General features: G+C 39.8%; 50 protein-coding genes and 1 pseudogene. 20 read left to right on the forward strand and 31 right to left on the reverse strand.

The genetic code is table 11. The annotated features are described in order from the left end of the window. Positions 1-749 precede the first annotated feature (749 nt). Together SPD53_RS19840 and SPD53_RS11295 are read right to left on the reverse strand one after the other, a co-directional pair. A complete protein-coding gene (locus tag SPD53_RS19840) occupies positions 750-1,229 on the reverse strand; it encodes a CBO0543 family protein (RefSeq protein ID WP_442946199.1) in 480 nt (159 codons plus the stop codon). Then, a complete protein-coding gene (locus SPD53_RS11295; RefSeq protein ID WP_336252653.1) occupies positions 1,153-2,298 on the reverse strand; it encodes a DUF2515 domain-containing protein in 1,146 nt (381 codons plus the stop codon). The genes SPD53_RS19840 and SPD53_RS11295 overlap by 77 nt, the downstream gene beginning before the upstream one ends. Positions 2,299-2,480: 182 nt before the next feature. On the opposite strand from SPD53_RS11295, the gene shc reads away from it, so the two are divergent. The 4 genes from shc to SPD53_RS11315 all read left to right on the forward strand — a co-directional run bounded on the left by shc (position 2,481) and on the right by SPD53_RS11315 (position 6,983). After that, entirely contained in the window at positions 2,481-4,352 is a 1,872-nt protein-coding gene (gene shc, locus SPD53_RS11300) for a squalene--hopene cyclase (RefSeq protein WP_336252654.1), read from the forward strand. Positions 4,353-5,105: 753 nt separating this feature from the next. Further along, the gene (locus tag SPD53_RS11305; protein ID WP_188858587.1) at positions 5,106-5,414 is read left to right on the forward strand and encodes a hypothetical protein; all 309 of its coding nucleotides are present in this window, start codon (positions 5,106-5,108) and stop codon (positions 5,412-5,414) included. A gap of 316 nt (positions 5,415-5,730) precedes the next feature. After that, entirely contained in the window at positions 5,731-6,366 is a 636-nt protein-coding gene (locus SPD53_RS11310; protein WP_336252627.1) for a hypothetical protein, read from the forward strand. Between the two features lie 128 nt (positions 6,367-6,494). After that, positions 6,495-6,983, forward strand: a complete 489-nt coding sequence (locus tag SPD53_RS11315; protein WP_336252655.1) for a pyridoxamine 5'-phosphate oxidase family protein — start codon at positions 6,495-6,497, stop codon at positions 6,981-6,983. A gap of 133 nt (positions 6,984-7,116) precedes the next feature. On the opposite strand, the gene SPD53_RS11320 is transcribed toward SPD53_RS11315, so the two are convergent. Further along, positions 7,117-8,820, reverse strand: a complete 1,704-nt coding sequence (locus SPD53_RS11320; RefSeq protein ID WP_336252628.1) for a methyl-accepting chemotaxis protein — start codon at positions 8,818-8,820, stop codon at positions 7,117-7,119. A gap of 225 nt (positions 8,821-9,045) precedes the next feature. Here SPD53_RS11320 and SPD53_RS11325 point away from each other — a divergent pair, with 225 nt between their 5' ends. Continuing rightward, positions 9,046-10,728: a DUF2207 domain-containing protein gene (locus SPD53_RS11325; protein WP_336252629.1), complete on the forward strand. Its 1,683-nt coding sequence runs from the start codon at positions 9,046-9,048 to the stop codon at positions 10,726-10,728. A gap of 52 nt (positions 10,729-10,780) precedes the next feature. Here SPD53_RS11325 and SPD53_RS11330 read toward each other — a convergent pair whose 3' ends face one another. The 6 genes from SPD53_RS11330 to SPD53_RS11355 all read right to left on the reverse strand — a co-directional run bounded on the left by SPD53_RS11330 (position 10,781) and on the right by SPD53_RS11355 (position 15,716). Beyond that, positions 10,781-11,434 carry a reverse transcriptase-like protein gene (locus tag SPD53_RS11330; RefSeq protein ID WP_336252630.1) on the reverse strand — a complete coding sequence of 218 codons (654 nt, stop codon included), beginning with the start codon at positions 11,432-11,434 and terminating at the stop codon, positions 10,781-10,783. 422 nt (positions 11,435-11,856) lie between these two features. Then, positions 11,857-12,009 carry a small acid-soluble spore protein P gene (locus SPD53_RS11335; protein WP_156856994.1) on the reverse strand — a complete coding sequence of 51 codons (153 nt, stop codon included), beginning with the start codon at positions 12,007-12,009 and terminating at the stop codon, positions 11,857-11,859. Between the two features lie 65 nt (positions 12,010-12,074). Then, the gene (locus tag SPD53_RS11340; RefSeq protein WP_156856995.1) at positions 12,075-13,001 is read right to left on the reverse strand and encodes an FAD:protein FMN transferase; all 927 of its coding nucleotides are present in this window, start codon (positions 12,999-13,001) and stop codon (positions 12,075-12,077) included. 80 nt (positions 13,002-13,081) lie between these two features. Continuing rightward, the gene (locus SPD53_RS11345) at positions 13,082-14,269 is read right to left on the reverse strand and encodes an NAD(P)H-dependent oxidoreductase (protein ID WP_336252631.1); all 1,188 of its coding nucleotides are present in this window, start codon (positions 14,267-14,269) and stop codon (positions 13,082-13,084) included. Positions 14,270-14,286: 17 nt separating this feature from the next. Continuing rightward, positions 14,287-14,892 (reverse strand): NADPH-dependent FMN reductase, encoded by a 606-nt coding sequence (locus tag SPD53_RS11350; protein ID WP_336252632.1) that lies wholly within the window; start codon positions 14,890-14,892, stop codon positions 14,287-14,289. Positions 14,893-15,560: 668 nt separating this feature from the next. Beyond that, on the reverse strand, positions 15,561-15,716 hold the full coding sequence (locus tag SPD53_RS11355; protein ID WP_336252633.1) for a hypothetical protein: 156 nt from the start codon (positions 15,714-15,716) through the stop codon (positions 15,561-15,563). A 139-nt stretch (positions 15,717-15,855) separates the two neighbouring features. On the opposite strand from SPD53_RS11355, the gene SPD53_RS11360 reads away from it, so the two are divergent. After that, positions 15,856-16,062, forward strand: a complete 207-nt coding sequence (locus tag SPD53_RS11360; protein WP_188858573.1) for a hypothetical protein — start codon at positions 15,856-15,858, stop codon at positions 16,060-16,062. Positions 16,063-16,132: 70 nt separating this feature from the next. Here SPD53_RS11360 and SPD53_RS11365 read toward each other — a convergent pair whose 3' ends face one another. Continuing rightward, positions 16,133-16,486 carry a hypothetical protein gene (locus SPD53_RS11365; protein ID WP_156856998.1) on the reverse strand — a complete coding sequence of 118 codons (354 nt, stop codon included), beginning with the start codon at positions 16,484-16,486 and terminating at the stop codon, positions 16,133-16,135. Between the two features lie 59 nt (positions 16,487-16,545). Then, positions 16,546-17,391 carry a patatin-like phospholipase family protein gene (locus tag SPD53_RS11370; RefSeq protein WP_336252634.1) on the reverse strand — a complete coding sequence of 282 codons (846 nt, stop codon included), beginning with the start codon at positions 17,389-17,391 and terminating at the stop codon, positions 16,546-16,548. 192 nt (positions 17,392-17,583) lie between these two features. Between SPD53_RS11370 and SPD53_RS11375 the strand changes: the two genes are divergently transcribed. From SPD53_RS11375 to SPD53_RS11400, 6 genes are all read left to right on the forward strand, one after another. Then, complete coding sequence (locus SPD53_RS11375) at positions 17,584-17,937, forward strand: DUF488 domain-containing protein (protein ID WP_336252635.1); 354 nt, start codon at positions 17,584-17,586, stop codon at positions 17,935-17,937. A 156-nt stretch (positions 17,938-18,093) separates the two neighbouring features. Further along, a complete protein-coding gene (gene adh / locus SPD53_RS11380; RefSeq protein WP_336252636.1) occupies positions 18,094-19,614 on the forward strand; it encodes an aldehyde dehydrogenase in 1,521 nt (506 codons plus the stop codon). A 79-nt stretch (positions 19,615-19,693) separates the two neighbouring features. Then, entirely contained in the window at positions 19,694-20,050 is a 357-nt protein-coding gene (locus SPD53_RS11385) for a DUF779 domain-containing protein (RefSeq protein WP_156857002.1), read from the forward strand. A 191-nt stretch (positions 20,051-20,241) separates the two neighbouring features. Beyond that, positions 20,242-21,336, forward strand: a complete 1,095-nt coding sequence (gene ytvI / locus SPD53_RS11390; protein ID WP_336252637.1) for a sporulation integral membrane protein YtvI — start codon at positions 20,242-20,244, stop codon at positions 21,334-21,336. A 137-nt stretch (positions 21,337-21,473) separates the two neighbouring features. Beyond that, positions 21,474-22,217 (forward strand): 3-oxoacyl-ACP reductase FabG, encoded by a 744-nt coding sequence (gene fabG, locus SPD53_RS11395; protein WP_336252638.1) that lies wholly within the window; start codon positions 21,474-21,476, stop codon positions 22,215-22,217. Between the two features lie 170 nt (positions 22,218-22,387). Beyond that, complete coding sequence (locus SPD53_RS11400) at positions 22,388-23,056, forward strand: hypothetical protein (protein ID WP_336252639.1); 669 nt, start codon at positions 22,388-22,390, stop codon at positions 23,054-23,056. A 243-nt stretch (positions 23,057-23,299) separates the two neighbouring features. Here SPD53_RS11400 and SPD53_RS11405 read toward each other — a convergent pair. The 5 genes and pseudogenes from SPD53_RS11405 to araA all read right to left on the reverse strand — a co-directional run. Beyond that, positions 23,300-23,410, reverse strand: a pseudogene (locus SPD53_RS11405) (SAM-dependent methyltransferase); the annotation flags it as partial. 6 nt (positions 23,411-23,416) lie between these two features. Beyond that, positions 23,417-23,893, reverse strand: coding sequence for an ASCH domain-containing protein (locus tag SPD53_RS11410; protein WP_442946200.1), 477 nt, complete (start codon positions 23,891-23,893; stop codon positions 23,417-23,419). Positions 23,894-23,990: 97 nt separating this feature from the next. Then, positions 23,991-25,862, reverse strand: coding sequence for a ribosomal protection-like ABC-F family protein (gene abc-f / locus SPD53_RS11415; protein ID WP_336252641.1), 1,872 nt, complete (start codon positions 25,860-25,862; stop codon positions 23,991-23,993). Positions 25,863-26,126: 264 nt separating this feature from the next. Continuing rightward, the gene (locus SPD53_RS11420; RefSeq protein WP_308425612.1) at positions 26,127-26,243 is read right to left on the reverse strand and encodes an RAxF-45 family protein; all 117 of its coding nucleotides are present in this window, start codon (positions 26,241-26,243) and stop codon (positions 26,127-26,129) included. Positions 26,244-26,438: 195 nt separating this feature from the next. Then, the gene (gene araA, locus SPD53_RS11425) at positions 26,439-27,863 is read right to left on the reverse strand and encodes an L-arabinose isomerase (RefSeq protein WP_336252642.1); all 1,425 of its coding nucleotides are present in this window, start codon (positions 27,861-27,863) and stop codon (positions 26,439-26,441) included. Between the two features lie 511 nt (positions 27,864-28,374). On the opposite strand from araA, the gene SPD53_RS11430 reads away from it, so the two are divergent. Next, positions 28,375-29,763 carry a sugar porter family MFS transporter gene (locus SPD53_RS11430; protein WP_336252643.1) on the forward strand — a complete coding sequence of 463 codons (1,389 nt, stop codon included), beginning with the start codon at positions 28,375-28,377 and terminating at the stop codon, positions 29,761-29,763. Between the two features lie 43 nt (positions 29,764-29,806). Further along, complete coding sequence (locus SPD53_RS11435; protein WP_077703051.1) at positions 29,807-31,402, forward strand: xylulokinase; 1,596 nt, start codon at positions 29,807-29,809, stop codon at positions 31,400-31,402. Positions 31,403-31,630: 228 nt separating this feature from the next. Here the strand turns inward: SPD53_RS11435 and SPD53_RS11440 are convergent, their stop codons facing one another. Next, positions 31,631-32,743 carry a GntR family transcriptional regulator gene (locus SPD53_RS11440; protein WP_077703052.1) on the reverse strand — a complete coding sequence of 371 codons (1,113 nt, stop codon included), beginning with the start codon at positions 32,741-32,743 and terminating at the stop codon, positions 31,631-31,633. A gap of 111 nt (positions 32,744-32,854) precedes the next feature. After that, positions 32,855-33,553, reverse strand: a complete 699-nt coding sequence (locus SPD53_RS11445; protein ID WP_077703053.1) for an L-ribulose-5-phosphate 4-epimerase — start codon at positions 33,551-33,553, stop codon at positions 32,855-32,857. Between the two features lie 145 nt (positions 33,554-33,698). On the opposite strand from SPD53_RS11445, the gene SPD53_RS11450 reads away from it, so the two are divergent. After that, complete coding sequence (locus SPD53_RS11450) at positions 33,699-34,736, forward strand: aldose epimerase family protein (RefSeq protein ID WP_077703054.1); 1,038 nt, start codon at positions 33,699-33,701, stop codon at positions 34,734-34,736. Between the two features lie 300 nt (positions 34,737-35,036). On the opposite strand, the gene SPD53_RS11455 is transcribed toward SPD53_RS11450, so the two are convergent. From SPD53_RS11455 to SPD53_RS11480, 6 genes are all read right to left on the reverse strand, one after another. Next, the gene (locus SPD53_RS11455) at positions 35,037-37,427 is read right to left on the reverse strand and encodes a penicillin acylase family protein (RefSeq protein WP_156857009.1); all 2,391 of its coding nucleotides are present in this window, start codon (positions 37,425-37,427) and stop codon (positions 35,037-35,039) included. 536 nt (positions 37,428-37,963) lie between these two features. After that, complete coding sequence (locus SPD53_RS11460; RefSeq protein ID WP_336252644.1) at positions 37,964-40,096, reverse strand: heavy metal translocating P-type ATPase; 2,133 nt, start codon at positions 40,094-40,096, stop codon at positions 37,964-37,966. Further along, positions 40,089-40,457, reverse strand: a complete 369-nt coding sequence (locus tag SPD53_RS11465; RefSeq protein ID WP_336252645.1) for an ArsR/SmtB family transcription factor — start codon at positions 40,455-40,457, stop codon at positions 40,089-40,091. The genes SPD53_RS11460 and SPD53_RS11465 overlap by 8 nt, the downstream gene beginning before the upstream one ends. A gap of 196 nt (positions 40,458-40,653) precedes the next feature. Then, positions 40,654-41,307: a ribonuclease H gene (rnhA, locus tag SPD53_RS11470; protein WP_156857012.1), complete on the reverse strand. Its 654-nt coding sequence runs from the start codon at positions 41,305-41,307 to the stop codon at positions 40,654-40,656. A gap of 42 nt (positions 41,308-41,349) precedes the next feature. Further along, the gene (locus SPD53_RS11475) at positions 41,350-42,507 is read right to left on the reverse strand and encodes an MFS transporter (protein WP_442946201.1); all 1,158 of its coding nucleotides are present in this window, start codon (positions 42,505-42,507) and stop codon (positions 41,350-41,352) included. Between the two features lie 163 nt (positions 42,508-42,670). After that, positions 42,671-43,816 (reverse strand): MFS transporter, encoded by a 1,146-nt coding sequence (locus tag SPD53_RS11480; RefSeq protein ID WP_336252647.1) that lies wholly within the window; start codon positions 43,814-43,816, stop codon positions 42,671-42,673. A gap of 148 nt (positions 43,817-43,964) precedes the next feature. On the opposite strand from SPD53_RS11480, the gene SPD53_RS11485 reads away from it, so the two are divergent. Beyond that, positions 43,965-44,537, forward strand: coding sequence for a Maf family protein (locus SPD53_RS11485; RefSeq protein WP_336252648.1), 573 nt, complete (start codon positions 43,965-43,967; stop codon positions 44,535-44,537). 89 nt (positions 44,538-44,626) lie between these two features. On the opposite strand, the gene SPD53_RS11490 is transcribed toward SPD53_RS11485, so the two are convergent. From SPD53_RS11490 to SPD53_RS11510, 5 genes are all read right to left on the reverse strand, one after another. Next, on the reverse strand, positions 44,627-45,019 hold the full coding sequence (locus SPD53_RS11490; protein ID WP_156857016.1) for a hypothetical protein: 393 nt from the start codon (positions 45,017-45,019) through the stop codon (positions 44,627-44,629). An 87-nt stretch (positions 45,020-45,106) separates the two neighbouring features. Next, complete coding sequence (locus SPD53_RS11495; RefSeq protein WP_336252649.1) at positions 45,107-46,489, reverse strand: sensor histidine kinase; 1,383 nt, start codon at positions 46,487-46,489, stop codon at positions 45,107-45,109. Next, a complete protein-coding gene (locus SPD53_RS11500) occupies positions 46,486-47,166 on the reverse strand; it encodes a response regulator transcription factor (protein ID WP_156857018.1) in 681 nt (226 codons plus the stop codon). The genes SPD53_RS11495 and SPD53_RS11500 overlap by 4 nt, the downstream gene beginning before the upstream one ends. 110 nt (positions 47,167-47,276) lie before the next feature. Beyond that, positions 47,277-47,948: an ABC transporter ATP-binding protein gene (locus SPD53_RS11505; RefSeq protein ID WP_156857019.1), complete on the reverse strand. Its 672-nt coding sequence runs from the start codon at positions 47,946-47,948 to the stop codon at positions 47,277-47,279. A 1-nt stretch (position 47,949) separates the two neighbouring features. Further along, the gene (locus tag SPD53_RS11510) at positions 47,950-48,984 is read right to left on the reverse strand and encodes an ABC transporter permease (RefSeq protein WP_336252650.1); all 1,035 of its coding nucleotides are present in this window, start codon (positions 48,982-48,984) and stop codon (positions 47,950-47,952) included. Between the two features lie 203 nt (positions 48,985-49,187). Between SPD53_RS11510 and SPD53_RS11515 the strand changes: the two genes are divergently transcribed. After that, positions 49,188-49,484 carry a hypothetical protein gene (locus SPD53_RS11515; protein ID WP_336252651.1) on the forward strand — a complete coding sequence of 99 codons (297 nt, stop codon included), beginning with the start codon at positions 49,188-49,190 and terminating at the stop codon, positions 49,482-49,484. 10 nt (positions 49,485-49,494) lie between these two features. Here SPD53_RS11515 and SPD53_RS11520 read toward each other — a convergent pair whose 3' ends face one another. Next, on the reverse strand, positions 49,495-49,821 hold the full coding sequence (locus tag SPD53_RS11520) for a DUF4363 family protein (RefSeq protein WP_229782742.1): 327 nt from the start codon (positions 49,819-49,821) through the stop codon (positions 49,495-49,497). A gap of 95 nt (positions 49,822-49,916) precedes the next feature. On the opposite strand from SPD53_RS11520, the gene SPD53_RS11525 reads away from it, so the two are divergent. The 3 genes from SPD53_RS11525 (at position 49,917) to SPD53_RS11535 (ending at position 52,904) form a co-directional block, all read left to right on the forward strand. Continuing rightward, the gene (locus tag SPD53_RS11525) at positions 49,917-50,600 is read left to right on the forward strand and encodes a DUF421 domain-containing protein (protein WP_188858527.1); all 684 of its coding nucleotides are present in this window, start codon (positions 49,917-49,919) and stop codon (positions 50,598-50,600) included. Positions 50,601-51,084: 484 nt separating this feature from the next. Continuing rightward, positions 51,085-52,146 (forward strand): FecCD family ABC transporter permease, encoded by a 1,062-nt coding sequence (locus tag SPD53_RS11530; protein WP_229782739.1) that lies wholly within the window; start codon positions 51,085-51,087, stop codon positions 52,144-52,146. Then, entirely contained in the window at positions 52,143-52,904 is a 762-nt protein-coding gene (locus SPD53_RS11535; RefSeq protein ID WP_156857023.1) for an ABC transporter ATP-binding protein, read from the forward strand. The genes SPD53_RS11530 and SPD53_RS11535 overlap by 4 nt, the downstream gene beginning before the upstream one ends. A 124-nt stretch (positions 52,905-53,028) precedes the next feature. On the opposite strand, the gene SPD53_RS11540 is transcribed toward SPD53_RS11535, so the two are convergent. Beyond that, positions 53,029-54,144: an RNA-guided endonuclease InsQ/TnpB family protein gene (locus tag SPD53_RS11540; protein WP_336252652.1), complete on the reverse strand. Its 1,116-nt coding sequence runs from the start codon at positions 54,142-54,144 to the stop codon at positions 53,029-53,031. Between the last annotated feature and the right edge of the window lie 176 nt (positions 54,145-54,320).

Raw genomic sequence — 54,320 nt, forward strand, 5'->3', positions numbered from 1 at the left:
GTTCTCGCCACTTCTTCAAGCGGCAACTTTTACATTGTATCAAACGAAAACTATCAAGTCAATAACTTTTTCATTATTTCCTTGACATTGCCACTCTGTTAAAAGCGACAAGAAATAATATACCACACTATCAAACTTTTAGTCAACCATTTTTTTAATTTAGATTTATTCTAGTTTTTGTGGCGGATGATTAATATAACATGTACAAACCACGAAAGCAACATTAATTTTTACTACCGATTATTTACATCTTATTATTACTATCACAATTAATATGGAGCAAGTATAACCTCACCGGCTTAAAGTCGTCCACACTATTTCCGGCCGTGACAATGTCAGCTTCCTTATTGCCCAGCACGCGGTAACTTTACGTATCCCGCCATGCTGGGCAAGGTTTTCTTTATACCTTCAGTCGATTTCTTTATTAAATCCTTCAACTGTATCAATATTTTCTCATTGAGGAATTCCAAACTGAATTCTTTCCTTTTTTACTTAATCTCATTGAAAGCAACCAAACAATAGTATTTGAAAAGAAAACCTGAACGAACTGAACAGTAAATAAATATTATGATGTCTCCTCAATAGTTAACAGAAACGATTGAGACAGCATTATTTCAGATCCAGCCCCTCCTTTACCTCCTCTATTGCTCTCCACGTCACTTCCCTTTCTCCTCATATAAAATTGCCAACTTCAATTAAAATAGCCTAATTTTCACTTGCAAATAAAGCCATATATTCATCTCTTCACCTTACATTTTAGAATACCCCTCCCTCTCCCCTTTCTCCAGCCAGCAATAAAATCTCCAAATAACAATAAGGAAGAGAAAGTAACCAATCAGGGAAAATTCATGTTTCCAGTCAGGAGAATGAATAAATAAGCCAAACTGTTCTGCCGTTTGCTCTGCTATGTAGGCAAACAAGCTGCAAATAAATAGGAAAAAATATCGAAGTAATGGATGAATCCTCTTTAGAATGAAAATAATGATAAAGGTACATAAAGGCAGGATACAAATCGTAAATAAAATATTAATGGTAAATATCTCTGAAAACAGACGCTTCGGAAAGAAATAGAGACCTGCCCCCACCAACAAAAGATCTAAATACGTTCCAATTAAAGAGACGAGAATAGCAGTGGATAAATAAGACTTCAATCTAAGATTTCTTTGGTAAAATGGCTTCTTTTGCGAGGATGGAGAATTCGATTTTCTCCAGTGTTTTACAATACTCATGATAAATATCTCCACTTTCTTTAGACATGTCCTTCTTTAAATAATCAATGACGTTCCAATCCGAGTACCAGTCTCCCTTTTCCGCTTCTTTCTGTTCTATATCCTCCCACGCATATTTCAAAATAGGGCTATATAGTTTGGGGGCGTTTTTCCGAATCTGGCAGTCTTTTATTCTTTTCTGATACGAACTCCCGGGAACAGATCCATCTACATCATTAAATAAATGTGGCCAAAAGTCTTTTCTCGAACCCGTGTGGGGTTGAACATTTGCCCACTGATAAATCGATACGTAATGTTTCGGATCAAAAAGTAATTGATACAAGCGTTTTCCCAATAATATCCGTTCATGTAAAGAGGCAAATTTATGAATCGTTTGACCGATAATTTTAGTCTCCTTGCTATCAATGAAGGGAAATATAATTTGATTTAAATCAAGGAATTCTTGCAGCTTGAATTGAAGTGTTTCCAGTACGGTGGATTGATAATACGGATTCTGAATGACTCTTTTCTCCAGGTAGCTTTGTTCATTAATAATAAGTGCTATCGTCAGCAGGTAACGATCTCTTTTTCGATAAAAGTAATTCCAGATCACGCTCATGAAAAAAGAGACATGAAACCATGGTAAAAGGTGAAATAGATTCGTGTTTCTTTTTATACTTTCTTCATAAAGTATCAATTGCGGGTAAATGTCTTGAAAAATTAACCAATTACCCCGCTCTAAAAAGATAAAAAACTCCTTCTGCTCCTCGGAGGATAAAATCCTAGTTAAGAGACTTCCTTTCAAATCGGTCATATTCCATCCACCATTCCTCGAAACCATATGCCCGAGGAAAGCCCAATGAATTTCAGGAAACCTTTGATAATAAGCGAGGTAAGCATTCGTTCTTGTCACGTTATTTACATTTCTTTTTTTCGTTTCATGACGAATGTATTCGATTAAATGATGTTCCCCTTCACTTAATTGATTTTCCTGGATCTTCGGCCGCCGCTTCTTCATTAATTCCTTTTTTATCGCGATTAGTTCGGCAGGAATCGTTTGGCTCGCTATTTTCTTTTTTAAACACGGAATGATGGAGCATCACCTCTTTACTAATCATGTTATGGAAATGGATTGGAATAAATGATGATTAGTTAATAAGAAGTGAATTGTTCCTTAGGTTTTTGGTATGTTTATCATGGCGCTCGAATAAAATGATATTGTTGTTTGGAGGTGAAACGGTGAAAAGTAAAGTAACGGACAGGAGCAATCGCATGATCACCGCATTAAGAAAAGATCAATCCTCTGATGGATCCTGGGATTATCCCTTTGAGACAGGTGTCTCTACGGATGCCTATATGATTATTTTACTGCGCACCCTAGAAATGAATGATGAAGAACTCATTCAAGCTTTAGTCGAGCGGATACTCAGCAGGCAGGAGAAAAACGGGGCCTGGAAACTCTTTTATGATGAGATCGACGGCAATCTGACTGCTACCGTTGAAGCCTATTATGCACTATTGTATTCCGGTTACCGTGATCAGACAGATAAGGAACTAATTGCTGCAAGAAGAAGGATTCTCGAATGGGGCGGAATTGAAAAAAGTCATATGATGGCCAAATTCATGCTCTCCTTAACCGGCCAATATAAATGGCCTGCGTTTTTTCCGATTCCAATCGAATTTATTCTTTTACCATTATCCTTCCCGATTAACTTCTATGATTTTTCCGTTTATGGAAGAACAAACCTTGCTCCAATGTTAATCCTAGCCGATCAAAAATTCTCGTTGAAAACACAACGGAGCCCCGACCTTTCCCATTTATTTCTTTCAAGAGAAAGTAAAGAAAACAACGAGTTCTTCCTTTATCGCTCAGAAGATTGGCGTTCCTTCTCTTCATTTATTCACCAAGGAATCAAAAATATCATTGGACTCCCCGCTTCCATTCATTCAATCGCCCTGCAACAAGCGAAAAAATATATACTGGACAGAATTGAGGCTGACGGAACTTTATATAATTTCTTTAGTTCCACCTTTCTGATGATATTTTCCCTATTAGCTCTTGGATATCCTAGAGATTATCCCGTAATCACAAAAGCAGTAGAAGGATTAAAAGGGATGGCTTGCAAAATTGATGGCCATACACATATGCAATATACAACAGCAAACGTCTGGAATACATCTTTAATCAGTTATGCCCTGCAACGTGCTGGTGTCCCGTGGGATGATTCCATGATTCAGCAAGCAAACAACTATTTACTTTCACGCCAGCATGGCCGTTACGGTGACTGGGTAATCCATAATCCTTTCAGTAACCCGGGTGGATGGGGGTTTGCTGATCAGAATACGATGCATCCAGATATAGACGATACAACTGCCTCCTTACGGTCTATTAGCCGCTTGGCACGTAACGACCCCGTGTATCGACAAGCTTGGGATAGGGGGAACAAGTGGATTTTTTCCATGCAGAATCATGATGGTGGCTGGGCTGCATTTGAAAAAAATGTGGATAAAAAAATCGTTAGCTATATTCCCATCGAAGGGGCTAAATACTTATTTGCGGACCCTTCTACCGCCGACTTAACCGGAAGAACGATGGAGTATTTAGGTAATTTCACAAACTTGCCGATCGAGCACCCCGCAATAAAAAATGGAGTGAACTGGCTGAAACGTGATCAAGAAAAAGATGGATCCTGGTATGGCAGATGGGGAATCTGTTATATTTACGGAACATGGGCTGCCATTACCGGTTTGATCTCGACTGGTGTCCGTTCCGAACATTCTTCCATTCAAAAGGCGCTGAAATGGCTCAAAAATATTCAAAATGAAGATGGGGGATGGGGAGAATCTTGTTATAGCGATATCCACCAAACTTATATCCCGCTTACAGTCAGCACATTAACCGATACGGCCTGGGCATTGGATGCGCTCATTGCCGCATCAGACAACGTGACACCCGAAATTCAGGCAGGGGTAATATTTTTACTGGATCATTCTGACAAAAAAGATTGGACAGCGGCCTATCCAAAAGGACAAGGAATGGCAGGAGGATTTTACATTCATTACCATAGCTATCGATATATTTTTCCTTTGTTAGCGTTGAGTAATTATCGGAATAAGTTTTTATCACGCATTAACGGTCTGTAAATTCCTTATTTTGTTCAACTAACATTCTGCGGGGAAGGAAACCCCCGCTGAATGAAATTTCACTTTATGATACAGTAATCTACTCTGCTAGCGAAAATATAAATCATTTCCATAAAATTAGACACACTATATGTAAAGGAGGTTTTTATCATGGACAAAAGCAAAGAAATCCAGAAGCAAGAACGTCAGCAGCAGAGAGAAAAATCTACTGCTATTAAAGGTGATAAAAAACTTAATGGTCCAAACCGCCCTTCCATTTAACCTTTCTCACTCCTAAAGGATTTGTTTTTAAAACAAATCCTTTTTACATACATATTTATCGAAATGAATATCGTCGTGGATTCTGCTTAAGAGGAAAGCTCTCCCTTTTCGCTAGTTGCAGCAATAACACCTTATGACCGGGACATGCGTATGGAGAAATACGGTAAAGATTAAATAAAAATCAATAAAATACGAATTAGAGTACCTTGTGCTTACGAATTACAAAATTAATCCAACTGGAAACAGCATTATTTCTTATTTCTCCCCCTCCAAATATTTGTTATCCTTCCCCTTTTTTACAAGAAGATGAATGAATTATTAACTAATGTTGCTGATTTTTTTAGAAAAGCATGGTATACCAGTGTTTGTTGTCTACCAGCATTATCTATTTTTGACATAATAGTGATAACTGTTTGTTAACTGTATTCCACAGTTTTGTTACATTTTTCCGTTATTCTATAAGGGAGATAAAAATTATGAGGAGGTCCAATTATGAAAATCAAAAAAGTTCTTGCAGGTGTACTTTCAATTGGAATCGCGGCAACATTAGCTGCTTGTTCAGGAGAAACGGAAGATCAAGATGAAATCATGGAGAATCCACCTGAAACGGAGACGACCCCAGATACGGGAGAAACAGACCCGGGACTGGATACGGAAACGGATGAAGAGGAACCTGCTTCCGGTTCAGAACCTGGATCAGACCTAGACGATGCTGAGGATTCAAACACTGAGCCAGATGAGGATTCGGAAACCGAGGATCCTGGATTTGGTGCTGATGAGGAATCCGATTCAGTGGAATAATAATGATTCGGTTTTTTGAAGAAAAATATTCCCCTACATTGTATGATAGAAGACTGTCTGCGAAATACAGATAGTCTTCTAGTTTTCTATTGACTTCTTCAATCAATCGAGCCTCGACATATCCGATTGATTAAGAAAGAGTGTAATGGGAAATATACCCCTATAAACATAATTTATTAAAGGGATCTAGGCTTGATAACGCCAACATAGAGCTGAAGGATAATACTATAAAATAAGGGACTTAAAAAACTCCTACAAGTACTTGACTCAATCCCTGAAGAACTTTAGATGGACATATAGAACATTACTAATTAAAATGGAAAGGATGCATTTTAATTTATTTTTTTATGGAGCTGATATAATGAGTACTTTTGAATTAGCAGTACAGGCACAACGTGAAAGAAAATTTGACTTGGCGATTGATTATTATCAACAGATTATTAATGAAAAAGGAATATCTGTTAATTTATTGCAATCAATAGCACAAGCCTTTTATTTAAAAAAACAACATGACTTAGCGGTTAATTTTAATCTAGCTGCGGTGCATCTTTCCTTACATACTTTCCTGGAAAACTACAAACAAGGTGACCCAGCAGCTGTAAATGCCTTACAATCTTTACCAGAAACAATCGTTAATCAGTTCCCACATCCAATCGGAGCTTTACTCATACATGAAAAGAATATTATCAGACATGTTTCCCATGCTTTGTTGGACCAAGAAGTGATTTTGGAAAAAGCACCAAATTTGCGCCCTTATGCTGAAATCTATTACGCACAAATTATAGATGACTATACAGTAAATGGCGTTTTGCAACAGTATAGTTTAACGGAGAAAGCTGTATTGGAATTTGAAGTAGAACACTATTTGGGTCACGGCTACCAACTATTACTGAACCAAATTAAATGGGATCAATTAGACAATACAGATGTAATGAACTTGTACATAAACTAGAGGAGAAATGAAGGACAAAGATTGTTTGCGGTAATGCGGACAGTCTTTTTATATTGATGTTAGCCATTGCATATCTCAATGGTCTAAGGGAAATATATAACGATAGAAGCAGAAATGAGGTGAGAGAAATTTCTAAAATGATGAAACAAGAAGAAATCGAGACATTAAGAGAACTAATCAAAGGCGTAGATACGGCGATGTTGACGACATTAACCGAAGAAGGACTTATTTCACGCCCTATGAAAACGCAAGAAGTAGAGTTTGATGGGGACTTATGGTTCTTCACTAAAAAAGAAACGGATAAATATAAGGAAATTTTACATGATCAAGAAGTGAATGTTGCTTATGCAGGCAAATCTTATGTCTCGGTGCGAGGGAGAGCTGAGATTGTTGAGGATTTAGACAAGAAAAAGGAATTGTGGAGTAAAGCATACGAGAAAGTTTTGCAAACCTCTTATGATAACCCTGACATTGTCTTGATAAAGGTAAAAGCTGAAGCAGCTGAATATTGGGAAACCGGGAACTTCACGAAAAGAATCGCTTTTCTCTATAAACGCATGACAGGGAAAAATGCTGAATCGACACATGTGAACGAAACGATTGAATTGGATAAATAACATAAAAATGGGTTGTCTACTAAAGGGACAACCTATTTTTAGTGTTATCTTGCTTAAAATGTAGTGTAGATTATGTTATTCGTTACGCAGAACAAAAGTGGGACATTTACTCTGACCCCGTGTCCCGATCACGTTAAACTTGGAATTGATTTACTAATTCATTTAGGTTCTCTGCTAATCGGGCTAGTTCTGTTGCACTCTTGGCTACTTCTTCCATGGAGCTGCTTGTTTGTTCCGCTGATGCAGATGTTTGCTCAATTCCTGCGGCAGATTCTTCAGAGACAGCTGCAATTTCTTGTATAGAGGAATTCATTTTCTGGCTGCTCGCTGCAAATTCCGAAACGTTATCTGAGATCTTCTGCATATTGCCAACCATATCCGTTACAGATTCACGAATACTTGTAAATTTCTCTCCCGTATTTTGAATTTGAATGGTTCCTTCCTTCACTTCTTCATAACCTTGATTTAATTCAGTTGTCACTTCACTGAATTCAGTTTGTATATTATGGACAATCCCTGATATATCTGTTACTGAACTACCTACCTGTGCAGCAAGTTTGCCGACTTCATCAGCGACTACTGCAAATCCACGTCCATTTTCACCAGCTCTTGCCGCCTCAATTGCAGCGTTTAACGCTAATAAATTCGTCTGAGCGGCAATATCTTGTATAACTGTGACCAACTTAGAAATTTCTTGCGTTTGTTCATCTAATCCTTCCACTTTTTTCACTGTCGCTTGTACCATTGCATCAATACTTTCCATCTGATTCGTTGATGAATCCATTAGCACGGATCCTTCATTCGTCATTTCTAACACTTGATTCGATTCTTTTTGCACATGTGCTGCGTTACGATTTACTTCTTCAATCTGCTCTGTAAAATTAGACATCATATTGGACAAATCACCGGATTGATAGGCTTGTGTTTCCGCTCCTGACGCCAATTCTTCCATTGTACTAGTGATTTGCTCCGTACCTGAACGCACCTCATAAGCAGATTGCGTGAGTTCTTCACTATGTGCTGAAACCGTATGGGAGACGTCCGTAATTTTCACCATAATATCCCGCATATTATCATTCATATCATTTGCCGCCGACACCAATTGTCCAATTTCGTCTCGCATATCCACGGTCAACCGCTCATTATTCAAATGACCAGAAGCTATTAATTTCATTCGTTTCATTACGGTTTGAATTGGATTGGTAATCATCTGCGCGGTAAACATTGCGATTGTAATCCCTAGAACAATCACCGCCAAAGAAATAACAATACCAAAAGTCATAAGTGTATTTACATTTTGTTGGATCTCTTCACCAATCACTTGAATTCTTTGTTCTGCAGCCTCTGCCAGATTTCCAAATCCATCGATTAATTCTCCCCCAAGCGGTTCAAGTGATGTTTCTAAAATAACTCCTGCCTCATCTACATTTCCTTTTTCATAAGCCTCAATTATCTCGTCTGTTAGGTAACCCCACTCTATTTTTCTTTCAAGTAATGATTCTAATTCCGCTGAACTACTTAGCTCTGCTGCCCGATTTTCTAATGCAATACTCTCTTCTAGTCCCGCTTCGAACGCTTCTTTATACGCTTCATTACCGAACAAAATATAACCCTGAATCAACCTTGTTCGGTTCAGCATGTTTTTTGCCAAGCCTTCATCAGCAATCATTAATTCTATTTCCCTATCCAACACGATATCCAAATCGTTATTTACGGAGTTAATCGAGTAAATAGTGAATCCACTTAAAAGGACAACTAATAACATAATAATAGAAAAACCAAATAACACCTTTGTTTTAAGTTTTTTAAAGTTAAGTAACCCTGAAATCTTTTTCATTCAAGCACTCCTATCTTCATTTTGGATTGTAGCAGAAATAAATAGTCCTCCTTATTTCATATCGTCCAATATGCCGGAGATATTAAGCTTTTATTAATAAATGTACTCTATTCGTATTACGTTATTATGAAGGCAAAAAACTGGGACAGATGCTCTGACCCCACGTCCCAGTGAATCTTTTTCGGTTGTTCTTTCGTATTACTTTTAAGAAAGTGAGGGGTTTACATGAAAAGGTTAGTTACTCTTTTTCTGGCAATATTAGTTGGGGTTTCACTGTTCCCGCTCCATGCACTAGCGGTCGACTTTACAATTAATGAAACAGATATTGATGCTTACCTGTTGGAGGATGGAAATGTCAAAGTGACAGAATTCCATACGTATGAATTTGATGGGAAGTTCAATGGAATCACCCGTAGCCTTATTCCGAAAAAAGGTACTTCCATTACGGATTTTGCAGCTAGTGAAAATGGGACTAGCTTAGAAGTTGAACGAGACGATGACACGTACAAGGTATTTAGAAGCGGGAAAAATGAGACGGTTACGATTGAACTTTCTTATTTGATCGAGGATGGTGTCGAAGTTTTTGAAGATATGGCACAATTTTACTGGCCATTTTTTGATACAAGCAATGAGAGCGATTATGAAAATTTCACCGTTACGATTCATCCACCTAAGATGACGACAGATGTTATAGCATATGGATTGGATGAAGCTTATAAAACGGAAAACATCGATAGTGATGGGACAGTTGTCTTCAAGATGGGCCTTGTGGATAGCGGGAAGAATGGGGATATACGTGTAGCATACGATAACGCTTTATTTTCTGCCGCACCGATGCACGATGGAACCATGCGGGATGAAATGATGCGTGAAGAACAAAAACTAGCCGATAAGGAAGCAGCTTTTCTCGCTCGTCAAGAAACACTTAGAAATCTTGCACCTTATGTAACAACAGTATTTGGCTTATATTTACTCCTCCTCTTAGTTTATGGCGGAAGAAAGGAAGAAATGGCGAAGCGTGAAGCCGAGCACCAATATCATAAGGTTTCCTTAGTTCCAAAGGAAATGATGAGTATGCCCGCAACGATTCTTTATTTCCGTAATCAGGTAGCAGAGCATGGGGATATGCTGACAGCGGCAATGATGGATTTAGTAAGGAAAGGGAATATTGAGCAGAGGGAAAATGATACTTTTTATCTTGTTCATGAGAATACGGACCTTGAGCATGAAACATTGATTATGGATCTCTTGTTTAAAAAGATTGGGGAAAATCGCATATTTTCCTTTGACCAGCTGGAAAAATATACGAAGAAGACGACAAATCAGGAGACGTTTTATAAGGCTCTAGTAGAGTATAAGCAATTATTAAAGGAAGAAATAAAGTCACATCGACTGCTCAATAAGCATATAAAACCCCGCTGGATTACGGGGCTAATCAGTCTTTTATTACTTTCACTCATCATATTATTCGGTGTCCATGAATTATATATGTGGCTTGTTTTTAATCTCATTGTTCTAGGCGGCCTTCTCTTGTTTGTCCTTGTGTTCCAAACGCGAACTGTCAAGGGGCAACTTATTAGCTTGCAATGGCAACAATTTAAAGAAGACTTTAATGATCTACAATCAAGTAGCTGGTACACGTTACCTAAAGATGATAAAGAACGCGCGCTCATTTTCTCCGCTGGACTGAAGGATAAGAAACTTCAGGAGAAAAATAAATACTTTATTGAAAGTAATGCCGTCGGACAACCTGATTCAACTGCCAACTTATTAGCGTTACTGACACTTTCATCTACCGCGAATACAAGTTTTAGTTCGGCGACAAGGACTGTAGCCCAGTCAGTAAATTCTTCATCAAGTTCAGGTACTGGAGTTGGCGGTGGCGGCGGAGGATCGGGCGCTTTTTAAAAGGCAAATTGATGGACGTAAAGAAAAAGGGATGCATGATCCCTTTTTTTATTTACTGCTCCGAGTGACTCGTAATTTCAACTCCTTGTAAAGCTTGTGTCGCCAATTGATCTGCCTCGCGGTTCTTTTTACGTGAAACACTTTCATAGATTGGCGCAATTCCGAGTTTCTCCGTTTTTGCTTCAATCCGGTCCAACCACTTTGATAATTCGGCTTCATAACACGGCCACTCATCATTAAGTTGATTAATAACGACAAGGGAGTCTCCCACGAACGTAATTGGTAAATGATGGACGCCTAACAGTTCTAATTCCTTCAGTCCAAGATGAAGTGCTGCATATTCGGCTTCATTATTGCTGATTAAACCTTCTACTAAAGCATTTCTTCTAATTCGATATGATTTTTCATCCTGTTTATAGTAAATTGCGCAACCTAATCCGGCTTTCTGTGTATTCTGGTCAAATCCGCCATCAAAATAAACGACGATATCATGGGGTTCTGTTTTAACCTTTTCCATAAATTTCGTTAACTGTTTTAACGTCCAACTTACATCGTACGTATCAATAATTGTTAATTGTTTCATTCTCCCCGTTTTCTCGAGATCGCGAGCGATGACAAGGGCAGGTTCTGCCTCCATGTAATCAGAACTAAACTCCGCTTCAGCCCCATTTTTCGTCCGGTAAGTTATTTCTATTCTAACTTGCAAGATGAACCCCTCCCCTTGTCTATTTCTTTGATGATAAAAGCATTTAAACGGCTGAATTGAGTAAGAGCTTTCTGGTTAGAAGCACTTTAATCAACCGAAGTAAGGTAAATTATTTACGCTCAAGCGATGAGAAGTACCCTATTCAACTAAAATAAAGTAAAAAATTTACGCCCGAACGATTAGAAGTGCTCTATTCAAACGGAGTAAGGAAATAATTTTCTGCTCAAGCGATGAGAAGCGCTCTATTCTAACAAAGCAAGGTGAATAATTTCTGCTCGAGTGTTTAGAAGTACTCTAATCAATTTGAAGTAAACTAAATAATCTCTATTCAGAAGTAGGAAGCACTCTAATCAACCAAAGCACACTAAATAATTTCCACTCAAGTGATAAGATACATTCTCTTTCGAACTGATCATCATCTATTATAATCCATGATGCGGATTATAATTTTGTCTGGAATGATTCGCTTTTTTTGTCTTTTTCGAGCCGGATAAAGGTTCCCCATAAGGCTGAACTGGACTTTGCGGCAGATCTGGATTTTTATTTTGTTTCGGTCCTTTTGGTCTTGATGTCATGATTGTGTCCTCCTTCCTTATAGGGATAGCTTTTGACGGAAGGGATACATTTATTCTTGGAACATCTAAATAACCAAATATGGCTGGAGCGATTCGGAATAATGAAGCTCTCCGTTTTTTGTAATGACTATTCCCGTGACATCTTCTACTGCTTCTAAAGCAGCAATTGTTGCCTCAGCCGACTTCCCGAATAAACGGCTTGTCCAAATTTCACCATCGACTGAACGTTTGGATACAACAGTCAAGCCAGCAATTTCAGTTTCAATCGGATAACCTGTGTGCCGATCTAAAATATGGTGGTAAGTCTTATTATTCAAGGTTAATTTTCTTTCGTAGATGCCAGAAGTAACGACGGATTGATTGAATGCTTTAACAATCGCGATATGATTTCCACGCGCCTCGAATGGATGCTGAATTCCAATGCGAAAGAATCCATCTGGCTGATTTGGTGATTTTCCATAGGTGAGGACATTCCCGCCCAGATTAATGATGGCCGCTGTCACTTCCAGCGTTTCAATATCATTTATCAATAGATCCGCTATAAAGCCTTTTGCTAGCGCACCCAAATCAATGAACATTCCGGGTTCTTTTAAAAACACGGTATGTTCCGCATCATTAAGAATAATATTCATCGGATCCGTTTTAGGAAGTAAAGCTTGAATCTCTTTATCTGCTGGAACTTCTGTACCGCCAAAACCAATGCGCCATGCTTCAACAAGCGGACCAATTGCAATATTTAAAGAACTGTCTGCAGGCGTGCTATGTAGTTTTCCAATTTTAATTAGTTCGTATAACTGAGGGTGGACATTCACTGGCATGATTCCAGCGTTTTTATTAATCTGCATTAATTCTGAGTCCGGGTCATGGGCACTGAAACGTTTATTAAATTCCTCGAGGCGAATAATCAATTCATCTAAGACAAAATCCGCGTATTTATGCTGAACCGATAATTGAATAATCGTACCCATCATATGTATTTCACGAGTTTTCATTCGGCAAACCTCATCCTTCCACGTGAAAATTCGAAAAAAGAGGCCATAGAGACCTCTTTCCCCTGTGTTTCCCTTAATTATTAATCTTGAGCGGTTGCTCCCGATACCGTATCTACTTTTTCTGTAGCTCCGGAGACTGCATCAACATCGCCACCGGTTAATTGTTGTCCGGTTTGCTGCAAGTACCAGTCAATAATCGGTTTGATATCTTGGACATATTCATTAATTCCAAGATAATTTCCCTCTTCATCCCGAACGGCCTGATAGCTGTGCACAACGAACTTATCTGGTCCATGGGTTGGAACATGCGCTCGGACGACATCTTCTTTTCCTTTACGTAGTTGCTGAATGACCCACGCAACTCCGCTATAGGTTCTTTCCGGGTGACACTTAGCTAGTGGATTACCAACCTGTGCCGGTGTACGGGATGCTAACATGTCTTCCGCTTCATACATGCGGTTATAATACAGGAATTGGTTATTGCTATCTGCGTACGTTAATTCAGCCGGCATAGATTTTAGAAAGTAATTCAACTGATTAACGGTTAAAATTCCTCGGTCCAATTTCACGTACGTATCACCTTCAACTGCTCCCACCGCTTCAGCAGCCTGCTCGACCCAATCTTCCGCTTCCATATCGACGCCTTCAATTGTTGTATCGATTTTCCCTGTAGCATATAAATCCTCTGTACTCGATACATCTTTCATTCCCTCGGGTGAGTCGATAATCGTTACTACATTAATGAAACGAATAAATTTCTTAATACAACTCTCAAGGAATTGAACGGTGCTAGCATCTTTCAAATTCTCATCTTCATCAAAAGCTTGATGCACCTCGCCAAGCAGGAATTCGTTACCTGGCATGACGACAGCATTCACACCCGGGGCGTCAAGGATTTGGCGCAGATGAAGCTGGGAGCGGGAAGACCCTTGAACGTCATAGGAAGCTCCTACAATCATGACTGGTTTTCCATCAAGGGGATGTATTTTAAAGGATAACCATTCAAGAACACTTTGTAATGCAGAAGGTATCGAATGATTATACTCTGGTGTCGCAATAATAACTCCGTCCGCCTCAACTATCTTTTTGTTTAAATATTGAATCGGTTCACTGTTCGTTTGATCATCCGATTGATTAAACATCGGAACTTCATCAATATCGAGCACTTCAACATCAACTAAGTTTTTAAAATTTTTAGCGATAAAATTTAATAATAAACGGTTATATGAAAATTCAGCATTTGATCCGACGATTCCAACGATTTTCATCTATATACCTCCCTGGATTAATTCTTCTCCCAAGAAAAACTTTTGGATTTGTTTTTATTAGGATTCGCTTTAACTAATTGCTTTGTAATATCTACAAATTGGATAAATTCATTAAAGATTTCTTCTAGTTCCTGTACTTTGTTTGGATCGGCAAGCTTGCCATCCTCATCAAAAGCTTGTAAAGATAGGCCAACCAGAAACTCAGAACTTGGCATAATACGTGCTTTCAATTCCGGTGCATCAAGAATTTGTCTCAAGTGTGACTGGGCACGGGAAGAACCCAGGCGACCGTATGATGCTCCAGTAATCATGACCGGTTTATCAATAAGTGGTTGAGTCGTATAAGATAACCATTCCAATGCGCTTTTTAAAATAGCTGGGACAGAGTGATTATACTCTGGTGTGCTGATGATAACCCCATCCGCTTCCTTAATTTTATCCGAAAGATCCTGCACTTCAGGTGGTGCTGTGGTGTCTCTAGGTTTATTAAATGCAGGCAAATTTTTAATTTCATAAAGTTCAATGTTCGCTTTTTCAGCAAAATGTTTTTGCATAAATTCTAGTAATTGACGATTCGTGGATTGGTCTGAGTTCGTTCCAACTATTCCGATTAGATTCATCATGTTATTGCTCCCTTCTCATATTTTATACACTACAACAGTTCGAATAAGATATTTTTTTCAGAAAATTAATGATAGCAGGATACTTTATCTCTTAAGATAATTACCCTACGCTTACCTATCGTAAACATAGCAATTACCGAAGACCCCACTCCCATTCGAACAATAAAGGGTAAGAGTAAATTCCCTTAACCATCACTTAATTGAAATCCCTCTCACACTTTAACTTGTGAATATTTTCACTAACTATCACAATTTAAATATAACGTATTCCCCATCAAAATGCAAGAAAAAGTGCGGGACATGGGGTCAGTGCATTTGTCCCCATTTTTGCTGGGACACGGGGGTCAGAGCAATTGTCCCACAATAGAAAATCATCTTTATAATATATTCTTTGCAAACAACAATTTGGATAAAACATACGTGGAAGATAAATCTTATATCCCTTCCCTATAAAAATAAAGTGAAACTCATTCAGTGGGGTATCCTTACCTTCCCCACTGAAAGTTAGTTGAACAGAATCAGGGATTTACGAACTGTTTATCTACCCTTCACATATTGGGCTTCCCTCATGTTTAGAAGAGGGGGGATTACAGACCGTTAATACGTGATAAATTAAGGGTGCCTTTTTGGCAAAAGCAGTCACCGGCACCCATTCCCAAGCACTAAAATTAATCATCCCGTTTTCTTTTATTTCTCTTCTGATCAAGATTTAGGAACTCTGTATCCTCAGCTATCTCCACATCGCGCTTCGGCCTCGTATCATATTTCCTCACGTTCCTCTGTTTTCCTTTATCCTTATTTCTATTCTTATTTTCCTCTGACATGGTATAAACCTCCTTTACACTAATTCAATCTTAGTGTGTCCTTCTTTTTACTAGTTATTTCAGATAGAAATTATCGTATTCCGTTCTCTTTTGGTATAATGCGGACATAGAGATTTGAATGAAAAAGGAGTTATCCATGATGAAGATAGAAATTAATGGCTTTCTGTTGAATGAAGAGCATATTAAAATGCTTCTAAGTGAATTAAAAGACGAAAAGGTTAAAACAGTGGACGAGTTGGAAAGATATTTAAAAGATCATTGGTATACAAAAGATAATGCAAGAAAATGCCATCTGCTCGTTGCTAAACATCCTAACAAAAGAAGCTTTGCGATTCCGTTCGAATAAGAATTCATTCCAAAAAATAAAGTAGTTTAGCATCTTTTTCAATAAAAAATGCTAAACTACTTATTTTCTCCTAAACGAATTGATTCTGTTCTATCGTATAAACTCCGCGGGAGGTGCTGATCGTAAAGCGAGCCCCATCAAATTCGTACGTTGCTTCCTCTTCAAGAGGGATTTCAAATGTTTCAGCTGGCAAGGATTCATAATTGTTCATCGTTGTTTCGATGAGACCACTTCCGTTTAATTGCAAGGCGTAATGGGATATATAATCATCAATATTCTGTCCCTTCGTGAAAGAAACTCCTCTTAAAACAAGAAGTATTTCATCTATATCATCCATTTCCTGCTTCACAATCTTTATCTGTTGATCATTCCATTTCTGTAATAATTCATTAAATTCTTCAATGCTTAAGCGCCGTTGCTTCATTGTATCACTCCTTTTTATTACGTTTTCCCTCTCTTCGGAAAAACATACAAAGAGTGTTTTCAATTGCTAAGAAAGCGCTGCAGTGCCTCAAATTGCTCTTTAGCATCGTTCCAACCTAACTCATAAAGCTCCTCCACTCGTTCCTTCTTCCGTTCCGCCCTCCCTACCGGCAATTCCGCACTTGGTCGCATCACAAACGCATTTCCTAGCTGTTCCTGTTTAGCGACATATTCAAGTGTCTCATTATAATGCTTATACCGTTCCCTTAATAAATCATTTATTTTCGGATGCTGCTTATACTTAATAATAGAGTACATTTTTCTTGGCCGTTTGAAATAACCCTCTGGCTTTGTAAGGATAATTACATTCTTTTCAAAGCCATCTTGCTCTGATTTTTTTATCGGAATGGGATCACTAATCCCGCCGTCTAATAAATGCCGGCTTTTATATTCCACACTCGACGCTACAAATGGCAAAGAACTTGAGGCACGGAGTAATTTCACGAGATCTGTCCCCTGGTCCGTTTTATTAAAATAGACCGGCTCCCCTGTGTCACAATCGGTGGTTACAATGACGAATTCCTCTGTATTCTGCTTAAACGCATCCATATCAAATGGAACTAATTTATTTGGAATTTCATCAAAAATAAAATCCATCCCAAAAAGTTCCCGTTTCTTGATAAAATTTCTAAAGGAAAGGTAACGTTTATCCTCAATAAAACCGAGATTCACTTTTTTGTTTCGACCTTTTTGCCTTGAAAGATAAGATGCGGCCATACAAGCTCCCGCCGAAACACCGATGACATAGGGTGGGTATAAATCCCGCTCCATAAAATATTCAAGCACTCCTGCCGTATATAATCCGCGCATACCGCCACCTTCAAGGATTAATCCTGCATTAACCATCGTCTCTTCCCTCAACTTTATTGTGAATTTTGTAGGCTTTTTCCATTTATATTATGCTCCGGATACTACAATTAAATAATATCATTTTAACAGACCTGCCTAGAGTTTGGGAATTTTTTCAATTTAAAACAGGTAAGAAGATTTCTTTCTTGCATACCTGGGTACATTAGATATTGGAAGGGAAGGATTTTCTTGAAGATTAAACTGAAACGAATTTATGATGAATCCGCAAAAGCAGACGGGGTACGCATTCTCGTTGACCGTCTCTGGCCAAGAGGGGTATCGAAGGAAAAAGCGAAACTCGATCACTGGCTAAAAGAAATTGGTCCGACAGATGAATTACGAAAATCATTTCATCATGATGAAATGAGCTTTAAACAATTTAAAGAAAAGTACTTAAAAGAATTAAAATCCGGCGAACAAAAAGAAGCGCTTGATGAATTAAAGAAAATAGCAGCTGATGCCAACCAAGTCACTCTCCTCTTCGCAGCAAAAAATGAAAAAGAAAACCAAGCAGTCATATTAAAAGAAAAATTAGATGGTTAAAAGCGGGACATGGGGTCAGAGTATCTGTCCCACTGGGACAAATGCTCTGACCCCATGTCCCGTCCCAGTCATTTTCCCTCTCCTACTTGCATATGTTTTATTAGGACAAACCTATAGTCAACATGGCAAAAATTATTAAAGGAGAGGGATTTTAATATGAGGTATAAAAAACCAAATACAGAAGGTGCAGTGATTACATTTAAGGACCGTTACGATAACTTCATTGGAGGAGAATATCGTCCACCAGTCAAGGGATTATATTTTGAAAATGTCAGTCCGGTAACTGGTAAAGCATTCTGTGAAATCGCCCGTTCAACAAAAGAAGATATCCAGTTAGCAGTCGATGCAGCCAATGAAGCGAAGGAAGCCTGGGGAAAAACTTCGGTTACGGAGCGGGCAAACATTTTAAATGAAATTGCAAATCGCATAGAGAACAATATGGAAATGCTCGCCGTTGCGGAAACTTGGGATAACGGAAAAGCAATTCGCGAGCCCCTCGCAGCTGACTTGCCTTTAGCCATCGATCACTTCCGCTATTTTGCCGGTGTCATCCGTGCACAAGAAGGTGGCATCAGCCAAATCGATCATGACACGGTTGCTTATCACTTCCATGAGCCGCTCGGTGTCGTCGGACAGATTATTCCGTGGAACTTCCCACTGTTAATGGCGACGTGGAAGCTTGCACCAGCGCTTGCTACTGGTAACTGTGTCGTTTTAAAGCCTGCTGAACAAACACCAGCATCGATTCATGTGCTCTTGGAGTTGATTCATGACTTGCTTCCTCCTGGTGTATTGAATGTCGTGAATGGATTCGGAGTCGAAGCTGGAAAGCCACTTGCAACAAATCCGGGGATTGATAAAGTTGCTTTTACCGGCGAAACAACAACCGGCCGCTTGATTATGCAATATGCATCTGAAAATATTATCCCGGTAACATTGGAGCTTGGAGGAAAGTCACCAAATATCTTTTTTGAAGACGTTTTGGACAAAGATGATGGTTTTCTCGATAAAGCGGTGGAAGGCTTGACAATGTTCGCCTTAAATCAAGGTGAAGTGTGTACCTGTCCTTCTCGTGCCTTGATTCATGAGTCCATATACGATGAATTTATGGCACGGGCACTCGCACGAGTTAAAGAAATTAAAATCGGTCATCCGCTCGATACGACCACAATGATGGGTGCACAAGCCTCAACCGAACAACTAGAGAAAATTATTTCCTACCTTGATATCGGAAAACAAGAAGGCGCGGAAGTGTTAATCGGAGGGAATGTAAATAAACTGGACGGAGAGCTTTCGAACGGTTACTATGTGGAACCGACTATCTTTAAAGGACATAACAAAATGCGGATTTTCCAGGAAGAAATTTTCGGTCCGGTCCTGTCTGTCACAACCTTCAAGGATAAGGAAGAAGCGCTGGAGATCGCGAATGATACACTCTACGGTCTAGGTGCTGGTGTCTGGACGCGGAATATTAATACTGCTTACCGCTTTGGTCGGGAGATTCAAGCAGGAAGAGTTTGGACGAATACGTATCATCAATATCCTGCCCATGCTGCATTTGGCGGATATAAAAAGTCCGGAATCGGCCGGGAGAATCACCAGACGATGCTCGCCCATTACCAGCAAACGAAAAACTTATTAATCAGTTATAGTGAAGGCCCTACCGGTTTATTCTAACTTTCATCTGCAAGGAAGCTAATCGCCTGTATTGATTAGCTTCCTTTTTACATAGATTAAAATAAGGAGGGATTTTTTGATGGTACAACGTGTTGTTGCGACGGAAAGTACACTTCAATTACTAGAAAAATTGAAAACAATCCATGGCCCGCTCATGTTTCATCAATCCGGAGGTTGCTGTGACGGAAGTTCCCCAATGTGCTATCCACGTGATGAATTCAGAACCGGTGAATCGGATATGTTACTAGGAGAAATTGGCGATACGCCTTTTTACATGTCCAAAGATCAATATGAATACTGGAAACATACCCAGCTTATCATTGATGTGGTAGATGGAAGAGGTGGGATGTTTTCCGTGGAAGGTCCAGAAGGGAAGCGATTTTTGACAAGATCACGGATTTTCACAACAGAAGAACGAGAAAAATTAGAATTGTGATCGCGGGATGGGACGTGGGGTCAGAGCATTTGTCCCACTGGGACAAATGCTCTGACCCCAATGTCCCTAAATTTCCTAGCAATTGAATGGGTGTTTCCCCTTCTAACCTGTTATAATAGTTGTATCTTTTACCGAACTTTTATCTTAATCTATTATTCTATCTTTATACTTGAAAGGTGAGCTGCTTATAAATGAGCACGTCAAATGTAATTATCAAACGAATTATCATCGGAGTACTTATTGTTGTTGGGGGCCTCCTTACATATTTTTATTTCTCACAAATTTTCCCCATCCTACTTGCACTACTGCTCGCACTAGTTTTTGAACCATTCGTTCGGCTAATGATGCGCAAATTCAAATGGAAGAAAAGAATCTTACCTGTTTTGATTACCTTTCTATCCTTTCTAATCATTAGCGGCCTAATCATTTATATAACAGTCGTTGTCATTTTTGACATTCTTTATGGATGGGCTTTTCAAATCCCGCGCTATGCAATCGAAGTGCAGCATTTTATAGAAAACAATATTGAAAAGTTCTATGATTTTCTCCAAGAAGTTCCAATGGCAGATGTGATTATTGAAGAACTAGAAGCATTATCTTCTGATTTCATGCAGACAGCATTAAGTATTACGACCTCCATTATTACTGGAATTGGATCGTTTGTACAAAATATTGTAGCGGCGATTCCAAACTTAATTTTTGTCTCCTTATTCTTCTTGATTGCTCTATTTTTATTCAGTCTGGAATTACCAAGAGTGAAGAAGATTTTCTGGAGCTGGTTCCGTTCCGACCTTGCCGCTAAGTTGCAGTTCATTTCCAAACGTATGGGTGAGGTCTTCCTCGGGTATTGGAAAGCACAACTCATCTTAAGTATCGGAGTCTTTATTTTTTGCTTCGTTAGCCTTAAGTTTATTGCTCCAGGGCCTGCCTTGGTCATGTCTTTCATTATCTGGATTGTTGATATCATTCCATTATACGTCGGGCCAGCACTTGTACTCGTCCCCTGGGCACTACTCGCCTTTATTCTCGGGAAAACATTTATGGGGATTCAATTGATTATCCTTACCGTCATTCTACTCGTGTTACGCCGAGCAATCGAACCGAAAGTGTTAGGAGATTCTATTGGCCTCGCTGCCCTTCCAACCGTACTCTCCATGTACTTCGGGTATGTACTGGGCGGTGTACTCGGACTCATCTTCGGACCATTTGTTTACATTGCATTCATCACAGCCAAAGAAGCAGGATTATTTGAACTAACCTCAAAACCAGAACAAACAGAAAACTAACCGAGGAGCTGGGACATTGGGGTCAGAGCACTTGTCCCAGTTGATTGGGACAAATGCTCTGACCCCAATGTCCCGATTTTTTGTTTCTATGTTAAAATGATAGAAAATATAAAATAATTCGGAAAGGGGTTTTTGAGATGGGGAGATTAGATGGGAAGGTTGCAATTATTACTGGGGCTGCGAATGGCATTGGGCTTGCAGCAGTTCGCGTTTTTGCGAAAGAAGCTGCAAAGGTAGTGATCGCAGACTTTGATGAGAATACAGGAAAAGAACAAGAAAAAATACTGCAAGAAGAAGGAGTGGACTGCCGCTTCATCCAAGTTGATGTTGCTGACTGGAATAGTTGCGAGCAGCTTGCGGAAGAGACTATTCAAGAGTATGGCCGGATTGATATTTTGGTCAATAATGCAGGTATTACAAGAGATGCAATGCTTACCAAAATGAGTGTCGAAGAATTCCAGCAAGTCATCAATGTGAACTTAACTGGAGTATTCCAGTGTACAAAGGCAGTTATCCCGTACATGATTGAACAGGGTAGTGGAAAAATAATAAGTACATCCTCTGTTTCCGGTGTGTATGGTAATGTTGGACAAACAAATTATGCCGCCGCAAAAGCCGGCATTATCGGCATGACCAAAAGCTGGGCGAAAGAACTGGCAAGAAAAGGAATTAATGTAAATGCAGTCGTACCTGGATTTACAGAAACAAGCATGGTTACATCAGTACCTGAGAAGGTTATTGAACAAATGAAAGCGCAAATCCCACAACAGCGGCTTGGTAAACCAAAAGACATCGCTAATGCCTATCTCTTCCTAGCATCCAACGAATCCGACTACATAAACGGCCACGCCCTCCACGTCGACGGCGGCATCATGCTTTAGTGGGACATTGGGGTCAGAGCAACTGTCCCGAGCGACCGCTCGTTTGGGACAGTTGCTCTGACCCCGTGTCCCGCTGACCCCGTGTCCCGCTGACGCCTTAAAAATAGGAGGATAGGCCCTTTGATATTTGTTTGATAGTGTAGTTAAATCATAGGAAAGGGGTGAGGGGTTTGGTTGAAGCTTTAATTAATTATGGGATTTTCTTTGTCGTTATTATTGTTTTAGCAATTATTATTTCATTGGTGAGGAAATCCAGTATACTTTCTTCCCTATTTAAGTTTCTTGGGAAAGTTTTGCTCATCAGTCTGCACCTTTTCATGCTTGCTGTATTTACTGCAGCAGTTAGTTTGCTCGTCGGAATCATCATTTTCATTCATCCTTATTTATTTGACACGCCGCAATTCTTTGCAAACGGTGAAGGTGTTCATTTACTTACATCGCAGGACTTTGCTTTATTGGAATTTTCTTTAACATACGGGATAATGTACATCATTTTACATTTTATTGCCTTACGATTTCTTGTAAAAACTAGATTAACAGCCTTTTTCATCCGTATTGCAAGAACAATTCGGCAGATTGTACCATACCGGCGAAGTCATAAACGCTTAGAAAACAAAATTATCGGAACGGCTTGTCAATTAATGGCAACAAGTCTCTTGCTCATTCTATATCCAATCGCACTTAAATTACTATTCCCCCACCTCGAAATGACGTGGGCTGGTAATCTAACTATTTTCGTTTGCCTGTTCATTTACTCCACTGTACCAACACCAGGAGAGGCAAATACACAAGAACGAAAGCCCGCTTATCGTGTGAGAACGATGAGAAATAAATTTTAAAAAACTTTAAACGGGTCAAATTGAATTGGATTTGGCCCGTTTAATAGTTATTTAGATAAAATTTTCATTTGATCAATCTTAACCGCGCGTGTAGCTATAAAGTGAAACTCATTCAGTAGGGGAGTATCCTTACTTCCTCCACTGAATGTTAGTTGAACAGAATCAGGGATTTACGGACTGTTTATCCCAGCCCTTCACATATTGAGCTTCCCTCATGTTTAGAGGTGGGGGGATTACAGACCGTTAATACGTGATAAAAGTTTTAATATACTTATCTAGCATCCGCTTCCCACCGAAATCATCTTCGTAAAAACCAGTAATTGCAAAGCCCGCATCAATTTGACCTTGAATTTCTCTCCTTTAACAAATTTCTCCATTCTTATATACCAACTTAAACTTCTCACAAACAACGAGCATATCTTCTGTAAAATCTCTATTTATCTCTCGAAGTTCTTTTTTGAAAAAATCTTCATGTACTTTCTGCCAATAAGCCAAGGACCGATCCCCCTCCCCTTCCAGATATGCATGTTCTTCTGTAACTTCATCATAAGGAGTAATCTGGACTGAAGTTGTTTCGATGATCGCAACCGCCTCTCCCTTACCGTTTAGAATAATATTATGCAGCCCAACGTACGGTAAAGTTTCATTCTCCAATTCATAAAATAAATAAAGGGAACTAGTTGCAGTTTTAACTCCAGCCAACACAAGATTAGCAAGTTCATCTGCCATCTCCATGGAATTCCCGAAAGCCCATGCCTCATACTTATTAGCTACATCTCCAAACCTATCCCGATACTCCTGCCACATCTTAATCACTGATTTATTCTCCATTTTCATATTCCTCCCTTAAAAGTGGGACACTGGGGTCAGAGTAAATGTCCCGAACGACCGCTCGTTTGGGACATTTACTCTGACCCCATGTCCCACCTACCGATCAGTCTAATTTTTCAATAAGTGCTTGCCATTTCTCTTCTAGTTCTTCTTTTTCTTTATATAGTTGCTGTAATAAGTCCAGGTCTTGAGTTTCTGATAGTTTCTTTTCCAGTTCGATAATTCTTTCCTCCAAGACTTTTAGTTCTTTCTCTACCTTGTTTTCGTTATGTTTTCTTTCACTAGGCTCTTTCTCATAAAGGATGTGTTCTTGTTTTCTATCAAGCTCCTTTTTTCCCACTTGCCACGCTTTAGTCTCCTCCATTTTCTCTTTCGCCCAGGAATAACTCCCATTAAAAGCATAAAGAGTTCCATCTTTCATCCAATATATTTTCTCAAACAAGCGATTAAGAAAATACCGGTCATGGGATACTGCCAAGATCGTTCCGTTAAAATCTTCCAACGCTTCCTCTAACACTTCCCGGGAATCAATATCCAAGTGGTTTGTCGGTTCATCTAAAATTAAAAGATTCACATCCTGATACATCAGTTCCGCAAGTCTTAGACGCATCCGCTCCCCACCACTCAAACCGGAAACCTTTTGAAAGACGGCATAACCATAAAACATGAACTTCGCTAAAATGTTTCTTGCTTCTCCTTCCGTTACCCTCACCTTATTACGGAAAGCTTCAATCACTGTTTCATGCTTAGCTTCCTGAAATACATGCTGGGACAGATAGCCAATTTTGACGTTACTCCCTATTTGTATTTCTCCTCCATCTGCAGCTATTTCACCTAAAATTAGCTTCAAAAGCGTTGACTTTCCACTCCCATTCTCCCCAATTATTGCAGCTCGCTCTTGGTAGACAAGATGCATCGAGATGTCCGCAAATAATTGTTTTCCTGAAAAACTTTTCTTGACATCGCGTAGCTGGATTACATCCTTTCCACTCCTTTCACCAGCTTCCATTTCAAGTCCCATCTTCTTCCGCCCCAAAACCGGCCTATTCAATTTATCCATTCTTTCCAAGGCCCTCTCCATATTACGGGCTCTACGGTGAAGGTCTGCATTTGGAGGATTCGCTCGGTTTGCCCATTCCCGCAGCCGTTTAATCGCCTCCTTCATTTTCTTTATTTTCTTCTGTTGCTCCTCATAATCCTGAAAAGCTTGCAATAGTCGCTTTTCTTTTTCCTTTACATATCCGGTAAAATTCGTGTGATACGTCGTCAGTTCCCCGTCCTCCAGATCCATCACTTTATCTACTACTTCATCGAGAAAATAACGATCATGGGAGATCACAAGAACTGTCCCCTCGTAATCTTGCAAAAAGCCTTCCAACCACTCAACAGTCATCAGATCAAGATGATTCGTCGGTTCATCTAACAGTAACAAGTCCGGTTGTTTCAACAGCAGTTGACCTAACCCTACCTTTGTCTTCTCTCCTCCGCTAAGCTCACGAAATGGTTGCTGAATGAAAGATTCCATATTTAGACCATGGATAATTTTCTCGATCTCCGCCTCGATTTCATAACCGCCTTTTACAGTAAATATTTCTTGTAACGTACCATATTCGGATACTAATTTTTCTAACCTTTTTGCATCCGCCTCATTAGCCATATCACGTTCAAGCTTTTCCATCTTCTGTGCGATCTTAGTCAATTCAGAAAAGGCTTGCTTCAACACATCTCTACCAGTACCTTCCACCCCTTCCGGAATCTGCTGCAAAATCCCTCTGGAAGCACCTTTTTTCCAGTGAATTTTTCCTGCGTCAGCTAACTCCTCACCAGCTAACAACCGAAGTAGAGTCGTCTTTCCATTTCCATTTCTTCCTACTAAAGCGAGTCGTTCTTTTTCTTTTATTTCAAATGTAATATCTTCAAAAACCATATTCCCACCATACATTTTTGCGACATGATTCACACTACAAATAATCATTTTCCTTCCTCCTTTGTGGGACACGGGGTTGGGACACGGGGTCAGAGCAATTGTCCCGAACGACCGCTCGTTTGGGACAATTGCTCTGACCCCATGTCCCAGTCCTTCTTAAACATAAAAAAGTCATGAGAAGACAACTCTCCCCATGACTTATAGAAGTGCGACCACTTCACCATATGAAAAAAGAGTGCATGAAAATGCACTCTTTGCCTACCGATTATACCGCCCGCGGGTTAAGAATGTTTCACTGTTTTAGTTTGCTATTTAGTTGTTAAAAAAGGGCATACTTATCCCGTTAACAACTAAACCTGCAAATTTTGCACGGCAAAAATACAGAAAATCCAATACATAACCGTGCCCTAAAACAGCCTGATTCAACATCCTTAACCACCTCCATTTCAAATAATCACTTGTAGTGTATCATTTATAGGAATAATCTGCAAGTGGAGCGTGGGGTCAGAGCGTTTGTCCCTGGGACAAATGCTCTGACCCCATGTCCCAGTCCGCATTAATACCTTATGTCCGTTCAACTAACAATCAGCGGGGATAAAGCGCCCCGCTGATTGAAGTTTTACTTTATCGGATTGTTACACATTCCAATCCGAACATTTTCGCTAAATCTTCTATTTGTTTAGCTGTAACTGCAAATGATAGAACTGTATGGTGACCTCCACCATATTCAACCCATTTTTCCACGCCATGCTGGAATCCGGCATTTATAGTCACCATTTGACGAGCGACCGGAAGATGCGGGGCAGGTTCCGCTGGGATACTTCCTTCTACTTCGTACATTACCATTCGGAAATGATCACCAAAGTCGGAAACAGTCAAGTTCACACCTTCTCCTTCCACTCCATCAAACACTAAGCGTGCAGGGTCTTCCTTATCACCAATACCTAGTGGGTGAACTTCCACACGTGGCTTCGTGCTTGCTAAGGTCGGATCAACTTCAAGCATATGCGAGCCTAGAATCGCTTCCTCACCTTTCACTAAGTTGTACGTATAATCTTCCATAAAGCCTGTCAACTTGTTATGAGTCATAATCTTAATTAAACGGTCAAGTGCTGCTGTTTTCCAGTCACCTTCACCAGCAAAACCAAACCCAGCTTCATTCAGACGCTGTACAGCCATACCAGGGAGCTGCTTCATACCCCATAGATCCTCGAAGTTCGTCGTGAATGCAGTATAACCACCGCGCTCTAAAAATTTCTTCAATGCGATTTCAATCCTAATTTGTTCTTTCACTTGGTTTTCGAAAAATGCTGGATCATTTTCACCTACTACAAATTCGTATTTCTCTTCACACTCTTTATAAACCTCATCAATCGCTTCATCCGTCACTTCATTCATTTCAGCGACTAAATCACCAATACCGAAGTAATCGACTGTCCAACCGAATTGAATTTGTGCTTCAATCTTATCCCCGTCCGTAACAGCCACATTACGCATATTGTCACCAAATCTAGCAACTTTAATGTTGAAGCTTTCATTATAAGCAACAGCAACATCCATCCACTGTTTAATTTCCTTCTGAACATCTTCATCTTTCCAGTGGCCGACAACAATTTTATTATTTTTCTTCAAACGAGCATTAATGTAACCATACTCTCTATCCCCGTGTGCACTTTGGTGTAGGTTCATATAGTCCATATCAATGTCTTTCCATGGAATATTATTCGCTAACTGTGTATTCAAATGGAGCAACGGCTTTTGAAGTAGCTTCGTCCCTCTGATCCAGTTTTTCGCTGGAGAGAATGTATGCATCCACGTAATAACACCAGCAACACGATCATTATAGTTAATTTCCTTCATAACCTCTGTGATGCTATCGGCAGTCGTCGCAACTGTTTTAAATACAATCGGATAAGGGAAATTACCCTTTTCATTTAATTCATTCATGATTTCTACCGCGTTTTCCTTAACGGCATTCAATGCTTCTTCCCCATATAAATGCTGACTTCCTACAATGAACCAAAATTCATATTGATTTATTTCCAACATAATAAAGACCTCCTTGAATTAAATATCTTAAGTTTCCCCTGCTCCATTCACATGGTTTGAATCTCTTTACAGTACTGTACGTTTAATATTTTGTAAACCGCTTACAACTTGTATTGTATATTAATGATACGCACAAGTCAATAATAAGTTTATTTATACGTATAAAAGATAGGTGAATCATCTCTGTAAAACAATAGAACCCTTAATAAATCCACGTGTTCCAAAGCATATGACACTACACTATTTATACGAACAAAAATATTTTAGTTGATTTGTCTGTACAATAATGATATTATTTATTTGTGAAAGCCTTTACTTCCAGCTGAAAGTAACCATATAAAAGAGGAGGTACATTAGTTATACGCAATTAATTCATATTTTTTAACATAGTTGTACTGATAAATAATTCCATTCACTTGCTAGTACTCTCATTACGTTCTTGTTTGTAAGCCTTTACGATTTTAAAGAAGTTATTTTCGAGAAATGTTCTACACCTAGGGAGGGAATTTAATTGGTAAAAGAAAAAAAGATTTCTCATAAGTTTATCTATTTCTTTGGAGCTTTTGGAGGAATATTATTCGGTTATGATATTGGTGTTATGACAGGAGCGCTTCCATTCCTGCAGCAAGATTGGGGACTGCAAAATGCGGCAACAATTGGCTTGATAACTTCTTCTATTATGTTAGGGGCAATCTTCGGTGGTGCTCTTGCAGGACAACTTTCGGACCGTTTCGGGCGCCGGAAGATGATTCTAGCTTCAGCGATTATCTTCGTTATTGGATCAATCCTTTCGGGAATTGCACCGCCTAATGGTGATATCTTCCTAATTATCGTTCGGGTCTTTCTCGGTCTTGCCGTTGGTGCAGCATCTGCACTTGTTCCGGCCTATATGTCAGAGATGGCTCCAGCCAAGTTACGGGGACGCTTATCTGGGATAAACCAGACAATGATTGTTTCCGGGATGTTACTGTCCTATGTTGTTGACTTTTTACTAAGCGGATTACCAACGACGATGGCTTGGCGCTTTATGCTTGCGATGGCAGCGGTACCGGCTATTATTCTGTTTCTCGGTGTATTAAAGTTACCGGAATCGCCTCGTTTCCTTATTAAAAATAATAAGATTGGCGAAGCTCGTCAGGTACTAAGCTATATTCGCCCAAATAAAGAAGCAATTGAAACCGAAATCAAAGAAATTCAAGAGAGCAGTAAGCAAGAAAATCAGAAAGTTTCTTGGGGTGCTTTATTAAATAGTAAATATCGCTATTTAGTTATTGCCGGTGTCGGTGTCGCAGCCTTCCAGCAGTTCCAAGGAGCTAACGCGATATTCTACTATATCCCGTTAATCGTAGAATCAGCTACTGGACAAGCAGCAAGCTCTGCATTGCTGTGGCCGATTATCCAAGGTATCATTCTAGTAATAGGTTCCTTAGTGTTCCTTGTCATTGCGGATAAATTTAAACGTCGGACATTGTTGACCCTCGGGGGTACAGTAATGGGGCTTTCCTTTATCTTCCCGGCGATCATCAATTCCATTGTTCCAGATGCGAACCCGATGATGATTGTTGTGTTCCTAAGTATTTATGTCGCATTCTATTCCTTTACATGGGCACCTTTAACGTGGGTAATTGTCGGAGAAATCTTCCCGCTGCTCATCCGCGGACGTGCATCCGGTTTGGCTTCATCCTTTAACTGGATAGGATCTTTCCTAGTCGGATTGCTCTTTCCGATTATGACTGCATCGATGGCACAGGAAGCTGTATTCGCTATCTTTGGTATCATTTGTCTACTCGGAGTCGCCTTTATCCGTATCCGTGTACCAGAAACTCGCGGCCGCACATTAGAAGAAATTGAGAAAATCGGTGAAATGAAAGGATTGGCAAAGAATAATAAAACAGCCTAAAATGAAGAGAGAACCAGAATAATAGATTTTGGAGGTAATTTTTATGAATCTTACAGAGACGTCCACAGCGATTCAGCAAGGCGATGTATATCTCGGGATTGAATTAGGTTCTACGAGAATCAAAGCTGTCCTAATTGACAACGATTTCAATACGATTGCTGCTGGAAACTATGCCTGGGAAAATAAATTCGAAAATGGCATGTGGACCTATTCCCTTGAAGATGTTTGGAAAGGGATTCAAAGCAGTTATCTTCAACTAGCTGCTGACGTAGAAAGTAAATATCACACAACACTTTCAAATATTCGTTCCATTGGGGTAAGTGCCATGATGCACGGCTACTTACCCTTCTCAAAAAATGATGAATTACTAACACCGTTCCGTACATGGCGGAATAATACGACAGGACAGGCGGCACATGACTTGACCGAACTATTCCAATTCAATATTCCGGAGCGCTGGAGTATTGCCCATCTATATCAAGCAATCCTTGATCAAGAAGAGCATGTACGTGAGGTTGATTTCATTACAACACTTGCAGGTTATGTCCACTGGAAGTTATCTGGAGAAAAAGTGTTAGGTGTAGGTGATGCTTCCGGCATGTTCCCAATTGAAGAATCGGGTTCTTATTCCGATAAGCATATAAAGCTGTTTGAAAACCTGGAAAATGTCTCTCAATACGACTGGAACCTTCTTGATATCCTCCCAAAAGTATTACAAGCAGGGGATCATGCAGGCACATTATCAGAAGCTGGTGCCAGATTACTAGATATAAACGGAAACCTTCAAGCCGGTAGTATCATGGCTCCTCCTGAAGGGGATGCGGGAACTGGAATGGTTAGTACGAATAGTGTTCGGAGACGAACTGGAAATATTTCCGTCGGGACTTCTGCCTTTTCCATGCTTGTCCTTGATAAACCATTACAGAAAGTCTATAAAGACATCGATCTCGTGACAACACCAAATAATGAGCCTGTTGCGATGGTCCATACGAATAATTGCTCTTCCGATATTAATGCTTGGGCTGGTATCTTTCAAGAATTCGCTGAACGTCTTGGCGTTAACCTTGATGAAGGCCGCTTATTTGAAATCCTATTCCACTCAACAACAAGATCAGAACCGGATGCTGGCGGATTAGTCAATTATAGTTATTTATCTGGTGAAAATATCACGAAAATGCCAGAAGGACGCCCTCTATTCGTAAGAGATGTCAATAGTTCCTTCACACTCGCTAACTTCTTCCTTACGCAGTTGTATGCAGCATTTGCTCCACTGAAAATTGGAATGGATATTTTAATTAATGAAGAAAAAATCGAGACAAATGTTTTAATCGCACAAGGCGGCCTATTTAAAACACCTGTCATCGCCCAACAAATCCTCTCCAATGCACTAAATATACCGATTACGGTTATGAAAACGGCTAGTGAAGGCGGTGCTTGGGGTATGGCAGTACTTGCAGCTTACGTGAAGCAAGGAAATAAGGAAATCAGTTTAGAGGATTTCCTTGACCAATACGTATTTACTGACCCGCAAAGTTCTACATTAAGCCCAGAACCTGCGGGGGTGGAAGGTTACGAGCAATTCATTACGAAATATAGGGCCGGACTACCAGTTGAATTAGCGGCAATTGAACATATTTAATCCATGAAAAATCCGAATGATCTTCCCTCCTCCCTTAGAGTATAAGGTAAGGCTGAATCATTCGGACTTTTTATCACGCATTAACGGTCTGTAATACCCCCCACTTCTAAACACGAGGGAAGCCCAATATGTGAAGGTGGGGGATATACAGTCCGTAAATACCTGATTCTGTTCAACTAACATTCAGTGGGGGGTAAGGAATTCCCCACTGAATGAAGTTTCACTTTACTATCCCTTCTTTTCCTGAAGAGAACCGTTAACTACCTCTAATTCTAGAACGGAATCGCGTTCGATCAACTCCGGCTCATAAACTTTGGAACGGACTTCCTGTTTATTAATCATATCAATAATCATTTTCCCTGCATCAAATCCCATCTTTTCCTGAGGATGGCGAATCGTCGTCAAGCTTGGATTCGTGTATTTGGAAAACGGGTAATCATCCACGCCAATAATCGAAATATCTTCTGGGATTTTTAAGCCAATCTCTTTTGCGAAATTCATAATTTGAATTGCCAGCTGATCATGGTAACAAACGATTGCCGTTGGAGCATATTTAGAACGCGTCAGCATCGTGTGCAGCTTTTTGAAGATATTATCTATTTTTTCCTCTGTCTGGTACATCATCATATCGCCCATATTCGAGATTTCCGGATGGTCCTGATAAGCTTTGATAAAGCCATTCATCCGGTCAACCCCTTGCTTATCATCAACCTTGAATATTCCTACAATCTGCTGATGACCTTTAGAAATTAAGTAATTGGTCGCCATCTCCCCTGTTTTCACATCATCCATCACTAAATACGGAATATCGAGATCATCGTACGTCGCGTTGATCGATAACATCGGGATACCCATCGCTTTTATATTATCGTACATATTTTTATTGAGATTATTTCTCGCACTCTTTGTCGGCTCGATAATAAATCCTGACAATTGGTTGGCTGTCAGATTCGTTAAACTTTTCCGTTCTTTCTCTGGATTGTTCTGAGTATCGGCAATAAGTATCGAGTAACCGTATGCGGAGATATAATTATCGATGCCGCTGATGATATTCGGGAAAATATAATCCGTTATATGTGTTGATATGAGCCCTATCGTTTTATTTTGAATTTGCTGCTTCGGTTTACTTTTCCAGTCATTTACAAATATCCCGGCACCTTGAATCCGGTAAACGTAATTATCCTTCTCCAGCTCATCAATTGCCCGGCGCACCGTGAAGCGGCTTACTTCATACATTTCCATTAATTCTGATTCCGTCGGTAACTTATCACTCACCTGATAAGTACCCGATAAGATCTTCTCACTTATATCTATTTTAATTCGTTCATATTTTTTAACCATGGCTAGATCCCCTTTTATATCATGACAAATTTATTATATCACAAAGAAAAAACGCTGCCTTGAAGAAGTAATTGATACACTCTTCAAAACAGCAGCGTTTTATTCAAGTTATCATTTATTTTGTCCATAATAAGCATTTTTTCCATGTTTTCTTAAATAATGTTTATCTAATAGGTAGGAATCCATGTCGATCTGATGGGGGTTCAATTGCAATGTATGATACGCCATCTTGGATACCTCTTCTAAAACAACTGCATTATGGACCGCATCCTCTGCTGATTTACCCCATGTAAATGGACCGTGATCGTTGACGAGAACTGCTGGTACTTCTAACGGATTAATTTTTCTTTCTTCAAAAGTCTCGACAATTACGTCACCCGTCTGCTTCTCATAATCATGGACTACTTCCGATTCCTTCATTTTTCTCGTAACTGGAACCGGACCATAAAATGTATCCGCATGTGTCGTGCCAGCAGCTGGTACATCAAGGCCGGCTTGCGCAAATGTCACTGCCCATGGCGAGTGGGTATGAACGACTCCTTGGATTTCTGGAAAATGTTTATATAATACAAGATGAGTTGCTGTGTCACTCGATGGATTTAAATCACCTTCCACAATATTCCCTTCCAAATCAAGAACAACCATTTGCTCTGATGTTAGTTCCTTATAGGCCACACCGCTCGGCTTAATGACGACGAGATTTTTTTCCCGATCAATCCCGCTGACATTTCCCCATGTGAACGTTACAAGATTATATTTTGGCAGTAACATATTCGCTTCATAGACTTCTTGTTTCAATTTTTCCAACATCGAGACTCATCCCCTTACAGAATTATTAACTACCCTCATCTTATATCACTTGTCCGTATAAGTCAAAGGTAATTGACTTTCATACGTATAAGTGATACAATTGCATTGTAACCGGTTTACTCAATCTAGAAAGTTGGTGCTCATAATGGTGACAATTACAAAAGAAAAATTAAACGCTCAGACAGACATTCCCTTAATGAAATATACGGTGGACAAAGGAAATGGTTATTCCTTTTCCTGTCTTAATGTCGGCGCTGCATTAACGTCGCTAACAATGCCAGATAAAGACGGCAAGACTAGTAATATTTTACTTAGCTTCAATGACCCGGAGGATTTTATAACAGATCAGACGTACTTCTTTGGTAAAGCAATCGGCAGGGTCGGCGGAAGAATTAAAGATGGAGCTTTCCAGTTTAATAATGAATATATTCAATTGCCGCAAAATGAAGGTAATAACACATTACATGGTGGCAACAATGGATTCCATAGCTTATGGTGGGACGTTTCCGAACTTGAGAATGGCATAGTTTTCACGAAAACCATTGATCCTGAGATGGACGGCTTCCCCGCTGAACTCGCTGCGTCCATTTCATACACTTGGATTTCCGGAAATCAGTTACAAATTGAGTTTACCGGTGAAAACCAATCCGAAATGGCGACCTTGTTCAATCCGACTACCCATAATTATTTTAATTTAAACGATAATAAAACAGCTGGACTCAAAAGTCATCTATTAAGCATTCCTGCGCGTGAGACGGTGGAGCTTGATAAGAACCAAATCCCAACTGGTAAACTACTAAATATTTCGGGCACAGCTTATGACTTTAACAAGGAAAGTAGTCTCTTAGAAAAATTAGAGTCTGTCAAACAAATTGGAGCATCTGGCTTTGATGACCCTTATAAGGTAACGGATTCAGAGATTGCCGTATTAAGGAATTCGGATAATGGACGATATATTCGCATCCACTCAGATCGAAATGGACTTGTTTTCTATTCTCTAAACGCGACTGAATCAAAGGAAATCGTAAATGATGGGCATGCCTTATCCCCGCATATGGCTGTTGCACTCGAGCCGCAAACATTACCTGGTGCAGTTCATCATCCGGATTTTGGTAATATTGTGCTTGATGCAGGTGATAAAAAGACATATCGGATTATTTATGAATTGTCAGTTGATGCGTGATTTTACGGGATAAACTCAATCGTTAGGAGCAGAGTCCAAACGCGCTCCCAGCCACTTATAAATAAGGAGCTTCTCAATAAAGGGCTTTACATAAAAATTAGAGAATCTACAAAAAGTGGGTTCTCCTTTCTTTTAATTTTAATATCATAAAACTACATCTCTTTCAACAAACAAGTTACCTTTAATTACAAATTCTCCCGAGATAAAAAGCCGCTCTCCATTCCAATAGAAAGCGGCAATTAGGCAACAACATTTATCATAGGGAAACTTCAGGATTTCCCTGAAGTTCCTTATAAAAGCTTACTCTGTACTTGGTTTAAGTAAAATTTCATTCCCTTGGGCATCTTTGATTTTTGTCCTGTGGAAGTTCCCTTCTGCCCAATCATTCATTTGATCATGGTACCATTCACTTCTAAAATGTCCCATTTGCCCTGGTGCGACAATATGATATCCGACGACAGGCTGATCCATGTCGATGACAAAGCGCCAGGAAGCGCCATGATCTACTTCTCCAGTTTCCTTCTTGTATGCTGCTGCCATTGGCGTGACAGCACTTCCGTCAACTGGAATTGGCTTTTCTCTGTTAAAAAAGTAGGCTAGTATAGGATGTACGTTAGATAACGGATGATAAAACTGTACTTTATGATAATCTCCCCACCGCCAGGCTTCCATATCCTCGCTATATTTATCCGCTAATTTCATAACTGCTGCAGTTAAGGATGTTTGCAATACCTTTTCTAAACCACCATTTTCTTCTATCCAAATGGATTTTTCACCATTGATACTCTTGCGTAATAGCTCATCGGTTGTCTGTCCGTTCGCACTAAAAAATTCCATCATCGATTCGGGAATTTCATCATATAAAATTGCATCGATTTCATCAAACCAGGAATGGAATATCAAAGGCTGGGGTAGCTCAACACCATCCTTATAATCCCAATTTTGTAGAAACTCCAAAGCCTCTTTTTCCGCTTCGCCAAGGTTTACACCTGTTAGAACATCATTAAATAGCGGCACAAACTCACGCGCACGTAAATTCATCGCATCCATCTGCAAGTTTTGCATGTCTTCTACAGTAAAATCGTCCCTTGCCTCTAATACTTCTGTGATTCGCTCATAACGATATGGCTGTGCCCAAACGTTGGAAATATGATAGGGATAACTTTCACCAGCAATTTTATTATTTGCAGTTGCAATAAAGCCTTTCTCCGGATTTACGATACGAGGTAATTCAGCAAATGGAATAAAGTCTTCCCACTCGTACTTCGCTTCCCAACCAGGAAGTGGTAAAAGTGCATCTTCACTCGTTTCATAGATTGGTATTTTTCCATTTGCTTTGTATGCAATGGTTCCATCTTTCCCAGCAAAAACAAAATTCTGCGTTGGAACAATGAATTTTTCTAACCCTTTTTCAAATGTTTCCCAATCCTCTGCCCGATTGATATCTAGGATGGCCTCTAACTCTGTCGTTGCATCAAGTGCAGTCCAGCGTAGAGAGAAAACGGTATCTTTCGCACTATCTTCTGCAAACTCAGAAATAATTGGTCCATGACGTGTTTCAAGCACTTGGAAATCAATCGTTTCACCGTCTTTCACTTTGATTGGCTCCTCATGAACAAGTGCCTTTTCCCATTTTCCTTCAAACTCAAATTCTTCTTTGTTATCTGGATTTCGCTTTTCTATATAAAGCTGCTGAACGTCGGGATTTGCATTCGTTACTCCCCATGCAATATTTTCATTGTGACCAAGGATGATCCCAGGTACACCTGCAAAAATAACTCCACCCACATTTACATCAGCTGATTCTAAATGCATCTGCAACCAAATCGATGGTGTCGCCAAACCTAAATGGGGATCATCCGCTAATAACGGATGACCTGAAGCTGTTTTTTCACCACTTACTACCCAGTTATTACTTCCATTAAAATCATGTGGAATAACTGCATGTTCTATAATACCCGTTATATCAATTTCACCATCTTCCATGATTGTCGGCTTATTCTTGGGATATACTGGAAATAACTCCAAGGCTTTTTCCTCTCTGAACTGATTCAATAAATAATAGTTAAACGCTTGTCGTTCCCAATTTCCCCCTAAATCGAATGCCATATATTTCCCGATCGTAAGGGAATCTATTGTCGACCATTCCTCTGGCTCTACACCAAGCAATGTATACTCAATTGGTAATTTATCGTCTTCTATTGCCTCGTTAATATATGCATTCACACCTTCTGCAAATAACTCTAACACTTCAATTCCTTCATCTGTATAGGTATCATACGATTTTTCAGCTGCCCGTCTCAATCCAAGCGCACGAAAATATTTATCATTATTAATCGCACTTTCTCCAACTACTTCACTCAAAGTTCCAGATGCTTGTCTTCGTGACAAGTCCATTTGAAACAAGCGATATTGCGCTTGTACATAGCCCTGAGCGATATATAAATCATGATCATTTTGCGCACTTATATGGGGTACCCCATTTTCATCCGTGATCACCGTAACTTCATTTTGTAAATGCGGTAACGCAATGGTACCTTCGATATGAGGCAAAGATTTATTTATGTATGAATGTATATATATGAACACTCCAACCCCAATAATTAGTAACAATAATAGTCCAATAAGTAATATCTTCTTCCATCTTCCTTTTTTCCTTACTGGACTCTTCGTTGTTGTCTGTTGTTCCATTTGCTTCTCCCCTTTAAATTGGCCACCAGCAAATCATGCTATACCAACATTTGAAAAATACTAACATTTAATGGTCAGATAATAAATAAAAGTCTGTTATTACATCATTATACAATGAATGGCCCGGGAGGACAATGGATAGTTATTTTTAACTCAATGCGCCATCTGATTATATAGGCTTTTTAAATAGAAAGTACCTCTTCCTTCTTTTTAGCCACCTTATTTGTCAGTAGTACCATAAGTAGAGACAACCTTTCCATCGTTTTCCACTAATTGGTGTTTTCCTCATGAAAATCCTCTAGACGATTTTTTAATGCCTATTTTCATCCGCAATTCAAGCTTTATTTTTGGGTAAACTTAAAATAAATAATAACTACGAATAAACTTAATGGCTGAGAGCAGAAATAAACCACACTCCCAGCCATTCATTTAAATTGTTTTCATACAGTGCTCTTACGCAACACGTGATAACATCAATTAAGTCTTGCCTTTCCTAAAAAACGCGAAGGAGAGAAATTTTCCCTGGTGATATGCATTTACTCTTTTACCTTTAATAGTCGTAAACTATTTAATGTCACAAGCAATGTTGCCCCCATATCTGCAAATATCGCTATCCATAGCGTTAACCAACCAGGAACAACCAACAATAAAGCAGCAGCCTTAATTGCCAAGGAGAAGGTGATGTTTTGTTTGATAATCGCCAAAGCCCTACGGCTCAATTTAACTGTATATGGCAATTTGCTTAAATCATCGGACATTAAAGCAACATCGGCTGTTTCTAATGCTGTATCTGTTCCAGCTCCCCCCATCGCTACACCAACGGTTGATGCCGCAAGTGCTGGAGCATCGTTTACACCATCTCCAACCATTGCCACATTTTGATGCTTTCCGCGAAGCTCTTTGATTAAATTTAACTTATCTTCTGGAAGTAAATCAGCTTTAATATCAGAAACTCCAACTTGTTTTCCGATTGCTGTTGCCGTCCTTTGGTTATCTCCTGTCAGCATGACTGTTTCTATTCCCAGTTTGTTCAATTTCCCTATAACTTCTTTGGACGATTCTCTTATTTCATCGGCAACAGCAATCAACGAAAGGATTTTATTTTCTGTTCCTGACACCATCACGGTTTTCCCTTCTGTTTGCATATGAGTAATCTTTTCCTTGATCGTGCTTTCGATATTTCCATGCAGTTCCTCAAACAGATTTGGACTTCCGACATAGTACATGACATCGTTCACTTTTGCTTTTACGCCTTTACCTGTAATGGAATGAAATTCTTCCACCGTTACATTATTAAAATTTAATCTTTTTTCCTTTGCCTTTCTTACGATCGCTGAAGCCAATGGATGTTGGGAATTTTTTTCAATAGCAGCCGTTATAGTCATCCATTCACTTTCATTTTCATCATATGTCACAATGTCAGTTACAGCAGGTATTCCCTCTGTTAATGTTCCTGTTTTATCAAAGGCGATAGCTTGAAGTGCTCCAGATTCTTCTAAATGAACGCCACCTTTGATTAAAACACCATGCTTCGCAGCATTTCCAATCGCGGTAACGACGGCAACAGGGGTTGAAACAACTAAGGCACACGGACAACCAACCACTAATACAGCTAAACCTTGATAAACCCATTCTGCCCAAACACCACCAAACAGCAATGGGGGAACAACAGCAACTAGTAGAGATAATATAACAATAGCTGGCGTATAATATCTCGCAAATTTATCAACAAATGCTTGAGCAGGTGCTCGTTCTGCTTGAGCTTCTTCTACAAGATGAATAATTTTGGATAAAGTGGTATCCTCCACATGTTTTGTTACTTTGACTTCAAGTAACCCCTCTTCATTCAACGTTCCCGCAAATACTTCATCATTCATTGTTTTTATAACTGGGACACTTTCACCAGTAATCGCAGCCTGATTTAACGTAGAAGTACCATTGATAATCACCCCATCCATAGCCAATTTTTGACCAGGTTTTACAATCATAATATCGTTCACTAGGATATTTTCCACGTTTACCATCATTTCTTCATTTCCACGGCGAATTAACGCTTCATTTGGTGCAATATCCATCAATGATTCAATCGATTTACGAGCTGTATCCATTGAATAACGCTCTAATGCTTCCGTGATAGCAAAAAGAATGACAACGGTTGCCCCTTCGCCCCATTCACCGATGATGGCGGCCCCTATAACCGCAATCGTCATTAATGTTTTCATATCGAAATTTAATCTGCTTAGGTTTTTAAAACCTGCAATAAATAGCGAATAACCACCAATCAAAATCGAGGATGCGTAACCTACTGTTGGAATCATATGCCCTTCTCCGTATTCCTGTACTAAAAACCAACTAATAACAAGTAAAACCGCTGAAATATATACCTTTATGTTTTCTTTTTGCTTCCAGAAGGGTTTGCGCTCCACTCTTTTCTCTTTATCATCCCGAACCTTTAAATTCTCAAAGGATCCGGCCTTTTCTAAATCCTCAATTGTTGTCTCCCCTTTAACATAAACCTTGGATGCTCCAAAGTTTACTTTTGCATCCTTTACACCTGGCAATTCTTTAACGTTACTTTCAAATGTAGCTGCACAACTTGCACAAGAAAATCCTTGAACACGATATGCTTTCATTTCTTGTTCGGATCGTTTAACTAGCTGTTCAGGCATTGACCTTCACCTCTTGCGTGTGGGCTAACGCAATCATCATTAACTGCTTGATATGTTCATCATCCAACGAATAAAAAGAGAGTTTTCCTTCTTTTCGATACTTCACAACACCCTGCTTATAAAGTGTTCGTAAATGATGAGAAGCATTTGCTATTGTTGACCCAATAATATTCGCTATATCACACACACATAATTCTTCTTCTTGACACAATGCATATGTGATTTTTGCCCTATTTTCGTCGGCAATTGCTTTAAACATTTTGGCTGCACCAGAAATATCTACTGTCTGTAAATCCCCCTGTATTCGGTTAACCTTTTCTTCGTCATAATAAAAGATTTCACAGGTATCTTTTTTACTCATATCCTCACCTCATTATTATTCAAATATATACTTGAATGAACTTTATCATTTTACTCTCCCTTATTCAAGTTTATTTGATTAAGGATATTGTATAAGACAAAAAAGAAGAGTCGAGATTATTTCCTCAATTCTTCTTCAACTGAACTGCCCTGCTATTCCATTTAATTTAGCCCTTTTAATAAGGGTATATTTCGCTCTATTTCCTCCCATAATCCGCCTTAATCTCGCCCCACTTCTTCGTATCCCATTTCTTAATTTTATTTTCATACGTATGGGTATGAAGCCAGTGAAGCGCCCGGTCAACCAAATTCCAAACCTCTTCCGTCGATGCATCCCGTTTCAGCGTTGTCGAAACCTTCTTTTCCCGCACCCATTTCATCGCATTAACCGAATCCGTATAAATCGTCTTATTGCTACCTTGCTTTTGTAAGTATGCCAGGGCATGAACGATTGCCAGGAATTCTCCTAAGTTATTCGTTCCTTTTTTAATCGGGCCATAAGAAAATACGACTTCTCCTGTCCGTGTGTCTACTGCTTGATACTCAATCGGACCTGGATTCCCACGAGTACCAACATCAACTGAAATACTGTCATAATCTATTTTTTCTGTAGAAGTGCTTGAAGAAGCATTGCTCGTTGACCTCTTACTAGATACAGCAGCCGTATTTCCACCACTCCCCCAATTCTTCTTCCAGCCTTCTTCAAACGCTTTTTCCGCTTCTTTACGAATCATATAAGATTTGAATTTCGCTTGTTTATAACCCTTCGTCTGTTTCTGGCACTCTGCCCAGCTTGTATAAATTCCGGGCTTCCTGCCTTCCCAAACGACATAATATTTTTGCTTTGCCATTGTACGACTCCGACTCCTTTTTTTAGTGTTTGCACCAATAAATTAAGTACTCATTCGACCGCGAGCTGCTCCTTTAACAAGGGAGAATGCTGCGATAGATAAAATAATTCCTGAAATATATGGCAGTTCAATCGCAATTGAATATAGAACTCCGCCGAGTACCGGACCAATAATTCTTCCAAGGGAATCGAAGGAAGATAGATAACCTGTCGTCCTACCATAACCCGCACGTGACTTTTTCGTTAAGAGAGACGAAATACTTGGGCGAATCACACCATTCCCCACTCCGAATATCGCAAGGAAAATAGCTGCAGTGATAAAGTTCTGTGTGAATAAAATCAGTGCAAACCCGATAGCCGAGATGATAATCCCCGATTGGATAATCCGCACTTCGCCAAATTTTTTCGTCAGTTTCCCCATATTTCCTTGAACAGCTGCACTTGCAAGTCCCATTATCATAAAGATATAACCAAGTTTCACCGCATCAAGCCCTGCTTTAGCCGCTGCGAAATACGCGAATGTTGCCTCCAGCCCAGCAAGCGATAATGTAATGAAAAATTGCAAGAAGTAGAGCAACGCAAACGGTCCTGCAATTGCTTTACGGAAAGGCTGTTTCTTGTCTCTACCAGCTTTTCCAGCTTCGGAATAATGCAAGGACTCTTTCAAGAAAAACATCACGAAAAGGAGTGTCAGGAATGATAATGTTCCTGCTATATAAAATGGTGCATGCAGATTGATATTCGTGAATACTCCGCCAATCGCTGGACCGAAAATAAATCCTAGTCCTGTCGCTGCACCGATTATCCCCATTCCTTTACTGCGGTCTTCTTCCGTTGTGATGTCCGCAACATACGCCATCACAGTCGGCATGTTTGCCGCTGATAACGCTCCGCCGATAATCCGGGCGGCAAACAGCATCCATACTTGTGTAGATAATGCCATGAGGAAAAAGGATAACGATAAACCAAATATCCCTACAAGAATAACTGGTTTCCTACCATACCTGTCCGATATTCTTCCCCACATCGGCGCAAATAAAAATTGCATGAATGAATATACTGCCATTAATAATCCAAGTTCCGTTGGCGAGGCACCTAATTCTTCCGCATAGAACGGGAGCACTGGAATGATGATCCCAAAGCCAACCATCACAAGGAACATAATCATAAAAAGAATCGGCAGCACTTTTTTTAGTTTCAAGTTTATACCACCTTTATTCATTGAAAAACAGACAAACATCTTTTTTCTACTACGTCTATCGTTTTTATTATACGCTAATAATGAGAATATGACAGGTATGATGTTCTTTTTTGACGGCAAAAAAAGCAGACTACACCAAGGCAGCCTGCTTATCTTTTAACTATTACTTCCCTTTAACAGGATATTTCCTCGCAATAAATATCAAGATCACTCCAACCGTCATCATCGTAATCGCACTTGAGAAAAACGGCAGACCCAACGTCTCCGCTGTCGCCCCGGAAACGAACGAGCCTGCAACGGCCCCAAGGGAAAAGAATGCGTAAAAGATTCCGTACGCTTTCCCGCGATCCACTTTAGATGAAGCCTCTGCAACAATCTTATTCATCGACGGGAATACAAAGGCAAAGCCAATTCCGTAAACGACCATAAGCAGCATGTTCACCCAGTAAATCGTTACGATATTCAGCATAATATGCACCGAACCGATAATCATGATTCCAGTAATAACTAGGGATAATGAAGAAATCCGGTCAAATATTCGGTTGATTGGCGTCAGAAAAACAATAAGTGCGACAATGCCATATGTACTTAACATCATTCCCGTCGTTTCAGATGTAAGTCCCATATCACTCACCTTTAAAGGCAAGGCAAATGCCAATGTCCCGTTACTGATCATCAAAGCAAACGCAGCAAGTGATGCTTGGAGAACTAGTGGATGCTTTAGGAGCGGCATAAATTCACTTAAAGAAAACTTCCCTTTCTCCGTAGACACATAGGACTCCTCAATAAACTGATAAATTAAAAACGTACTAATGAAAAATAAAATCGCTACGAAAATAAATACATATTCTATTTGCGATCTTGCTGCCATCGCTCCGCCAATTGCTGGACCTGCAATCGCCGCAATCCCGATAGCTGCACCAGTAAATGCCATCGATCTGCCACGTGTTTTCGACTTCGATATGTCACCAACATATGCAAAAGCTGCCGGGATCAGCACCCCACCAGCAAGTCCATGGAAGAAGCGAATAAAGAATAGCTGCCAACCGGACTGGGCAAGGGGATAAAAGATAAGGATGATTGCCGCGAAAAACATCCCTGTTAAGAGCATTCTTTTCCTTCCATAACGATCAATCCAATGCCCACCGAAAATATTACCGATCATATTGGTCAGCGAATAAATAGCAACAATTGACCCGACCAAAAGATGGGATGCTCCTAACTCCATCGCATATGGCGTTATAATCGGCAATTGGATAAACGTATCCAAGAACGAAACAACAATAATAACAAATAAGATTCTACTCATTACTACATAACCTCTCCACACATTTTTCTAACCATCATTATACCTGAGTAAGATGAATTAAACAGTTGATAGGCTCCAAATAAATTGTGACAATCGTGCCCATTCACCTATAATTACACTATACCCAACACGTGCAGGAGGAATTAGAATGGCAAACAAACTAATATTAGCCTCATCATCGCCAAGAAGAAAAGAATTATTACAACAAATGAATATCCCTTTTACCGTTCAAAGCGCAAATATAGATGAATCACAGATTACAACAACAGATCCAATCGAGAAAGTAAAGCAACTAGCGATTTGGAAAGGTGAAAATATCCCGATTCAACATCTAAACACAATCGTCTTATCAGCTGATACCATCGTTTCTTATGAGCAAACGATTTTTGAAAAGCCCCGCAATCAAAATGAAGCAAAGCAAATGATTTCTACTCTAAGTGGTCAAGTACATGATGTCTATACCGGTGTCATGATCCGTTCATTACAAGAGAAAAAGGTATTTGTCGAACGAACGAGAGTAGAATTTTGGCCACTCAGCGAAGAAGAAATCGACGCTTATATATCGACGGAAGATCCTTATGACAAAGCGGGAGCATACGGCATTCAGAGCTTAGGTGCAATGTTTGTAAAACAGATTATCGGTGATTATTATACGGTTGTTGGCTTGCCAATATCTCGAGTTGTGAGGGAATTGCGGGATTTTGGGATCGTGATGGAATAAATATCGTATAAATTTGAAGAACAGACAGTAAAAAAAACAGAAGTGCGAATCCTTCATTCCTCAAAGAACTGCGCTTCTGTTTTTCATATTTAAGCTTTCCCTTTATCGAACAGAGTCATAAAGAAAAACACAATATAACTAATCAGTAATGTAACGCCACCACCAATATAAATAATAAGCAGCACGGCTTCCGGTAATTCAAACGGCTTGACCATGTATAACCACATCCCAACCGAAAGGCCAACTGATCCAATAATTGCACTAAAGACATGGACTTTTGCCAAGCCTGAGATAGACGGCTGGAATACCTTATAATATACCGCCCAAGCGAAAAGGCTTAGCCAACCGACGACTAAAATATGTGCATGAACCGGTCGAAATGCATACGAACCTGCTCCAGCCATATGCGCTCCGAGGATCGCTCCAACTACACCAAAAGCAGCTGCGAATCGCAACAATAATATACTATATCTAGTATTCATTACATCCTCTCCAATTCATATAGGTGTTTTTTAACTTCCTCTATAATCTACAGAATCAATATGAATAGAGGATGAATTGGAAAGAAATTATATACGATTAGGTAACTCAACGGTGAAAACAGTCCCCTCCCCTTCTCTGCTGTCAACGTGAATCGAGCCACCATGTAATTTAATTATCGTCCAGACAATCGATAAACCGAGTCCTGTTCCCTCAACTGTTCTTGTCCGCGATGTATCGGCCCGGTAAAAACGGTCAAAAACTCTTTCCATTTCTGGATGTCCAAGCCCTATTCCGGTATCTTCAAACCGAATAATGACCGCTTCATCTTTTCCTTCAATGGATAAGTTAATGCTTCCATCCGGCTTATTATATTTAATCGCATTTGATAACAGATTATCCCAAACCGTATTCAATAAGGATGGGTCCCCGTTCAATTCAATATCCGGTAATGTATATGCCAGCATGATTCCTTTTTCATTAACCTGCCACTGATGGTTCCGCACCAACTCTTTCAACTGCTCTGCGAGATTGAACGTTTTCCGCTTTTCCAAATCATCACTGCGATCCAATGATGCGAGAAGTAATAACTGATCCGTCATACTGGACAGCCGTTTGATCTCCCCATTAATGATGGAAATATACTCAGCTCTCTCTTCCTCACTAATCGCTTCTTTTTCCAGCAAATTCGTATAACCTTTAATATTAGATAGAGGAGACTGGATATCATGGGAAATATTTGAGATGAATTCCTTCCGCACATCATCCATTTGTTCTAATTTTTTCGCCATTTGTACGAAGCTTTGTGAAAGTTTTCCAAGCTCATCATTCCGGTTTGTCCCTACTTCTACATTAAAATTAGCTTCTGCAAGCAATTTCGTTGCCGCCGTTAACTCGGATATTGGCTTAACTAGATATTTCGTGCTGATGGCTACTAAAATAATACTTAACAGAATCGTGAATACAAGCAACCAGGCAAATAGAAAATGCATTTCATTGAAGAGTAATTTAATATCCGGTCTTAGGAAGAGCGCATAATTTTTCCCGCCATGTGTTATCGGGACACCGATTGTATTCTTCAATTCATTTGCAAAGAAGCCAGTCACAAATGTTTCTTGGGGAAACTCCAGGATGCCGTGGTACACTTCGCCGTTTAAAACAAGTTCCACTGTCTGTTTCGAAAGACTCTTATCCCTGAATTCCGCTCCGTAAAAATTCCCTTCCTGAGTGTCATCAACCAAATACATTTGATAACCGACAGCTGCAATGCTCTCCAAATAGTCGATCAGATCAATGTTCGGATTCTCATCAATATATGTCGTTATCGATTCAGCGATTGTTGTAATTTTTTCATCGTTTTCCGGTTTTAATTTTTGCTGGTAATACGTATTGGATAATAGGAAAGCTAGAATACTGCTGAGTATCATGATCCCGATCGTCATGACAACAAGCTTGACATAAAGCGTCCTCATGTGCGTTTCGCCTCGAGTAAATAGCCGACCCCTCTGACAGTTTTTATTTGGAAATCATCGGTCCATGTTGAAAAACGTTTCCTGAGCCGCTTAATATGCACGTCTACAGTGCGATCATCCCCCTCATAATCAAAGCCCCAAATTTGTTCGATTAGATGCTCGCGGGTAAATGCCTGCTTCGGATGTGACATAAGAAAATATAATAGTTCAAACTCTTTTAATGGTAAAAGAATGGTCCGGTCACCGGCTTTCACTTCATACGTCCTTTTATTAATCGTAGTCTCACCGATTCGAATCGTAAATTCATCGTGTTCATTATAATAAAGGCGCAACAATGCTTTAATCCGGAACTCCAATTCCTTTGGCTCAAACGGCTTCACAAGATAATCGTCTGTTCCTGCCTGGAATCCTTGCTCTTTATCATCGATTTGACTTTTAGCAGTGAGCAGGATAACTGGAATATTGTACTGCCTCCTGATTTCCTTCGTCAGTTCGTAACCATCCATAAACGGCATCATCACGTCAACAACTGCTAAGTGACAAATTTCTTCATGAAGGATTTCTAATGCTTCAATTCCATCCTGCGCTTTCAACACGTGATAACCTTGTTCAGACAGATGGATGGATACGAGATTCAAGATATTTTTATCATCATCAACAATTAAAATAGTTGTCATTTTGTTAACTCCTATGAAAATATTTTCTTTAACCAAACTGTACAGAAAAAAACAGCCCTGTGCAATATCAAGGGCTGGGTTGGACACTAAATGTAAGTGAATTGAGATCATTAAATGACCCCATCACTCATTTTAACCACATGGTCAACAAATTTTAGTATCTCTTCATCATGTGTGACCATCAGTGTCGTGATCTTCTCACTTTTCGTCAGTTCGCGGATTAATTCCATAATATCCTGCGACCGCTTGGAATCCAAGCTTGCGGTCGGTTCATCGGCGAATAGAATTTTAGGCTTATGAATCATGGCCCGAGCAATGGCAACCCGCTGCTTCTCCCCGCCTGACATGGAAGCTGGATATGCATTTTTCCGGTGGCTCATTCCAACCAATGTCAACATCCGATCGACTTCTATTTTCTGTTCCTGTTTCGTTAATTTCGACTCGGAAACCTCAAGCATGAGCAAGAGTTGTTCTTCTGCGGTAAGAAACGGAACGAGATGGGCAAATTGAAAAACAAAACCAAATTGACTCGCACGGATCTTACGGATTTGTTCCTGATTCATTCCGGTTAAACGTTCTCCGTTCACAATTATTTGACCGACTGATACGTCTTGTAGACCTGCAGCTATCGTGAGCAGGGTGCTTTTACCGGAACCGGATGCTCCGACCAGTGCCGTAACTTCCCCTTTCTGAAGCGAGAGATTAATTCCTTTCAATATCTCTTCTTCTATTTCTCCGTTTGTAAATGTCTTTCTCACTTCTTCCATTGTTAGTATGGACATGTTACATCTCTCCTTGCTGAATTGCCTGTAAAGGATTGACCTTTTTTATCTGGATGCCTGATAAGGTCGAACCGATGAATCCAATCACGAGGAATACAATGGACAACTGCAATGTTGTTCCGACAGGTAAGCTAAAGGGCATCCCGTCCGGAGCGATCTGATTGAAAACCTGACTAAGTGCAATGGATATTCCTAGAGCGAGTAATGTAATGAATATCATTTGCGTCCACATCATTTTGAATAGACTACTAGTCTTGTAACCTATTGCTTTTAAAATGCCGTACAGGCCAATCTTTTGCACGTTCATCATATAAAAGAAAATGCCAAACAACATACCGCTAATAACAACTAGAAACCAGACAATCATATTTAATGACAGCTGTTCTGCGCTGAAGCTTGGAATCGTATGTAAAAATTCATCTTTTGTAAAAGCTTGTAGCCCGCTAACCGATTCGGTAGTTTCCCCGTTCGGTATGAAGACAAGCTGCATCTCCTCTACCCGGTACATTTCTTGATAGTTTTCCGTATGGATAAATGCAACAGGCGCGTGGCTGAATTTCTCTTGATCAACAAATCCTTTTACAATAAACTCACCACTAAATTGATTGTTCGTCAATGTATCTCCAACTTTAATGCCCTTCTCTTCCAGCGAGCGGTCCAAGATGACTTTCCCATTTCCTACTTGAGGGAAATTTTCCGAACCTGCTGACGTAACAAAGGCGACACTTTGCTGTTTGTTGTCTCCATCATTTAGAAATCCCAGCTGAATCGACAACGCTGTAGCTTGTTCCTCTTTTTCTAATAATTCTTCTTGTGTATCCAGATCAATCCTTGATAAATTATACGTCTCTTCCGCATCCTCACTCATGTAAAACTGACCATCCGGCAAATCTTTAATCAAAGCCGCATTATCCTGAGACAACCCATTCGCAAGCCCCGATATGATAAACGTTAGGAAACTAACAAGAAAAACGATCGAACCCAATATTAAAAATCTCACCTTATTCTTCTTCATCTCTTTCCAAGCAAGATTCATCCTCATTCCTCCAACCTTATTCATATCACTAACCCTAGAATACAACCCAAATATGAATAGATAATGAACAGACTGGGACAACTGCTCTGACCCCATGTCCCGATCGGGACACGGGGTCAGAGCAGTTGTCCCAGTTGGCTGGTACCTGAGCGTGTAATATTTTTTTCAAAATAAGGCATATTACTAAAAAAGGAGGAGTTACTTTGGATTTCCCGACGATTCATACTAATTTCTGGGATGGTGTCATTGCAGTTCCAGCTGTCGTTCTATTAACCCAATGCTTTAAACTTTTTCCAATTCCCAGGGCCTTCTTCCCAACGATAGCAAGCATTATCGGATTTATTATTTCCATATTCATCAGTCACCGAGGTGATTTATGGGCAGGTTTTTTTATGGGAGCCTTTTACGGAGCCGCCGCAGTTGGAACATATTCTGCTTTAAAAACAGCTTGGACCGCTTATAGACAGAAAAAGATCAAACGAGGTTTAGGGGAAACCTAAGCCTCGTTCGTCACAACGAATAAATATCTTCAATACGCGTATGAATACCGGACAATTCCATCCGAACGTTCGCCTCATCCTTCCCTTTTCCCGCAGTGATTAATTTATTGATGGCTTCATATAAGCCCTCATATTCATCCTCATCCCCTAATAATTGCAATTTCCACTTATCTTGCTTATACAATTCCTTCAATTCTTCAGCTTTCACCACGACGTCTTCCCAATCTTCTGCTTCCACCCTGCTTTCTATCTCCTTAATCTGGTCATAGAAAGCTTGACCGCCGAAATTATTTTCACAACCAACAAGTAAGACAAATAAACAGATAAAACCGATCATTTTACGCAAAGAAATGCTCCTCCTTTTCCATGAATTGATATGCATATCTTGCCCCATACTAAAGCTAAATAATAAATGTAAAAGGTGGAAAAAAGATGCCGGAACTGATATTAATCTTACTACGCTCAATCGCAGCTTTTTTATTATTATTTCTCATGGCGAGAATGATGGGAAAGAAACAAATTTCCCAGCTTACATTTTTTGATTATTGTGTTGGGATCACGATTGGCTCGATTGCTGCAACAATGTCTGTTGACCAGAATGTTAAGGCATTGAATGGCTTAATGTCATTATTCGTGTGGGGGCTCTTTCCAATCTTGCTCTCCTATATCGGAATGAAATCCAATGCATTCTCTAATCTGACAGATGGAAAAGCGACAACCCTTATAGAAAACGGCAAGATTCTTGAGAAGAATATGAAAAAGAATCTGATGAATCTCAATGAATTAATGCTCTTATTAAGGGAAAAAGACGTTTTTAAAGTGTCTGACGTTGAAATGGCTATATTAGAGACGAACGGTAAATTAAGTATTATGTTAAAAACCGATCAGCAACCGGTTACTGCAAAAATGTTAAACATGCCAATTCCCTTGGAACATGGTCCGATGATTTTAATTATGGATGGAAAAATGATGACAAAAAGCATGGAAGTGTTAGGGTTCACTGCTGAATGGCTAGAAACAGAAGTGAAAAAGCAAGGCGCCTATGATATTAGTGATGTATTTTTAGCACAAATCGATTCCAAAGGACAATTGTATGTCGATTTATATGATACTTGAACCCACTTCTTGATCAAGCATGCTGCTGGTTGCAATCCTCGTCATTCTAGCCTGGAAAGTCCCCGATTAGTACGGCCTTGACCGCTGGGCATTGCCGGCGTTAGGAACACCGTGGAAAGTACGAAATAAGATATTAGAAATCAAGCGGGCAGTGTTTTTCCACAAAATTGGATGAAACGCTGCCTTTTTTAATAAAATTATGAATGATTCAGTACATTTCCTCGAAAAGCAAGAAGAACTTGCCTCTTTTTGCTATAATGGTAATTCAATAAAGTGAAACTTCATTCAGTGGGAAATCCTTACCTTCCTTCCACTGAATATTAGTTGAACAGAATCAGGTATTTACAGACTGTTTATCCCCGACCTTCACATATTGGGTTTCCTTCCTATTTAAAGATGGGGATATTACAGACCGTTAATACGTGATAAAAAGAAAATCCAACTACCCTTACCACCCGAGAGGAGTACAAATTGAAGGTGCTTTATGAATAAATTAACAATGAGATGGAAGCGTAATCGCGTCTTTAAAACAACAATTACATTAGTGCTGATGACAATCATTCTAGCTGTCGCGTTTATCGTAGGGGTTTCTCTAGGACCGATTTCGATTCCTTTTAAAGAAACGATTATGATATTTTTACATAAACTACAGCTCATTAATTATGCTGGTTTCACAGACCAACAGTGGGTCGTCATTACAGAGGTCCGCCTTCCCCGCGTACTTGTCGCAAGCTTTGTCGGTGCTGCTTTAGCGGTTGCCGGTGTTGCAATGCAAGGCTTGTTTCGTAACCCTCTCGTTGAACCCGGTTATATCGGTGTTTCCAGCGGGGCTGCTCTCGGTGCTGTTTGTGCGATATTTTTTGGTTGGTCAGCAATAAATCAGTGGTTGCTGCCAATATCTGCATTTATTGGTGCCCTATTCGCTATGTTTGTCATCATCATTGTCTGGAAAGCGACGAATCAGCGAAGTATAGCGGTATTACTTTTACTCGGCATCGGTGTCAATTCCTTTTTCTCGGCAATGATGAACGTGCTCGTCGCTACATCTAAAAACGAACAAGAACTGCGAGGCATCGTTTTCTGGTTGCAGGGAGGCCTTGAAGCCAGAACATGGGAGCATGTCCTCATTATCTCGATTCCGATTACCATTGGTATTATCATCTTATTCTTATTTGGCAGCCAGTTGAATATGATGCTCCTCGGCGAAGATCATGCGAAAACTTCGGGAATCAACACGCGGGTTACTCGCAACTTTGTGCTTACCATTGCCGCATTAATCACCGGTGCAGCAGTTGCTGTTAGTGGAATCATCGGCTTTATCGGACTCGTTGTTCCGCATATATTAAGGCTTGCTATCGGGCCAGATCACCGACTACTCTTACCGGCAAGTGCACTTGGCGGGGCAGCATTCCTTATCTTAGCAGACTTAATTTCGCGAATGGTCATTCAGCCGATCACATTGCAGGTTGGTGTTGTGAGTGCCCTGATCGGTGCCCCATTATTTGTCTTTCTTATTATCAGAGCTTACAAAGGAGTGTCTTTATGATCGATGTTAGCAATTTACATGTAACGCTCGGTGATAAACAGATTTTAAAAAACATAAACTTTCATGTCGCGCCAGGCGAATTTATCGGTCTAATTGGTCCGAACGGCAGCGGGAAAACAACTTTACTGAAAACAATTGCCCAACTGATCACTGCTAAGGAAGGAAAAATAAAGATTGCCGGTAAGGATCAGAAAGCATACTCCCATAAAGAAATGGCACGACACTTAAGCTATGTTCCCCAGGATACCCATATCGATTTCAATTTCAATGTCAAAGAGGTTGTTTCCATGGGGAGGCATGCTCATCGTGAATTCTTACAATCCAATAAAGCTGACGAAGAGATCATAAAAGAAATGATGCTCGCAACGAATACGTGGCGCTTTCGGGATGATTCCATCCTGAATTTGTCCGGTGGTCAGCGACAGCTCGTCTTTATCGCAAAAGCTCTCGCACAAGATGCACCGTTGATTTTACTCGATGAACCAGTCTCCGCCCTTGATATCTATTACCAAATGCACATATTAAAATTACTGCAAGCACTCACGTCCCAGGGTAAGACAGTTGTAACAGTGCTGCATGACTTGAATCTTGCTTCCCGCTTTTCAGAGAAGCTACTTTTGCTGCAAAATGGCGAAGTAAGGACATTTGGCCATTCAAATGAAGTATTGACAGAAGAAAGATTAAAAGAAACCTACCATATCGATGCGAAAATAAGACGGGATGAACTAATCGATGCATTAAACGTAACCCCTCTGTGAACTGCTCCCACCACTTACCACCCTTATGGGTCGCTTGAAGTGGGGGCTTCTCGACTTATCGTTGCTTTTACTAGCCAACGAAAATTGACCGAGCTAACCCTCTCGTTCCAAGAGTTTTGGTTGCTTATGATAACGCTAATAGGCGTATCCCTTCATTTTTGATATTGATGGCGGAATTATAGTCACGATCTGCCACATAGCCGCAGGAACAACGGTAGGTGCGTTCAGATAGTTTCATCGGTTTTTCTGCACCACAAGAAGAACACTTCTTAGTGGAAGGAAACCATTTATCAATTTTCACAAGTTGTTTCCCTTGTTCTTTTAGCTTGTACGCTAAAAAGAGCGTGAACATCCCCCAACCGTTGTCGTGAACACTTTTCCCAAAGTGAAGGGCCTGAGACATTCCTTTCATGTCCAAGTCTTCGATAACAACAGCGTCATAGGTTGATGCTAATTCTTTTGATTGGTGGTGAAGAAAGTTTTTCCGTTGATTGGCTGTCTTTTCTTGTAGTGCAGCCACTTTCAAACGCTGTTTTTCCCAACGTGCAGAACCTTTCTTTCTGCGAGATAGGATGCGTTGTTCTTTTGCTAATTTGTCTAAAGACTGTCGGTAGAACTTAGGGTAATTGGCTTTCTCACCCTGTTCGCTTTCAACATATAGACCATCCATCGCAAAATCGAGCCCGACGACTTCCTGAATAGACACAGGTTTAATGTCTTTCTCGTATTCTGTCAAAATCGAAATATAGTATTTGCCTGACTTTGTTTTGGAAATCGTACAAGACTTCAATTTATAATCAGTAGGAATTTTTCGATGCTGTTTGATTTTTACTAATTTTAGTTTGGGTAATTTGATATGACCGTCTTGCAATTCAATATTTCCGTTTACTCGATCGGTTGTGTAAGATTGTTTCGCTTTCCGATTTTTGAACTTTGGAAATGCAGCATTTCCTTCAAAAAAGTTCTTATAAGCACTTTGTAAGTTCAATTGTGCATTTGCCAAAGCTAAGGAATCCACTTCTTTTAGAAATGGAAATTCTTCTTTATATTTTGCAGGAGTCGGAAACTTTTGCTCTTGAAGTGCTTCTTTATCATCTTTGAACTTTTCATACATTTCTTTTCGTTCTGCTAACATCTGATTGTAGACAAAACGAACACAACCAAATGTTTTGGCTAATAATACTTCCTGTTCTTTATTGGGTAGCATACGAAATTGGAAGGCTTTATGTTGTTTCGTCATATTCATTCACTCCATCCATCCATCAGAATGTATGTTCCTATTATACCATATGGAAGGAGTTTTGGCTAAAGCCAACCGAAATTCATCTCTCACCTACTCATTGGTGCTATTCGCAGCTTCACATTCCTTGAGGATGGGAGACTTCTTTCGGAAAACCGTTAAAAAGGGAATCATGT

The sequence above is a fragment of the Oceanobacillus sp. MO10714A genome, from assembly GCF_037072045.1.
Taxonomy (GTDB): Bacteria; Bacillota; Bacilli; order Bacillales; family Amphibacillaceae; genus Oceanobacillus; species Oceanobacillus indicireducens.

Excerpts from the sequence above, each read along its gene's own strand:
- araA (WP_336252642.1), bottom strand. The coding sequence starts at position 27,863 with ATGTTGGAAATAAATCAATATGAATTTTGGTTCATTGTAGGAAGTCAG.
- SPD53_RS11345 (WP_336252631.1), bottom strand. The coding sequence starts at position 14,269 with ATGAAAATCGTTGGAATCGTCGGATCAAATGCTGAATTTTCATATAAC.
- SPD53_RS11335 (WP_156856994.1), bottom strand. The coding sequence starts at position 12,009 with ATGACATCAAGACCAAAAGGACCGAAACAAAATAAAAATCCAGATCTG.
- shc (WP_336252654.1), top strand. The coding sequence starts at position 2,481 with ATGATCACCGCATTAAGAAAAGATCAATCCTCTGATGGATCCTGGGAT.
- SPD53_RS11355 (WP_336252633.1), bottom strand. The coding sequence starts at position 15,716 with ATGTCAGAGGAAAATAAGAATAGAAATAAGGATAAAGGAAAACAGAGG.
- SPD53_RS11320 (WP_336252628.1), bottom strand. The coding sequence starts at position 8,820 with ATGAAAAAGATTTCAGGGTTACTTAACTTTAAAAAACTTAAAACAAAG.
- SPD53_RS11305 (WP_188858587.1), top strand. The coding sequence starts at position 5,106 with ATGAAAATCAAAAAAGTTCTTGCAGGTGTACTTTCAATTGGAATCGCG.
- abc-f (WP_336252641.1), bottom strand. The coding sequence starts at position 25,862 with ATGATTATTTGTAGTGTGAATCATGTCGCAAAAATGTATGGTGGGAAT.
- SPD53_RS11410 (WP_442946200.1), bottom strand. The coding sequence starts at position 23,893 with ATGAAAATGGAGAATAAATCAGTGATTAAGATGTGGCAGGAGTATCGG.
- SPD53_RS11450 (WP_077703054.1), top strand. The coding sequence starts at position 33,699 with ATGGTGACAATTACAAAAGAAAAATTAAACGCTCAGACAGACATTCCC.
- SPD53_RS11495 (WP_336252649.1), bottom strand. The coding sequence starts at position 46,489 with ATGAGGACGCTTTATGTCAAGCTTGTTGTCATGACGATCGGGATCATG.
- SPD53_RS11420 (WP_308425612.1), bottom strand. The coding sequence starts at position 26,243 with ATGTTGAATCAGGCTGTTTTAGGGCACGGTTATGTATTGGATTTTCTG.
- SPD53_RS11340 (WP_156856995.1), bottom strand. The coding sequence starts at position 13,001 with ATGAAAACTCGTGAAATACATATGATGGGTACGATTATTCAATTATCG.
- SPD53_RS11350 (WP_336252632.1), bottom strand. The coding sequence starts at position 14,892 with ATGATGAATCTAATCGGAATAGTTGGAACGAACTCAGACCAATCCACG.
- SPD53_RS11490 (WP_156857016.1), bottom strand. The coding sequence starts at position 45,019 with ATGAATACTAGATATAGTATATTATTGTTGCGATTCGCAGCTGCTTTT.
- SPD53_RS11440 (WP_077703052.1), bottom strand. The coding sequence starts at position 32,743 with ATGGTTAAAAAATATGAACGAATTAAAATAGATATAAGTGAGAAGATC.
- SPD53_RS11435 (WP_077703051.1), top strand. The coding sequence starts at position 29,807 with ATGAATCTTACAGAGACGTCCACAGCGATTCAGCAAGGCGATGTATAT.
- SPD53_RS11505 (WP_156857019.1), bottom strand. The coding sequence starts at position 47,948 with ATGTCCATACTAACAATGGAAGAAGTGAGAAAGACATTTACAAACGGA.
- SPD53_RS11500 (WP_156857018.1), bottom strand. The coding sequence starts at position 47,166 with ATGACAACTATTTTAATTGTTGATGATGATAAAAATATCTTGAATCTC.
- SPD53_RS11460 (WP_336252644.1), bottom strand. The coding sequence starts at position 40,096 with ATGCCTGAACAGCTAGTTAAACGATCCGAACAAGAAATGAAAGCATAT.
- SPD53_RS11445 (WP_077703053.1), bottom strand. The coding sequence starts at position 33,553 with ATGTTGGAAAAATTGAAACAAGAAGTCTATGAAGCGAATATGTTACTG.
- fabG (WP_336252638.1), top strand. The coding sequence starts at position 21,474 with ATGGGGAGATTAGATGGGAAGGTTGCAATTATTACTGGGGCTGCGAAT.
- SPD53_RS11480 (WP_336252647.1), bottom strand. The coding sequence starts at position 43,816 with ATGAGTAGAATCTTATTTGTTATTATTGTTGTTTCGTTCTTGGATACG.
- SPD53_RS11535 (WP_156857023.1), top strand. The coding sequence starts at position 52,143 with ATGATCGATGTTAGCAATTTACATGTAACGCTCGGTGATAAACAGATT.
- SPD53_RS11385 (WP_156857002.1), top strand. The coding sequence starts at position 19,694 with ATGGTACAACGTGTTGTTGCGACGGAAAGTACACTTCAATTACTAGAA.
- SPD53_RS11540 (WP_336252652.1), bottom strand. The coding sequence starts at position 54,144 with ATGACGAAACAACATAAAGCCTTCCAATTTCGTATGCTACCCAATAAA.
- SPD53_RS11365 (WP_156856998.1), bottom strand. The coding sequence starts at position 16,486 with ATGAAGCAACGGCGCTTAAGCATTGAAGAATTTAATGAATTATTACAG.
- SPD53_RS11530 (WP_229782739.1), top strand. The coding sequence starts at position 51,085 with ATGAATAAATTAACAATGAGATGGAAGCGTAATCGCGTCTTTAAAACA.
- SPD53_RS19840 (WP_442946199.1), bottom strand. The coding sequence starts at position 1,229 with ATGAGTATTGTAAAACACTGGAGAAAATCGAATTCTCCATCCTCGCAA.
- ytvI (WP_336252637.1), top strand. The coding sequence starts at position 20,242 with ATGAGCACGTCAAATGTAATTATCAAACGAATTATCATCGGAGTACTT.
- rnhA (WP_156857012.1), bottom strand. The coding sequence starts at position 41,307 with ATGGCAAAGCAAAAATATTATGTCGTTTGGGAAGGCAGGAAGCCCGGA.
- SPD53_RS11520 (WP_229782742.1), bottom strand. The coding sequence starts at position 49,821 with ATGATCGGTTTTATCTGTTTATTTGTCTTACTTGTTGGTTGTGAAAAT.
- adh (WP_336252636.1), top strand. The coding sequence starts at position 18,094 with ATGAGGTATAAAAAACCAAATACAGAAGGTGCAGTGATTACATTTAAG.
- SPD53_RS11525 (WP_188858527.1), top strand. The coding sequence starts at position 49,917 with ATGCCGGAACTGATATTAATCTTACTACGCTCAATCGCAGCTTTTTTA.
- SPD53_RS11360 (WP_188858573.1), top strand. The coding sequence starts at position 15,856 with ATGAAGATAGAAATTAATGGCTTTCTGTTGAATGAAGAGCATATTAAA.
- SPD53_RS11370 (WP_336252634.1), bottom strand. The coding sequence starts at position 17,391 with ATGGTTAATGCAGGATTAATCCTTGAAGGTGGCGGTATGCGCGGATTA.
- SPD53_RS11325 (WP_336252629.1), top strand. The coding sequence starts at position 9,046 with ATGAAAAGGTTAGTTACTCTTTTTCTGGCAATATTAGTTGGGGTTTCA.
- SPD53_RS11465 (WP_336252645.1), bottom strand. The coding sequence starts at position 40,457 with ATGAGTAAAAAAGATACCTGTGAAATCTTTTATTATGACGAAGAAAAG.
- SPD53_RS11510 (WP_336252650.1), bottom strand. The coding sequence starts at position 48,984 with ATGAATCTTGCTTGGAAAGAGATGAAGAAGAATAAGGTGAGATTTTTA.
- SPD53_RS11310 (WP_336252627.1), top strand. The coding sequence starts at position 5,731 with ATGGAAAGGATGCATTTTAATTTATTTTTTTATGGAGCTGATATAATG.
- SPD53_RS11455 (WP_156857009.1), bottom strand. The coding sequence starts at position 37,427 with ATGGAACAACAGACAACAACGAAGAGTCCAGTAAGGAAAAAAGGAAGA.
- SPD53_RS11485 (WP_336252648.1), top strand. The coding sequence starts at position 43,965 with ATGGCAAACAAACTAATATTAGCCTCATCATCGCCAAGAAGAAAAGAA.